This is a genomic window from Luedemannella flava (assembly GCF_039528515.1).
Lineage (GTDB): Bacteria > Actinomycetota > Actinomycetes > Mycobacteriales > Micromonosporaceae > Luedemannella > Luedemannella flava.
This window is the reverse complement of sequence record NZ_BAAALT010000122.1, coordinates 1-55,336: the sequence shown is the minus strand read 5'-3', so window position 1 is coordinate 55,336 and position 55,336 is coordinate 1. Positions and strand designations below refer to the sequence as shown.

Sequence of the window (55,336 nt, the reverse complement as noted above, 5' to 3'; positions counted from 1 at the left end):
GGTGGGACGTGCCGGGCGCGGCCGGCCACGGCGACTCGGTGCACCACCGCTCCAGCTCGACATCGCCGTCCGTGACCGCGTGGCAGTGCTGGTCGATCAGTGGCAGCGCGGACAGGTCCAGCTCGGTCAGTACCGCCACCGCACCGACTCCGCGACCTGTTCCGCCGTCCGGTCGGCGAACAGCTCGACCTCCGCCCGGCGTACGGCCGAGTGCGCGTCGACCAGCTCCTCGCCCAGGGCCGCCCGCAGGCCGGCGTCGGCGAGCAGGCGCTCGACCGCGTCGGCGGCCGTCTCGGGCAGCCGCGGCGGCTGGTCGGCCCCGGTCAGCGTGGCCGGGTCGACGAGGGTCTCGGCCGGCAGTGTCAGGCCCTTGTCCAGGCTCTCGACCGCGATCAGGCACACGGCGCCCACCACCAGGTACGGGTTCGCCGACGCGTCGCAGCACTTGATCTCGGCGTTGGCCGCCGCTCCGCGCGAGCCCGCGGCGCCGGTGACGAACCGCAGCGCCGCCTCCCGGTTCTCCCGCCCCCAGCACTGGTACGCCCCGGCCCAGCGCTGCGGCACCCGCCGCAGGTGGCTCGACACGCTCGGCGCGGCAAGGCCCACGAGCGCCGGCAGCCGGTCCAGCACGCCGGCCAGGATCGACTCGCCCGGCGCGGTCAGGCCGTAGCGGCCCGGACCGTTCGCGAAGAGGTGGGCGTCGGTCGGCGACCACGCGGAGAAGTGCAGGTGCATGCCGTTGCCGACCGCCCCGGCGACGGGCACCGGCGCGAACGAGGCGCGCAGGCCGTGCCGGGCGGAGACGGCCCGGATCGTCTCGCGGGCCAGCACCACCCGGTCGGCCGCGCCCACGGGGTTGGTAGGGGAGACGGAGATCTCCAGTTGGCTCGCCGCGTACTCGGGATGGAACTGCTCGACCGGGACGCCCTGCGCGTCGAGCGCCTCGAGCAGGTCCCGGGCGTAGTCCGACAGCGTGACCACCTGCGTCATCCCGTACGCCGGGCCGGTGGCGGCGGGCGAGCCGTCGGCCGTGCCCAGGTACCACTCGATCTCGAAGGCCATGCGCAGCTCGACGCCGGCGTCGCGGGCCCGCCGCGCCATCCGCCGGGCGAAGAGCCGCTGGTCGACCGGGTACGGGTTGCCGTCCTGCGTCCACCGGTCGACGGGCGCCCAGGCCCAGCCCGGCTGGGCGGCCAGCACGGTGACCGCGTCGAGGTCCGGGTGCAGCCGCAGGTCGCCGACCGGGCCGCCGATGTGCCGCCCCGACGTGATCGAGTCGTCGACGAGAAACACGTCGTGGACGGGGGACATGCCCACGCCCCAGGCGGCCGCGGCGGCCAGCCGGTCGACGGGGACGGTCTTCGCCCGGGTCACCCCGGCGTTGTCCACCCAGGTCATGGCGACCGCCCGGACCCCCGCGGCGGCGAGCCGGCCCACGACGACGCCGCCGGCGGCGTCCAGCGCCCGGCGCTCGTCCTCCGTGCGTTCCATGCCTGGATTATCGGGCTTGCCGGGTCCTACCGGCGCGTGTCCGCGCCGGTAGGACCGTTACTCAGAGGTAGGGCGTGTACGTCCGCTTGCGGAACTCGATCCGGCTGTTCGTCGCGGCCCGGCTCGACTCGAAGAAGACCCACGTGCTGCCCCGGCGGGCCGCGGAGAGGAGGTAGGCCCCCTCGCCCTTGTACCCGGTGCCCCGCTCCAGCTCCACGTCGCCGTAGCGGCCCGAGTACGTGACGAAGCCGCCGTAGGTGTCCCACACGAGGAAGTTGTCGGCCTTGCTCCACGTGTCGTCGCCGACGTACCCGTCCGAGTCCAGGCCGCGGTAGCTCTGCCACGCCTTGGTGGCGTCGCGGGTCTTCGGCCCGAACTGGCCGTCGACGTCGGTGTTGGTGAGGTAGCCGTCGACGTAGAGCACCGCCTGCCACAGCGTGACCAGGTCGGTCCGCGAGTCGGCGCAGCCGTAGCACAGCGAGTGGCCGAGCTCGTTGGCGTTGTCGCCCCAGTCGTCGGTCAGCGCGCCCGCCCCGTCGACGAAGGTCGTGCCGTACACGTCCTGCGTCTCGGCGTAGGCGGGCACCGCGAGCGCCACCCCGGCCCCGCCCAACGCCACGAGCGTCAGGACCATGGCGAGTCGCCGTCCCTTCAGGAACCTGCGCACATCTGCTCCTTTGGATAGAGAGACGGTTGAATCGCCAGCATAGTCATACGTCTATGACGCTGATCACAGGGCCCGGCGCAACGCCACCAGCCCGGGCACGGCGACCCACCCGGTCTGCCTGCCGGACGTGGCGTCGAGCATCAGCACCCGGTCGGACTGTCCGACGTAGAGCCGGCTGCCGTCGGCGCTCACGCCCAGGCCACGCACCTTGTCGGCGACCTTCCACGTGGCGATGACGGACCCGTCGGGCCGCACGACGTGCACGGCCGCGTCCCCGCCGAGGAACACGCGCTGGGTCGCGGCCGCCGCGTACGCCGTGCCGGCCGCGCGGGGCACCGTGACCACCTGCGGCGGCTGAGGGCTGCCCAGGGCCAGGTTCTCCGTGTCGACGACGGCGAGCGAGCCCGACGCCCCGTCGTAGACGTACAGCGACCGGCCGGTCTGGTCCTCGGCGATCGTGTGCGTGGATCCGTCGCCCTCGCCGAACGGCGCCGGCAGGTCCACGCAGTACGCCCACCGCTGGGTGAGGTTCAGGCTGTGCACGAACGCGTGCACGTTCGAGCGGCGGTCCGCGATCAGGTCCCGGGTGTGCTGGTGGTCGGGCTGATGGGTGTAGAGGGTGAACAGCATGCCCTGCCGCGGGCTGTACACGGCCAGCCGGCCCTCGCCGCTCATCTCCTCCTCGGCGCCCTGCGGCACCGGGGTCTTGGCGATCGTGTTGAGCGGGATGACCGCGCCGCCGATGAGGTCGACCCAGCGCACCCGGTAGTGGTGTGGCGCGGTCGGCGGCAGCCAGTCGAGCACGTACAGGCCGTTGCCCGACGTGTCGAACGTGTCCGGCACCAGGTTGCCGGCCAGGTCCAGGCGGGCCACCTCCTTCCCGGGGGTGGCGATCAGGATCTCCGTCCGCTTGCGGCCCGCAGGCAGGAACGGCGACGCGCCCGCCGCGGGCGGCGCGGTCAGCGCGACCCGCTGCCCGCCGACCGGCGCGGCCCGTGGCGCCCACCGCCCCCTGAGCTTGTACTCGCCGACGACCTGTCCCGTCCTCGTGTCGACGGTGCGCAGGATGGTGTCGCCGCCGGCATCCTCGGCGGCGAACAGTCGCGTCCCGTCAAGGCTGGTCACCGCGCCGGCGCTCGCGGTCGCGACCGCCGCGCCGCGCACGGCCGTCAAACCCCCAGAAACATCAACAAGGAGTACGTCGGGGACGCCGGCCGGCGTACCCGGAGAATTGGACTTTGTGTTGTCACAGCCGACAAGGGCGACCGTGGCGCCGAGACCGGCGGCGGTGAGCAGGTGGCGACGAGTCATCATGTGCGACTGACACCGCGGGAACCGGATCGGTTCCGCCGGTGTCACAGTGGTGCAACGGCGGAGACGGGGAGGACACGCTGGACGACACCGAGCTGGTCCTGGCGGCCCGGGAGGGCGACCGGGCGGCATTCGACACGCTGCTCGGGCGGCACCTCGCGGCCGCGCGGCGCACCGCGACCCTGCTCGGCGCCGGCAACGACACCGACGACGTCGTGCAGGAGGCGTTCGTCAAGGCGTACCGGCGCCTCGCCGACTACCGGGGCGAGTCGCCGTTTAGGGCCTGGCTGCTCACCATCGTCGCGAACGAGACCCGCAACCTGCACCGGTCCAAGCGCCGCCGCGACGACATGACCGCGCGGGTCGCGGCCGTCGCCGAGCGGTCCGAGGCCGGCCCCGACCGGCCCGTCGAGTCCACGCTGCACGCCGCCGACCGCGAACTGCTCGTCGAGGCCGTCCGCGGGCTCAACCCGGCCGAACGGGACGCGGTCGTGCACCGGTTCCTGCTCGACATGAGCGAGGCCGAGACCGCCGAGGCGCTCGGCGTGCCCCGCGGCACGGTCAAGTCGCGCACGTCGCGGGCGCTGGCGAAGCTGCGCGTCCGACTCGCCGCCGCCGTCGTGGTCGTGACCGCCGTGATCATCGTCGTGACGGTGCCGCCGGCCCGCCGCGCGGTCGCGGACATGATCGGCGACGTGTTGCGCTTCGCGGGCATCGAGGTGTTCACGGGCGCGGCGCCGGTGACGCTGCCGCCGTCGCCGAGCCCGCTGCCGTCGGCCGGGCCGACGGACCTGGCCGGCGCCCGCGCCGTCGCCCGGTTCCCCGTCGAGGTCCCCGCCGTCTGGGGCGCGCCGGAGCGGGTGGAGGTGGCCGACCCCGGGCCCGACGGCGCGCCCCGGGTGGTGACACTGATCTACCGGGGCGGCGATGTGCGCATCGACGCGTTCGACGGCGAGGTCGACCTCGGCTTCGCCAAGTCCACCCCGGACGTGCAGTGGGTCCAGGTCGGCTGGCGGCAGGGCATGTGGCTGCCGCGGCCGCACCCGCTCACCTACGTGGACCGCGACGGGCAGTGGCACACCGAGGCGGCCCGCCTGGCGGGACCCACGCTGGTCTGGCAGGTCGGCCGCGTCGCGTACCGCCTGGAAGGGCTTACGTCACCGGAGGACGCTGTCGCCGTCGCGGCCACGGTCGGATAGCCGTTCGGCGCCTTGCGGTCCGGCGACGTGCGGCGTAAGGATGCCCCGTGAGCGAGCGCAGCGAGCGGACCATCAGCTCGGCGGAACCACGTCGACGCCGGAGCGGAGCGGAGGCGGCGACGTGAGCTGGTCCATGTCTGGTGATGTCCACGCGTTCCTGGCGGCGGCCGGTGAGTTCCTCGGCGCCCGACCCGTCGACCACACCACACTGTTGACGGAGGCCGCGTACCTCGCCGCCCGGCCCAGCGATGATGCCGACCAGCTCTACGGCTGGTGGCGTGCCGACGACGGGATGGTGGCGGGCGCGTTCCTGCGGGCGCCCGGGCACGACCCCGTGTTGTCATCGATGCCCGATGAAGCGGTCACCGCACTGGCCGCGACCCTGCCCACGCTGCCGCCGGTGGGCGTTGACGGGGGGCTGGCCGACGTGGCGGTGGACGCCTGGCGGCGCGGTGGGGTGGCGCTGACCGAGCAGTCCCGCGTGCGGCTCTACCGGCTCGACCGGTTGCGCGCGCCGATGCCGCCGCCCGGACGCCCCCGGCCCGCCGACGACGGCGACCGCGACCTGCTCGTCTCCTGGTATGAGGCGCTCATGGCGGCCCACCCCGGCGACCCGAGCGAGCTGGCATACGTGGTGGACGACCCGCTCAGCTACGGCGGCATCGTGCTGTGGGAGGTCGACGGCGTGCCCACCGCGATGGCCGGGCGTAGCCGCGTTGTCGAGGGCATGGCCCGGCTCGGCGCGGTGTACTCCGTTGACGACCCCCGCCACGGGGACGCCGCGTTCGTCGCGGCCTGTGCGGCGGCTTCGCGGATCGCCGACGATGTGCTCGTCTTCGCCGGCGCGGCCGACCACACGGCCGACGCGGCGTACCGGCGCTGGGGCTTCGAGCCGGTCGTCGACCGGGTGCTGCTCGCGACCTAGGCCGTGGTGCATACCGCGGTGGCCGTGACATTCCACGAGATGTCAGTGGCGAGCCCTTCGGTCTGACCGCCGACGCGAACGCCGTTGCCGTCGACGTCGAAGGAGTCGACGACCACATTCGTCGTCGATCCACCCAGTCGTCCCATCACACCGGACAGCGTCGTGCCTGCCGGACAGCTCGCGCTGACGTACTTCTGGACGCTGGTGTTGATCGGACTCGAGACGTGCACCATCCGGATTCCTGGCAACTGCTCGTCAGCGCAGACCGAGACCGTCGTGACGTTCAACTCCGTCGGGGAGCCAGGTGAGTGGGCGGGTCCGAACGCCAGGAGTTTCCTGCCCTCCAACTCGTACATCCCTTTGAGGACAGCTCCACCCGTGATGTATCCGGTGCCGAGGACCTGCTGGTCTTCGCATCGACCGGCGGTAACCATCCCTGAGGTGGACTGGGACGCCCGCTCGATGTACGTGAACCCGGCCGGCTTGTAATAGCAGATCGCGGTCGCGGAGAACTTCCAGTTGGACTGGTAGCCGTCGGCGTCCTCCCTGGCCTCGAAGGACATGTGGCCAGGCTGGATAGCACTGTGCGGGCGCATCTTCGAAATGGTGACCTGGGCGGAGCCGCCCGTGATGCGCGCTCCACCGCTGATCGCGACATACCCGGCGGGACAGGTCATGCTCAGCTGCTTGGGCGAGGTGCTGTTCAACGCCGACGTCTTCGTCACGTACTGAATGAGGGACGCCGCCGACGCCGGGGCCTCGACGAGCAGCACCAGCATCGGCACGGAGACAATCAGCACCACCATGTACGCGCCCAGACGCGTCAACCTGCCCATCGCGCTCCCTCGAGGCCCTCCGATAGATACAATCCTCTCTATCTCTGGCGGCATTGGCAACCCGCGCTCGGAGCCGGTCGCACGACGCTCACCGGCCCGGTATCAGGGCTCACGGTCCCGCCCGACCTCGGCGAGGTGTTCGACGTCGTTGTACCTGGTCAGCCGGAGCCGGCCGGCCACAGCCGCAAACCGGGTAAAGGACGCGTTGGCCACGGGTCCGTCAACGACGACAGCCGCCAGCTCGGCCGGAGTGAGGTTCTCGATCAGGCGGCGCATCACCAGCACCACCGCGTCGTGGGCGATCACCCACACCCGCTGCCCCGCATGCCGCGCGTGCAGGTCGGTCACAGCCCGGGCCAACCGCACGGCAATGTCGTCGAACGACTCCCCACCAGGCGGTCGGTAGGCAAACTCGCCAACCTCACGCCGCCGCGCCGCCTCCTTCGGGAACCCGGCCTCGATCGCCGCCGACGTCATCAACTCGAGTCTGCCCATGACCCGGTCGCCCACGCGGTCATCGACGTAGGCCGACGGCAGGTCTGCCCCCATGTCGTGCGCCGCGGCGCGGGCCAGCTCCCACGTCTGTCCCGCCCGCCGGTACGGCGAGCACACCACCACCTGCGGCCGCTGCGACGGCCTCATGCCAGCCAACCGGCGCCCCACCGCCAGGGCCTGTGCGCGACCCAGCGGCGACAGCGGGACGTCAACATCACGGCCGACGACACCACTGTCGAGCCTGCCCGCCGCCTCCGCCGCGGCGAACGCCAGATTCGCCTCGCTCTGCCCGTGCCGCACCACAGTCAACTCGGCCATGACCATGCCCAAGGATTACAGCCGAATCGTCCGAGCAGGTCGGTTGCTGGGTCATCGGGAGGATCCCGAAGCGATCGGGTCGGAGGTCCTGACTCGTTTAGATCGTCGTTAAGCCAAGCGTAACTGTTCAGGTGGTCCGCGTCGGGGTGGAGATCGCCATCTCCGGTGCGGACGTGCAGTCCGAACGCCAGCTGTTGATGTGTGGCGGTCCATGATCGTTGAATGCCGTGCGGACGCGTAGTCCCGACGACCCGATAACCGACAAACCACCCCCCGCTAGTCGTGAAGACCGCCGTCTTCTGTACCAGAGCGCAGCCCAGCCACACTCCTGCACAGAAACCCCGATCTAGGTGCCAACGGGCGCCGGAGGCCCGATGATCGCGACGTTGAGCGGGAACGCCGGGTCCCACCCGAAACCTCATCATGACCGCTGTCTGGAGACGCCACCACCTGAGCAACCGATGGAGGCACGGACCGGTCGTACGTCACTCGGACTGGATACCTGAATAGTTACAGCCAAGCTTGGTAGGACTTAGAGTCAGGTGTGCGGGGTGATGGTGACATCGATGGTTTCGGTGCCGACGGCCCGTAGGAATGCTGCCTTCATCGGGCCGGTGCCGGCGGTGACGCCGAAGCGGACCCTGATCGTGCCGGTGACCGTTGCGCCGTCGGCGACGTTCTCCTCCTAGCTGGAACCGCAGGGCTCACCCGCGTGGGGATCGTCGCCGGCGGGTCCGTAGAAACGGAAGTTCGGCACGGTCGGTTTCTGCGGGGTGCCGGTGTTGTTGGTAACGGAAAGGTCGACGTACCAAACCCCGGCCACGTCGTAGACGCGGTCGACCGTGAGCGTGAGGCCGTTCTTGGTGGCGGTGGCCGGCGCCGCGCTGCGAACGCCGTCCCCATCGGGGGAACGCACCACGGTGTTAGGAAGCTGTGCGCTTCTCCGACTGTCGAACCGAGAGTAGGAACGGGCTCGTGCGTTCGGGCCATCTTCGTCTGACAATGGCACGTATCGTCTGGATCTCGCGGATAGCAGCGAGGCTTGCGGTTCGGCGGAACGTCGCATAGTCGGCGTCGCCCGCACCGATCTGTTCGAGGATGCGATCCAACCGCTCGTCGGTCAGGTCAACGGCGACGCGTCCGGGATCGATACGTGCCTTGGCGCGTTCGGCTGCCAATTCAGTGAAGGCGAGTGTCCGGCTGGTGACTGCCTCGGCCTGGTCCAGCGAGCGAGTTCCGGCCAGTGCCGGTCGTCGGGGTGATCCGGCCGAGAGGTCCACCCCCGTCGGCGAACTCGAACGTGCGGTCCGACCACGCTGACGTCTGCCGGATGGTCACCGTTCCGCCGCTGCCGAGGGTCACCTCGGCGCCGTTGATGGGCCGCCAGCCGCCGGGGCGGACGCTGACCACGAGGCGGCCGTCGGGCGTCACGACCGGATACTGGCGGCGGATGATGCCGTGCGGGCGGCACTCGGCGACCAGCGCGCCGACGGCGTCGAACACCTCGAAGCGCTCCGACCACGTGTGCCAACGGATCGTGGCCACCGTCCGCCCGTCGGCCAGCATGACCGGCGAACCCTCGACGAGGAACTCCTTGTCCGGCATGAACGGCGTCCCGGTGAACGGCGCCTGAAGATCAATAACTCGATGGTAGGTACCTGCGGCAACCCGGCCCACATATGATCATCTGCGTGCCGATGAGCCCATCCGCCGCGCTGCGGCCCACCTACCCGATCCGCACCGAGCGGCTGCTCCTGCGGCCGCTGACCGACGCCGACGTCGACGCCCTGCTCGCCTACCGCGGCCGTAGGGACGTCTGCCGCTACCTGCCGTTCGAGCCGATGACCCGCGAGGTGATCGAGACGCGGCTGGCGAACGACTTCGCGCGCCGGGAGCTGACCGACGAGGGCCAGGCCCTGACGCTCGGCATCGAGGTGGCGGCAACCGGCGCGCTGGTCGGCGACGTGGTGCTGTTCTGGCACAGCCGGCTGCACGAGTCGGGTGAGATCGGCTACGTGCTGCGCCACGACGTCACCGGCCGCGGCTACGCCACCGAGGCGGTGACCGAGCTGCTGCGCCTGGGCTTCGCGGAGCTCGGCCTGCACCGGATCATCGCCCGGCTCGACGAGCGCAACGAGCCCTCGGCCCGGCTGGCGCGGCGGCTCGGCATGCGCGAGGAGGCGCGCCTCGTGCACAACGAGTTCTTCAAGGGCGAGTGGAGCACCGAGCTCGACTTCGCCCTGCTCGCCGTCGAGTGGCGCGCCCGCACGTTCGGGTGAGGCCGCGTCAGCGCGCTCTCTCGTAGTACTCAATCTTGGCTTTTATGTAGCGGCGGCGGTCCCGCAGCGTGGCGATCTGCGCGCCCACCCGCTCGTCGTGCTCGCGCAGCAGCGCGACGCGGTCGGCGATCGTGTGGTCGCCGGCGCGGACCAGCTCCGCGAACCGCAGCATCTCGGCGATCGGCATGCCGGTGTCGCGCAGGCACCCGACGGTGCCCAGCCACTCGACGTGCCCCTCGGTGTAGCGGCGCTGGCCGGCGGCCGTCCGCTCCACGTCGCTGAGCAGGCCGATCTTCTCGTAGTAGCGCAGGGTGTCGAGCCCGAACCCGGTCTTCTCCACCACCTGCGCCGGCGTGTATGACGGCACCCGGCCATGGTCACACCTGGAGTGGGCTCCAGGTCAAGTGCTTGACCTGGACCGTGCTCCAGGTCCGAGAGTGGACCGCATGAGAATCGCATTCGGCACGATCCCCCTGGGCAGCGCGGTGGACCAGCGCGACAGCTTCGCCCTGCTCGACCGCTTCGTCGACGCCGGCGGCACGATGCTCGACACGGCCAACAACTACCCGTTCTGGGTGGAGGGCTGCACGGGCGACGAGAGCGAGGCCACCATCGGCGCCTGGCTCGCCGCCCGCGGAGGTGCTGTCCGCGACAAGATCTTCCTGGGTACGAAGGTGGGCGCGCGACCCGTCACGCCCGGCGACCGCACGCTCGACCACGTCGAGGGCCTGTCGGCCGGCACCATCCGGGCCGGCCTCGAGGCGAGCCTGCGCCGCCTGCGCACCGACCGCGTCGACCTCTACTGGGCGCACGTCGAGGACCGGTCGGTCACCCTCGACGAGACCGTCGGGGCGTTCGACGGGCTGGTCCGCGAAGGCAAGGTCGGCGCGGTCGGCGCGAGCAACCTGCCCACCTGGCGGCTGGAGCGCGCCCGCGCCCTGGCCGCGTCGTCCGGTCGGACCCCGTACACGCACGTGCAGCTGCGGCACACCTACCTGCGGCCCCGGCCCGGGGTCACGCTGCCCGAGGGTGGGCACACGCTCGCGTCCGACGAGCTGCTCGGGTACGTGCGCGAGGAGGGCGACCTGACGCTGTGGGCGTACAACACGTTGATGTTCGGCGCCTACACGCGGGCCGACCGGCCCATCGGGCAGATCTACGACCACCCGGGCACGACGGCGCGCCTGGCCGTGCTGCGTGAGGTGGCCGCCGAGCTGGGCGTGACCGCGAACCAGGTGGTGCTCGCGTGGCTGCTCGCCGACGGGGTCGTCCCGATCGTCGGGGTGTCCACGATGGCCCAGCTGGACGAGGCGATCGGCGCGGCGGACGTGAAGCTCGACGCGGACGTCCTCGCCCGGCTCAACGCGGCTGTCTAACCCCCTATCAACACGCCATTCGAGATCTGTCAGTACCCGCGCGTTCTGCAGGACGGTGTGCTCGACGGTCGACGCATTCTGTGGCGGGCGTTGTGACAGCATCTACAACCGATCATCGCGGGCCGCTTAGAATACTGAAGATCGACGGTCGTCCTTTTGGCGTATTAATTGCGGTGCGCAGAATCCAACGAATGAGTCCGCTACCCGTTTCGCCTACGCCAAGCCGACTTTGGACTATTGCGGGCACCGAGGAAAATACGAACTGAACGCTTGAGAAGTCGGCGTCGAGCGATTCGGATAGTAGGTGGAGTGCGTCCAGCAGTCTTGCCTCGTCCCTTTCATTGAACCCGCTCATAAGGGATAGGGATCGGACCTCGGTTATGTCGACAATCTGCAGAAGTCCGCTGTGCGGCTGTTCGAGCAGTGACGGCGGTACGACGAGGTCAACTTTGGATAGAACAATTAGGAGCGGCACCTGTGCAGCGTCACCCCGCGTTTGGCGCTTCAGGCGAGCGACGAGACGAAGGTCTTGGATTTCATCGTTCAGATAATTTGGCGATAAATACGATGTCAGTACCGACTCAATGGGTATAACATGAACCAAACCGTTGGCAGAGATCACGTATTCTAGGTAGCCAGGATCGCGCTGGTCTTCTTCGCCGAAGTCGAGCCAGTATTCTCCAGCCGAGTCGCCTAGTTCCAGGTTGACGCGTAGCCTTCGCGATTCCATGACGCCTTCATAAACTGAAATGCTGCCTTTGGCGGTAGAGCGGGGCCATACTTCTGACGAGAGATTGCGGATCGCTTGGTAGACAGAGATTATGGACCGCGACTCTGCGCTAAAGCGGAGATTTGGCAGCCGCTCGTTCATCAGAGTGTCGAAGACGAGCACGCTGAACATCGTTTTGCCAACGGCCGGAAGCCCGGTTAACGCCAGGCGGAGACCGTATGTTCGGACGCGCCGTAGTCTACGGACGAACAGCACGATCCCTGCGATGTAGAGCGTCGATAAGGCGATGCCGAGTAGAAGAAAGCCATAGGGTCCTTCTAGGGTGATCCGGTCCGCAATTGTAAGAACCATAAGAACGAGCGAAGATGCTGCAAAAACCAGCTGGGAAATAGTCCAGACTAGCTCGGTACGCTTCCCATTCGGCTTAAGGTCGTTTTCAAATGGGCTCACGCTTCGCTCCAAATAGCGTATGTGGCAACGGAGCAAAGCAGGGCTCCGATGAATAAGGCAACCATCCAGTGTAGTGCCGAAGGTGCATTTTCCGCAATGCGTATTGCGGTCTCCTGGAGAGTGGCCATGTCACAACTGATTGGGCACTTGGAAGCTTCGTGTGTGAGCCTGTCGGAATCCACAGCAGTATCGCGGTTAGTTGCTATGCCCGTCGCAAAGACAATCGCGAAAACGGCTGCAACTGCTACGAGTTTCCACGATTCGCCTCTTCCGGTAACAGCTCGGGCGAGTGCCGCGAACGCGACTGAAACTATCCCGAATGCTATGTCGGCGAGCGTGAGACCGGATATGAATGAGTAGTTTGGGCCGCTTCGAACGGTTGCCAACATGAAGGCGGGCACAATGATCGGCGCGATAACGATTGCTATCGTGTCTAAGATCTTGCTCGTTTTGGAGGGCGCTGCCGGGCCGATCGGCGCATGTGCCGCCTCGGCAATTGGGACTTGGTTTGGCAGAGCCGGCGCCTCAGTGTCTTCGGGCGTGCCAGCCACCAAGGTGCTCCTCCGCTAAAGCGAGTGATTCAAACTCGTACGAATTGCAGGTGGAGCCGTTGTGCTGGTCCGTGCCTCGAAGCTGGTGAGAGCTAACGGATTATGTCGAGGAGAATCGGAACCGAGTGTCGCTAGGTCGACGATTTGGGCGACAGGAAGCGACTGCATAAGTATAGATCTTATTAACGGCGATGCGTCGTTTGACTGGACTGCGGCGGAAACTACAGTTGTGATCGTTCGGAACGATAGTTGACCTCGCTCACGCTGCGACAACGGGTTCTAGCGCGTCAACGTGGCTGATCATGTAGATCGATAATTGGCTGATTTCGTAACGAGCGCAGCGGGTTGGCTCATCGGCCAGATCTACTACCACCCGGAGCGGCGGCGCGGATGGCGTAGCGCCGTACCGGGTGCTACGCCACCGCGCCGGAAGGGGCGAGGCGCTGGTTGCGCAGGCCCTCGCGCAGCTCGTCGTCGTGCATGACGAGGTAGACCAGCCCGCAGTCCTGCGGCCCGGTCACGCTGACCTGGCACAGCGTGCATTTCTCGCCCGGCCGGATCGGGCAGATCGCCTCCGGCCTGATCTTCGAAACGCCTGCCACGTCCCCATTGTGGGCGGCCGCCGGCCCGTCGGCATGGTCGCGCGCCCCCTCCGGGCGGGACCATCGTCCCAAACCGGACATCGACGCCGGATCCAGGATGGAAGTGGCCGCTATGTCGGCCCACGGAGTCCACAACTCAGTCTTCGGCGAGAGTATGGAGGCGCTTCGCCAACGACTCGGCGCGGCGGGTGTATCGCGAGTAGTCCGTTTCGCCGCGCTCGTCGGCGTCGGCGATCTCGGTGAAGAGCTTCGCGTAGTCGGCGGTGATGTTCCGGTAGCGGCTGGCGAAGTCCGGCTGCCGGGGCGCCGGCTTACCCTTCGGGGTCGTCGCGATGGGCCGTGCGGCGGCGGCGTAGCGCGCGTCGAGGTCGATGATCTGCTGGGCGACGACCGCCACGGCCGCCGTGCACAGGGTGCGGCTGTCGGTGGCGGCGTCGCGGCGGGCGTGCGTGACCGCCGCCCGCCGGCCCACGCGTCGGGCGGCCACGAACAGCACCGCGGCGCCCAGGACGACCGCGCCCACGGCCGCGCCGGCGAGCGTGTAGCGGGGCAGGGACGGGCTGATCGTGCGCGCGTCCGAGGGGATGAAGCCGGACTTCGCCAGTTGGTCGTAGTTGACGACGATGACCTTCACGGCGTCGATCCAGCGGTCGTGGAACGGGTCGACGCCGTCGGAGATCGTGGTCTCCACGGCGACCGCCCGGCCGAGGTACCTGTCGCCCTCGCGGTCGATCGTCGAGCAGCCGTACGTGTCCACGTCGTCGTCGCCGTCGGGCTTGAGAAGGACGACCACCGTGCCGGCCGCGGCCGTCTTGACGTCGTCGCACGCGTCGCTCAGGTCGTCGTCCGGGCCGAGAATGATGACGACGAGGCGGCGGTTGCCGATGACCTGCTCGGCCGCGGCGACGTCGAGGTCGATGCCGGGCGCGGCGTACACCGACGAGGTGCGCACCTGGCGGGCGACGGCGCCGTCGAGGATCCCGCCCGTCCACAGCGCCCAGCCGGCGAGCACGAGGCAGCCGAGCGCGGCGAGCCCGAACGGCGTCGCCAGCGCGCGGCCCAGCAGTCTCGTCATGCCAGCCGCCCCCGCAGGTACTCGTCGGGCCGCAGCCCGGGGTAGGGCAGGCGGCGGGCGACCTCGTCGAGGTCCCGGTGCGCGTCGTTGAGCAGCGAACGGGCCACCCGGTCGGGCAGGTTGTCGTCGAGCGACTCGCGGGCCACGACCAGGTTGCCGATCGCGCGGGTCAGCGCCTCGTCGTCGCGGGCGTCGGGCAGCCCGGAGATCTCCACCGCGAGGGCGGTGAGCGCGGCGAGCCGGTCGCGCAGGCCGGCGCCGCGCAGCGTGCCGAACCGGGCCGGCGCGGCGAGCGCGGGCCGCAGCAGCGTGCGCCCGGACAGCGCCAGGAACCCCAGCACGCAGGCGGCGAACAGCCACGGCAGCGCCGGCAGCGCCACCCGCAGCGGATCGAACGGCCGGTAGGGCGGCGGCTTGTCGAACAGGCCGCTGGTGCGGATGTCCGCGACCCGGCCGAGGTAGACGCCCAGGACGTTGGCCTGCGGGTACGCGAACCGGCTGAGCCGGTCGCCGAAGCGGGCGTAGAAGCCGGCGCTGGCGATCTCGGCGAACTCGTCCGCGTGCGGGCCGTGGTACTCGATCCAGTTGCCGTACATGACGACGAGCGGTCGGCCCGGGAAGAGGGCCGCCAGCGCCGGCCCGTAGTCGGGCGCGGGCCGGTCCAGTGGCTGTGCCGGCAGCGCCACGACCAGCGCGTCGTCGGTCCCGAACGCCTCGGCGGCCGCCCTGCGGGGCACGCTCGTCAACGTGGCCCCGGTGCCGAGATGCGCGCCGGTGGCCCGCAGGTCGGCGGCGACCGGATCGAGCTCCGACTTCGTGGGCGCCCGCCACGCCCCGACGTAGGCGTACCCGTCGACGTCGGGCTGGTCCGTCACCGCCGGGATGAGGGTGAGCAGCGCGCTGGTGACGTCGTTGCGGCCGAACTGGGCACGCCAGTCGGCCGCCCGGTCGCCCACGGCGACGTACATGTCGCCGGTCACCCGCGTACCGATGATCGTGATGGTGGCGTTCTCCACGTCGTTGACCTGTTGGCGCTGCTCCTCGGTCAGGCCGGGCGGGGCGACGAGGATGCGCACGTCCCGGCCGGCCGTGACGGCGGCGACCTGCCCGGCGTCCCAGACGGCGACCGCGCCGTCGAGGCGCACGACCGGGTTGGCGGCGACCATCGCGGTCATCTGCTCGACCGAGGGCAGTGTCGCGTCCGTCAGTTCGCCCGCCGACCCCTCGGCGATCGTCTCCCGTTCGGGCAGCTCGCCGTAGTGGACGTTCGCGCTCTGGTACTGCGCCGCGAGGAAGATGATCACGAAGGTAGCGGCCAGGCCGAGCAGTAGCCAGCGGACCCAGCCCGCCGGAAGGCGCTCACGCACCGGCCGCCGCCCGCCACAGCTCGTCGGCCGGTCGCGCGTAGCGCGCCGCCGCAGTCGCGGCGGACCGCCCGCCCCGGTCGGCGGCGATCGCCTCGGCGCGGGCGAGCAGCTGCTCGGCCTGCGTGATGGGGGTGTACGCCGCGTCGCGGCTCACGCGGGCGCTCTCGATGGCCGCACGTGCCATGACCCACGCCTCCTCGCGCGCGCCGGCCCGCGCCCGCCAGCGCGGCAGGAACGTGGTGGCGAACCCGGCGGCCAGCAGCAGGACCGCGCCGATCACCCAGACCGGCCAGTACGACGGCACGACAGCCTCCCCACGTCGTCGGCGCCCGGCCGATTCTTGCTGATCACGTCAAGGCGCGGCCACCGGGCTCGAAACCGAGGTGACACGGGCCGCGCATTCGGCGGCAACAATCGCGGGGTCTACTTCCGTTCAACCCGAGTTCCCCCCAGTGAACCGAGACCCGAGGTGTGACGGTGACGGATCGGCTCCCAGCGCTGCGCGCGCTCGCGGACGAGCACGCGACGCGGTTCATCCTGGCCACGTTCGTGGACCTCGACGGCAAGCCGTGCGCCAAGCTGGTGCCCGTTGAGGCGCTCGAGACGCTCGCCACCGAGGGCGTCGGCTTCGCCGGGTACGCGGCCGGCGCACTCGGCCAGCAGCCGTGCGACCCCGACATCATGGCCATCCCGGACCCGGCGAGTTTCATGGCGCTGCCGTTCCTGCGCGACGGGCTCGCGATGGTGCACTGCGACCCGCACGTGGAGGGCGCGCCGTGGCCGTACGCGCCGCGGGTCATCCTCAAGGCGACGCTGGCGCGGCTCGCGGCGTCCGGCTACGACGCCCGGGTCGGCGCCGAGGTGGAGTACTTCCTGCTCGACCGCGACACGTCGGCCGGCCTGCGCACCGCCGACGGCGACGACAAGGCGGCCCAGCCCTGCTACGACGCGCGCGGCGTGACCCGCATGTACGACCACCTCGCGGCCGTGTCCACCGCCATGAACTCCCTCGGCTGGGGCAACTACGCCAACGACCACGAGGACGCCAACGGCCAGTTCGAGCAGAACTTCACCTTCGCCGACGCGCTCACCACGGCCGACCGGGTCATCACGGCCCGCTACCTGATCGCGATGCTCGCCGAGCAGCGGGGCATGCTGGCCACCTTCATGCCCAAGCCGTTCGCCGACCGTACGGGCAACGGCCTGCACCTGCACCTGTCGCTGTGGCGCGACGACGACCCGCTGTTCCCCGACCCCTACGACGCGCGCGGGCTGGGCCTGTCCGAGCTGGCGTACGGGTTCGTCGGCGGGGTGCTCGACCACGCGCCCGGGCTGCTGTCGGTGCTGGCGCCGACGGTCAACTCGTACAAGCGGCGCGGCGCGGTCTCGACCACGTCGGGCGCGACGTGGGCGCCGAATCAAGCCAGCTACGGCGGCAACGACCGCACCCACCTCATCCGCGTGCCGGACGGCAACCGGATCGAGGTGCGCGGCGGCGACGGCTCGGCCAACCCGTACCTGGCGATCGCGGCGCTGCTCACCGCCGGGGTGGACGGCATCGAGCGCAAGGCCGACCCGGGTGCGCCCTGCGGCCCGGGCGAACACCCGACGAGCGCCGTCGAGCTGCCGGTCACCCTGCTGCACGCGGTGGACGCGCTGCGCGCCGACCCGCTCGTGGCGGGCGCGCTCGACGCGGCGGGGGAGGGCGTAAGCGGCTACTACGCCGACCGCAAGCGCGGGGAGTTCCTCGCCTGGCACAACACGGTGACGGGCTGGGAGACCACCCGGTACCTCACCGCCGTGTAGAAAGGACCAGCACATGTGCGGCATCGTGGGCCTGCACCTGCGCGACGACGCGCTGCGCCCGCGCCTGGGCGCGCTGCTGCGCGGCATGCTGTGCCAGGTGTCCGAGCGCGGTCCGGACTCGGCCGGTATCGCGGTCTACGGCGACGACTCCCTCGCCCCGGTCGGGCAGGCGACGGTGTCCCTGCTCGGCACCGACCCGTCCGAAGTGGCTATGGAAGGCGTGACGGTCGCCAGTCGCGGCGATGTCACGCTGGTCAGCGCTCCGGTGCCGACCGAGGTCCTCGCGACAAGGGTCGCGGCCGCGCTGCCGCACGCGGTCATCGTCGGCCGCGGGCCGGGCCTCGCGATCCTCAAGGGCGTCGGCCACCCGGTGACGCTCGCCGACCGGTTCGGGCTCGACACCGTCACCGGCTACCAGGCCGTCGCGCATACCCGGATGGCCACCGAGTCGGCGGTGACCGCCGCGCACTGCCACCCGTTCTCCGTCGAGGACGGCGTGTGCCTGGTGCACAACGGCTCGTTCGCCAACCACGCCACGATCCGCCGCGAGCTGATCGGCGACGGCGTCGCGTTCGACAGCGACAACGACTCCGAGGTGGGGGCGCGCTTCCTCGCGCACCGTCTCGCGGCGGGCGACGACGTGGAGAAGGGCCTGCGCCGGCTGTGTGAGCGCTTCGACGGCTTCTACACCCTTCTGGTGAGTACGGCCGACAGCTTCGCGGTCGTCCGCGACGCGATCGCGTGCAAGCCGGCGCTCATCGCCGAGACCGACCGCTGGGTCGCGATGGCCTCCGAGTACCGGGCGCTCGCCACCCTGCCCGGTGTCGAGGGCGCGCGGGTGTTCGAGCCCGAGCCGGAGGAGGTCTACTCGTGGACCCGCTAGACCTTGACCGGATGTCGGTCCGCGACGTCAACCGCTCGCTGCGGGAGCTGCGCGCCGGCGATGAGGTCACCGTCCTCAACCCGATGGGTCGGCACAACCTCGCCGTCGGGCTGGACAACGACGTGACGGTCAGGATCGCGGGCCCGGCCGGCTACTACGTCGGCGGCCTGGGCAAACGGGCCACCGTCGTCGTCGACGGCCCGGCCGGCTGGGGCGTCGGCGAGAACCTCATGTCCGGGCTGGTCCGGGTGCGCGGCAACGCCAGCCAGAGCGCGGCCGCCTCGGCCCACGGCGGCACCATCGTCGTGGACGGCGACGCGTCGCTGCGCGCGGCCATCTCGCTCAAGGGCGCCACGGTCGCGATCGCCGGCGACGTCGGGGCGTACTGCGGGTTCCTCGCCCAGGCCGGCACCGTGCTCATCGGCGGCGACGCGGGTCCCCACCTGGGCGACTCGCTCTACGAGGCGGTCATCTACGTGGCCGGCCGCGTCCGCGGTCTCGGCACGGACGCCCGGATCGAGGAGTTGACCGAGACGGACGTCAAGACCGTCACCGACCTCGTCGACCGGTACGGCTTCGACCACGTCGACCCCCGCAACGTGACCCGGGTGGCCTCCGCCCGCCAGCTGTACCACTTCGACACCCACGCCCACGACGCGTACTGAACGGGGGACGCATGAGCGAGCGTCAGCGAGCGAACCATCAGCTCCGGCGCCAGAGCGCAGCGGAGGCGACGGCATGAGCGAGAACTACACGTTCAACCCGGACGTGCTGGGCGAGATCCGGGAGCGGGCGCGGCTGGGCCGTTACCCGATCCGCGGCATGGGCGCCCGGCGGGCCGTGCCCAACTTCGACGACCTGCTGCTGCTCACGGCGAGCGCGTCGCGCTACCCGCTGGAGGGCTACCGGGAGCGGTGCGCGACCCGCACGGTGCTCGGCGAGCGCAACGCCCGGGAGCCGGTCGTCCTCGACATCCCGATCACCATCGCGGGCATGTCGTTCGGCTCGCTGTCCGCGCAGGCCAAGGAGGCGCTCGGGCGCGCCGCGTCGGAGGTCGGCACGTCGACCACCACCGGCGACGGCGGCATGACCCCCGAGGAGCGTAGGAGCTCGAAAACCCTGGTGTACCAGTGCCTGCCGTCGCGCTACGGGTTCAACCCCGACGACCTGCGCGCCGCCGACGCCGTCGAGATCGTCCTGGGCCAGGGCGCCAAGCCGGGCGGCGGCGGGATGCTGCTGGGCCAGAAGGTCGGCGCGCGGGTGGCCGCGATGCGCACCCTGCCCGAGGGCGTCGACCAGCGCTCGGCCAGCCGCCACCCCGACTGGACCGGCCCCGACGACCTGCGCATCAAGATCGAGGAGCTGCGCGAGGCGACCGACTGGCGGGTGCCGATCTACGTCAAGGTCGGCGCCACCCGCACGTTCCACGACGTGCGCCTCGCGGTCGCGGCCGGCGCCGACGTGGTCGTGGTCGACGGCATGCAGGGCGGCACGGGCGCCACCCAGGACGCGTTCATCGAGCACACCGGCATCCCCACGCTCGCCGCCGTGCGCCAGGCCGCCGACGCCCTGGCCGGCAACGACCACGTGAAGCTCATCGCCTCGGGCGGCATCCGCTCCGGCGCCGACGTGGCCAAGGCCCTCGCGCTCGGCGCGGACGCCGTCTCCCTCGGCGTCGGCGCCCTCATCGCCCTGGGCTGCAACGACACTGAGTACGACGGCCCGGACGGCACCCGCGGCGACGCCCGTCCCGGCTACGCCGCGCTGGGCATGGCGCCCGGGTCGTGCGTGGCCTGCCACACGGGCGGCTGCCCGGTCGGCGTCGCCACGCAGGACCCGGCGCTGTCGACGCGCCTCGACCCGGTCGAGGGCGGCCGGCGGGTCGCCAACTACCTGCGCGCCCTGGCCATGGAGACCACCATGCTGGCCCGCGCCTGCGGCAAGGCCGACGTGCACCACCTGGAGCCGGAGGACCTCGTCGCGCTCACCGTCGAGGCGGCGGCCATGGCCCGCGTGCCGCTGGCCGGCACCGACTGGATCCCCGGCCGGGAGGGGCGGTGACGCGGTGCCCGTCCACGTAGCCGTCGTCGGGGCCGGCCTCATGGGCTCGGCCACCGCCCTGGCGCTGGCCCGCCTCGGCGCCGCCGTCACCCTCTACGAGGCGCGCGAGTTCGGCCACGCGGCCGGCAGCTCGCACGGCAGCGCGCGCATCTTCCGCCGCGCCTACCGCGACCCGCTGTACGTGCGGATGACCGGCGAGGCCGCCGAACTGTGGCGGTCGCTGGAGTCGGCGAGCGGCACGCCGCTGCTCAAGGTCACCGGCGGGCTGGACTACGGGTCGGTGCGCGACCCGGTCGGCATCGCGGCGGCGCTCGCCGGGCAGGGCGTGGCACACACGCTGCTCACGGCCGACGAGGCGGCGAAGCGGTGGCCCGGGTTCGCCTTCGACGGGCCCGTGCTGTTCCATCCCGAGGCCGGCGTCGTCGACGCCGACCGGGCCGTCCGGGCGATGATCGCCGCGGCGGTGACGGCCGGGGCGCGGGCCGTCGCCCGTACCCCGGTGGTCAGGATCGACCGACGCGGCGCCGGCGCGCGCGTCCACCTGGCCGGCGGGGCCACACGGGTCGCGGATGTGGTGGTTGTCGCCGCCGGGCCGTGGCTGCCGGACCTGCTCGGCGACGTCGTGGCGCTGCCGCCCCTGCGGGTGACGCAGCAGCAGGTGTTCCACTTCCCGCGCCGCGACCCGGCCGCCGACTGGCCGGTGTTCGTCTACAAAGGACCGGATGCGCAGGTCTACGGGCTGCCGGGCGGGCGCGACGGCGGGCCGGGCGGCGCGGTCAAGCTGGCCGAGCACGACGGCGGGCACGTCACGACGGCCGACGCGCGCGACTTCGCGATCGACCCGGCGTCGCGGGAGCGGCTGCGCGCCCTGCTCGCCACGCGTTTCCCTGGCCTGGAGCCGGCGCCGTTCGCGCCGGCGAGCTGCCTCTACACGAGCACGGCCAACGAGGACTTCCTCATCGACCGGGTGGGCCCGATCGTGGTCTGTTCGCCGTGTTCCGGGCACGGGGCCAAGTTCGCGCCGCTCATCGGCGAGATCGCGGCGACCCTCGCGCTGGGCGGGCGCACCTACGACCCGCGGTTCACGCTGCGCGCGCACGCGGTCACTAGCATGATCGGATGACCGAATCCGGCGGACCTTTCGCCGACGGCGCGCTGGAGAAGACCATCGCGGCGCGGGTGCGCGAGTACCGGCAGGCCGCCGGGCTGTCCATCGCGCAGCTGGCGGCCGCCATCGGCCTGTCCAAGGCGATGCTTTCGAAGATCGAGAACGCGCAGACCTCCTGCAGCCTGACCACGCTCGGCCGGCTCGCCGCCGGGCTGTCGGTGCCTGTCACCGCGCTGTTCCGGGGCGTGGACACCGGGCGGGAGGCGGTCTTCACCCCGGCCGGCAGCGGCGCCGAGATCGTCCGGCGGGGGACCCGGGCCGGCCACCACTACCTGCTGCTGGGTGGCCTGCGCGGGGTGCACAAGCGGATGGAGCCGGTGCACGTCACGCTCACCGAGTCCAGCGAGGTGTTCCCGCTCTTCCAGCACCCCGGCACGGAGTTCCTCTACATGTTGGAGGGCGTCATGGTGTACGGCTACGGCGACAGCCGCTACACGATGCGGCCCGGCGACGCCCTGCAGTTCGACGGCGCGGGCCCGCACGGCCCGGCGGAGCTCGTCGAGCTGCCCGTCCGCTTCCTGTCCATCACGTCGTACGGCGACCAGGACCGCGAAGCGTGAGCTTTTCCTTGTTGGAAATGGTCGCTTAACAAACGGCGCTATCCCGCGAAACGACCTTTGAGTTCACTGCAGGCCAACATGGTTTCCTGACAGGATACTCAAGGAGTCTTTAGTGGACAGTGGAAGTACCGCGTGGCTGCTCGCCAGCACCGCGCTGGTCCTGCTCATGGTCCCCGGCCTGGCGCTGTTCTACGGCGGCATGGTCGGCGCCAAGCGGGTCATCAACATGGTCATGATGACCTTCGGCGCCGTGGCCGTGGTCTGCTTCATCTGGGTCATCTACGGCTACTCGTTCGCCTTCGGTGACTCGATCGGCGGCGCCGGCATCCTCGGCCTGGACACCGCGAACTTCGGCCTCGGCGGGCTGATCGCGGACAACCCGGACGCCACGATCCCGGCGTCGCTGTTCGCGGTCTTCCAGATGCTGTTCGCCGCGCTGACCACCGCGCTCATCGCCGGCGGCGTCGCCGACCGGATGAAGTTCGGCGCGTGGCTCGTCTTCACCGGCATCTGGGCCACCCTGGTCTACCTGCCGATCGCCCACTGGGTGTTCGCGTTCGACGCCGCCGACGGCAGCGTCATCGGCGGCTTCATCGCCAACAAGGTCAAGGCCATCGACTTCGCCGGCGGCACGGCCGTGCACATCAACGCCGGCGTCGCGGCCCTGGCCGTCGTGCTGGTGCTCGGCAAGCGCACCGGCTGGCCGAACGCCCCGCACAAGCCGCACAACCTGCCGCTCACCGCGCTCGGCGCGGGCCTGCTGTGGTTCGGTTGGCTCGGCTTCAACGGCGGCTCCGCCCTGTCGTCGGGCAACGCCGCCTCGGTGGTCGTGCTCAACACCATCTCCGCCGCGGCCGCCGCCGCGCTGGCCTGGATCGTGGTCGAGCGGGTCAAGGGCGGCGCCATGACCTCGCTCGGCAAGTCCTCCGGCATCGTCGCCGGCCTGGTCGCGATCACCCCGGCCTGCGGCGCGGTCAACCCGCTCGGCGCGCTCATCATCGGCGTCGTGGCCGGCGCCGTCTGCGCCCTGGCCGTCAACCTCAAGTACCGCTTCGGCTACGACGACTCGCTCGACGTGGTCGGCGTGCACCTGGTCGGCGGCATCATCGGCACGCTGATGATCGGCCTGGTCGCCACGGCCGACGCCCCGAACGGCCGCGACGGCCTGTTCTTCGGCGGCGGCTTCGAGCTGCTCATCGCGCAGGCCATCGCGGCCGGCGCCGTGCTGGCGTACTCGTTCATCATCACCTTCGCCATCGCGAAGGTGATGGACCTCGTCGTGGGCCTGCGCGTGGCCGCCGACGTGGAGCAGGAGGGCATCGACTCGGTGCACCGCGAGTCGGGCTACGACTTCCTCGGCCCGGACACGCCGGAGGCCGTCGAGGAGCGCGAGCCCGCCAAGGTCTAGGCGCCGCGAACGAAGGGGCGGCCCGCCACGGCGGGCCGCCCCTTCCGCCGTCGTCAGTCGTCGTGGTCACGGTGGAACCACCAGTCGCCGCGGACGTTCGTCCACTCCTCGACGGCGAAGCGGTTCGGCGGCGGCGCGGCGCCGTCGGGCAGGTACACATACTGGTAGTTGTACTGCAGGGAGAAGTCCTCCAGCTGGAAGTAGAGCCCGCCCCGGTCGCGGAAGACGCGCTCGACGTCCACACCGGACCGTTCGATCGCGGCCGCCAGGTCGGCGTAGTCCGTCGCGGCCCTGGCGTCGAACGGCGCCACGTCGTCCCCGCACACCGCGTCCCCGTCGCGGTAGTTGCCGTGGGGGTACTCCAGGACGCGGCAGTCCTGCGGCGAGTGCAGGTAGAAATAGAGGTCGAGCTGTTGCGCCAGTGGCAGCACCTGGCGGTCGAGGCGGTCCACGTCGGCGAGCCGCTTGGCGTCGCCGAGCGGGCGACCCGGGGCGATTCTCTCCACGAGCCCGGCGATAGCGCCGCTGCCGGGCAGGCTCACCTCGCCGTGGCCCGGCACGGGCAGCGGACCCGCGACGGACAGCGCCAGGTAGGCGGCGGTCGTGCCGGCGACCGCCGCGGCGGCGTGCCGGAACCGCCGGCGGCGCAGCGCGCGGCGCGCGCGGGCGGTGACGGCGCGCGCGTCGAACGGCGCCGCAGGCAGGCCCGGGGCGTTCGCGCGCAGGTACTCAACAACGGGGTCCATCACTGCCCTCCTTCCGTGATCAGGGTGCGCAGCCGGGCCAGGGCCCGGGCGTTGTGGGACTTGACACTGCCGACCGAGATGCCCAGCTCGCGGGCGGTCTCGGACTCGGTGAGGTCGAGCAGGTGCCGCAGCACCACGACCCGTCGCTGCGCCAACGGCAGCACCGCCAGCGCCCGGATGACCTCGTTGCGTTCGTCGACCGCGTCGGCGTGGCCGGCCACCGTGTGCTCGGGCAGCGCGTCCGGGGACGTCAGCACCTCCCGACGCGTGCCGCGCCACCGGTCGATCCGCAGGTTCACCAGCACCTTGCGGGCGTACGCCCGGGCGTCGGCGCGCTGCGCGCGGTCCCACGACCGGTAGGTGCGTTCGAAGGTGGTCTGCACCAGGTCCTCGGCGTGCCCACGGTTGCCGGCCAGCAGCAGCGCGACGCGCAGCAGGTACGGACCGACGGCGGCGACGAAGGCCGCGAACTGCTCGTCCCGGCTGCCGGGCGGCGTGCCCTCGACGCGCGGATGCGCGTCGGACAGCTCCGTGGCCTCCGGGACGCTCACGGGTTCGGCGTTCATATCCACTACCACGGCAGTGTGCGCCGAAAGGTTGTCACGCGGGCGCCCGCCGCCCTACAGCCCGAACGGCATCGGCATCATCCCCTGCTGCACCAGCACGTACCCGAGCGCGAGCACGCCGACCAGGAGAAACGCCTTCGGCCGGACGGCTCGGTCCGCCGAGGCGAGGGCGGCGATCACCAGGCCCACCGGCGCGGCGATCCCGACCGCCACGACCCACGCGTGGAGCACGGACGAGATGACGAAGCGCGGGAGGAAGTCCGGGTCGAAAGCGTCGGCGGGCGTGTCGTAGACGTCGCCGAGCAGCGGAACCGCGGCGGCCATGAGCGCGAACGTCGCGGCGGCGGCCACGACCGCCATCCGCCCGAGCCGGCCCAACAGGTCCAGCCCGCGTTCCACCGCGCCGGGCACGCTGACCAGCACCGCCGCCGCGGCCGCCAGCAGCACCGGCCACGCCAGCAGCCCGGCCGGCACCTCGAAGCCCGGCGGGCGGCCCAGCAGCTCCGACGTCGCGGCGAGCTCGACGGCCACGCCCGCCCACGCGGCGACGACGGCCACCCGCGTGCGCCCGACAAGCACCGCGACGCCCGCGACGAGCCAGACCGCGGCGCGCGCCCAGGCCACACCGGACAAGGGCGCCAACCCCTCACCGGTACGGGCGAGAAAGGCGCCCTGTTCGACCAGCGGCCGCAGTTGCCGCCCGGCCAGGGCGAGCACCGCTATGACCGCCAGCACCGCCGCCGCGTCGTACCACGTGCCGCGCCCGGCGTCGTCTTCCTCCGCCACCCGGTTCCTCCCCGTCCGCCGTGTGGTGATGACCGGACGGTAGCCTCCGCGCGACAGTCGCGCTGCCCCGTCAGCGCGCGAGCTGCTGCAGAGTCAGCGCCAACGGCAGGGGCAGGAGGAACTGGACGCCCGCGTACGCGACCACGGCCGCGCCCAGGACGGCGTGGACCCGCCCGCGCGTGCGGGGTTCGATGCCCGCGACGGCGGCCACGACGAGGGCGAGCGGCACCAGGATCGTCACCACGACCGCGGCGACCGCCAACAGCGGCCCGGGCACGACCCAGCCGCGGAGCATGAAGAGCAGGAGAACGACGACGCCCGAGCAGGCGATGACCGCCCCGGCGACAAGCAGCCGCGTCAGCCCGCGTCTGCCGAGCACGGCGTGCCCGCGCGCGACGGCGCCGCGCACGCTGAGCGCCCCTGCGGCGCCGATGCCGAGGGTCAGCGGCCAGATGGCCGCGACCAGCGCGAGGTCCGGCGCGGCCGCCAGGAGCATCACGATCCAGGGCGACGCGCCGCAGGTCACGATGATCACGCCCACCCACGCGCAGGCGGTCGCCGGGCCCTGCCGGCCGAGCGCCACGGCGACGCCCACCGTGAGCCAGCAGGCGCTCGTACCGATAACCCCGGGCAGGCCGCCGGGCGCGAGTGCGAGCACGACCTCAGCGTCGGGGAGCGCGAGGCTGGCGACGTACTCGACGAGGAGCTGAAGCTGTTGCCCGGCGACCGTGAACGCGGCGATGACGACCACGACCGCCAGCGCGTCGCGCCGGCTGTCAGGCCTCCGGGCGGCGTCCGTCGCCTGGGGATCGCCGGGCGTCGGATGGGTCATGGTCGATGACGTTAGCGGCTCCCGCTCGTGGGCGAACAGTCCGGGTCAGGCGGCGGCGACGCGCGGCGGTCCGGCGGCGGGCTGCCGGTCGATGCTGGTGGGATCGACGCTCCACGCGCGGGCGACCGTCATGACGTCGTGCTCGGACACCAGGATGTCCACGTCGTCGTCGGGTTCGGCGGGCAGTCCGAGGGCGGTCTCCACCTCGTCCGGCCGGCCGTGCCACGCGACGAGCTCGCCGGTGTCCCCGGCGTACCCGAACTCGCGCAGCACCGTCCCGTGCGCGGCGCGCGCCCACCGGTGGGTCTCGACGACGCGGTGCGTGGCGAACAGCTGCACCTCCGTGCCGAGGTCGACGGAGAGCTTCGCGATGTCGAGGTCGTGATAGCGGAGCATCAGCCAGCGGCCGGCCACGAGCTGCCAGGCCCCGCCCGCGCCGGGCAGCGGCGGGGTGACGACCAGCCGGTTGTCGGTCAGGTACGCCATGTCGACGGCCGTGCGCCAGGGCGCCGGCCCGAGGTCGCGCAGGCCGAGCGCGGCCACGGCGGCAGCCCCGTCGCGCACGGCCAGCCAGGCCTGCTTGTGGCCGAAGCCGACCATCGTCCCACCGTCCACGGTTGCGACTCTACGACGTGAGACGGCCGGGGCCGCCCGGTTGGGCGGCCCCGGCACGGGTGACTCACGGGGTGTAGGTGACCCCCGGGAAGTCGATCTTCGCCTGGTCGAGCTCGGCCTGCCACCGGGCGGGCCAGCTGAACGCGGTCGCGGGTTCCTTGGTCGGTAGGCGTGCGCCAGGGCACGCCATGCCGTCACCTGGCATGGTCATCATCGCGTCAGATCCCCCGTGGCGCCGCGGGCAACGTTGCCAGCGGCGCATGCTGGCGTCCACAGTGGACGCGCAGTGATGCCTGCTGAAACCTTGTGGGCTCAACGCGGGTGCCCCGGCCGGTTGCCAGCCGGGTACCCGTCGCGGCCAGCTTAGGTCGGCCGCGCCGGAGGGCAATCGCGCGTTCCGATGTATGGATTAGGGATCCTCAGGATCGCGGTCCGACGGTCGGTCATGCGGCGCGAAACGCCCGCGATTGCCGTGCCGGCCGGCCCGGCCACCGATAACCTGCGGGTGAAGGCACAGTCACCGACCAGGGGAGATCCCATGGGATCCGTGCTCAACCCGTACCTGAGCTTCGCCGGCACCGCCCGCGAGGCGATGGAGTTCTACCGGACCGTCTTCGGCGGCTCACTGACCCTGAACACCTTCGGCGAGGCCGGCGCGCCCGACCCCGAGATCGCGGACCAGATCATGCACGCCAAGCTGGACACCGACGCCGGATACACGATCATGGCGTCGGACACCCCGCCGGGCATGGCCCACAACCCGGGCGACACTATCTCGATCAGCCTGAGCGGCGAGGACGCCGACCTGCTCAGCGGCTACTGGGAGAAGCTCTCCGCCGACGGCACGGTCACGGTCCCCTTCGAGAAGCAGATGTGGGGCGACACCTTCGGCGCCTGCGTGGACCGCTACGGCATCCCCTGGATGGTCGACGTCGTCCAGAACGCCTGACGTTACCGGCCTTGCGTGCGGAGCTCCGGGCGGGAGTTCCGCACGTAGGTGACCTTTCCTCAGGCCCACGCGAGCACGCCGACCACCGGCAGCAGTGTCGACAGTGGTCAGCGGCGCGCCAGCGCCCGGTCGTCCGCCATGCCCGGCAGGCTAGCGGGGTGCCGTCGCCGGCTCGTCCCAGTCGACGCGGTAGTCGTACATCCAGCCGAGCAGATCCTTCTCGGCCACCCGGCGCATCACGACGGGCAGGATGAGGTCGCGGATCGCGGCCCCGACCGGCCCCTGCATCTTGCCGTTGCCGTTGCGCCTGCCCTGCGCGACGACCCGCTCGACCCGCTGGCGGCGGGCGGCCCGGAACGCCGTGAACGCGACCGCCGGGTCGTCGAGGTCGCGCAGGCACCGGCCGAGGACCACGGCGTCCTCGATGGCCAGCGACGCGCCCTGACCCGACGACGGCGAGGCGGCGTGCACCGCGTCGCCGACGAGCACCATGCGGTCGTTGTGCCAGGTGGGCACGCGCGGGAAGTCGTAGGTGTTCCAGGCCGGGAAGATGTGCCCGGTCGCCGCGATGATGTCGAGCATCGGGCCGGTGTCGTCGGCGAAGAGGTCGACCAGGCGGGCGCGCCACTGTCCGGGCGTGATGGCGGCCAGCTCCTCGCGGGTCGGCTCCCGCTTCGCGGGCGGGTTGGCGAACCACCACACGCCGCCGTCGGGGTGGCTGAGGTAGCCGAAGAAGCAGCGGCGGCCGAAGACGAAGTGCGCCACGCCGGGCCGGCCGGGCAGGCTCAGGCCGTGGGCGTAGCCGCCCGTGTTGAGCAGGCCGATGTGCCGTGCGGCCGGCGCCTTCGGGTCGATGATCGTGCGGGTGCGCGAGCGGAGCCCGTCCGCGCCGATGAGGATGTCGCCCTCGGCCGTGGTGCCGTCGGCGAACCGGGCGCGCACGCCGGTCGGGGTGGTCTCGGCGTCGACGAGCCGCTTGCCGTACTCCACGGCGACGCCGCGGCGCACGGCCTCGTCGCGCAGCGCCGAGTACAGCTCGGCGCGGGTGACCGTGCGGGCCCGCATCGGGGCCGTGGCCAGCTCGCGGCCCCGGCTGACCATGACCATCGCCGGGGTGTCCATGCCGAGGTCCGCGAGGCTCAGGTCGAGCACCTCGAGGGCGGCCAGACCGTTCTCGGCGAGGGTGAGGAACGCCCCGACGCCGTCAGAGCCCTTGTCGTAGGCCTCGTAGACGACGGGGTCGAGCCCCGCCTTGCGCAGTGCCAGGGCGGTGACCGGACCCGCGATGCCGCCCCCGATGATCAATGCTCGGCTAGTCATAACTACACTATACATATTATGACTATGGTCGGGTCAAGGCCTTTAGGATCGTGACCATGTCGGAACCGCGACGATCCGTGCTGGCCCTAGCCGTGCTGTCGATGCTCACCGAGGAGCCGATGCACGCGTACCGGATGCAGCAGCTGATCAAGGAGCGGCACAAGGACGACGTCGTCAACGTCAGCCAGCGCACGAGCCTCTACCAGACGATCCAGCGCCTGGCCCGCGACGGCCTCGTCGAGGTCGAGTCCACCGAGCGCGCCGAGAACCGCCCCGAGCGCACCACCTACCGGATCACGGGCGCCGGCCGCGACACGCTGCGAGCGTGGCTGTTCGCCATGCTGTCCACCCCGGCGGCGGAGTTCCCCGAGTTCCCGGCCGCCCTGTCGTTCCTGCCCAACCTCGCGCCGGCCCGGGCCATCGAAGCGCTGACGGTGCGCGCCGACCGGCTCGCCGAGCGGATCACCGCCCTGGGCGAGGAGATGACGCAGGTCAGCTCGTTCGTGCCCCGGCTGTTCCTCATCGAGACCGAGTACCAGCAGCGGGTCCTCGAGGCCGAGCTCGCCTACGTCCGGGGCATCCTCGACGACCTGCGCGCGGGCCACCTCGCCTGGCCGGACAACCTGTGACGTGGCGCCCGGGGGATGATCCCCACGACCTGGTGCGCGCGCACACGGCGTACTCCTGTGTGGTGGGTTCGCGGGCCTACGGCCTGGACGGGCCCGACTCGGACATCGACCGGCGCGGGGTCTTCGTCGTCCCGACGCCCGCGTTCTGGGGCCTCGACGACCCGCCGACCCACCTCGACGGGCCCGCCGAGGAGCAGTTCTCCTGGGAGCTGCGCCGCTTCTGCGAGCTCGCGCTCACGGCAAACCCGACCGTGCTCGAATGCCTGTGGTCACCGCTCGTCGAACACGTCACCGACACCGGCCGCGAGCTGCTCGCCCTGCGTGGCGCGTTCCTGTCCACGCGCCTGGCAAAAACCTACGGGGAGTACGCCCGGGAGCAGCTCAACCGCCTCGACGCCGCCCGGGCGCGCACCGGGGAGATCCGCTGGAAGCAGGCCATGCACATGCTGCGGCTGCTGATGNGCCCCCCCCCCCGGCGACGTGCTCGTCGACGTGTCGGCGCACCGCGACCGGCTGCTCGCTGTGCGCGCCGGCGCGCTTGGGTGGGACGACGTCGCCGCGTGGGCCGCGGAGCTGCGCGCCGACCTCGACGCGGCGGCCCGCGCGACGGCGCTGCCGGCGGAGCCCGACCGGGCCGCGGTGGCGGACTTCCTGGTCCGCACCCGACGCGCCGGCGCGGCCGACGATCTCAGGCGGTGAAGCGGCCGGCCAGCTGCCGCAGCTCCACGGCGGTCTGGGCCAGGTGCCGGGCGGCCCGCAGCGAGTCGGCGGCGTCGGTGGAGGTCTGTTCGCTCGCCGCCGCGATCGTGGTGATCGTCTCGCCGATCGCGGTGCTCTGGCCGACGGCGGCGGCCATGGTCTGGCTCAGGTGACCCGTCGTCGCGCTCTGCTGCGCCACGGTCGAGGCGATCATGGTCTGGAACTCGCTGATCTGCCCGATGACGGCTGTGATCTCACCGATCGCGCCGGCCGCGTTCGCGGCCCCGGCCTGGATGGTGGCCACCTGCCGGGTGATGTCCTGGGTGGCCCGCCCCGTCTCCTGGGCGAGATCCTTGACCTCGCTGGCGACGACCGCGAACCCCTTGCCGGCCTCGCCGGCGCGGGCGGCCTCGATGGTCGCGTTGAGCGCGAGCAGGTTCGTCTGATCGGCGATGCGGCTGATGAGGCGCACGACGTCGCCGATCTCCGCCGAGGCGGTGCCGAGCTGTTCCATGATCGTGTCGGTGGTCGCCGCGATGGCGACGGCGCCGGTCGCGACCTGCGCCGCGTCGGTGGTGTTGCGCGCGATCTCGTTGATGGAGACGCCGATCTCGGCGTTGCCGTTCGCCGCGTCGGTGACGCTCGCGCCCACCGTGCGCGTGGTCGCGGCAGCCTCGACGGCCCGTTCGAAGGTGCGCCCCGCCGAACCCGCGATGCGCTCGGAGGCGTGCGCGGCCTGCTGCGCGGTGGCGGCGACGAGGTCCGCGGAGGCGGTGAGCTCGGCGACCGTCTCGCGCATGGTGCCGATCGCGGTGTCCAGGAGCCCGGCCATCGTGCCGATCTCGTCCCGGGACGTCACCTCGGCGGTGCGGGTCAGGTCGCCCTTCGCGAGGCCGCCCAGCACGCCGGAGACGCGGCGCAGCGGCCGGACGACACTCGCCGTGACGAGCGCGCCCAACGTCACCAGCAGGATCGTCGAGAGCGTCCAGACCGCGATGCCGACCGTGCGGGCCTGCCGCTGCTCGGCCCGCACGGACGCGTCGACCTCGCTGCCGTAGCGGTCCAGCGCGTCGCTGACCGCGGGCAGCTGGGTCTCCACCGCGGCGAAGGCGGCGTTGAAGTCGTTCAGCGACGCGCCGTCGCGGGCCTGCGCCGCGTTGTCGAGCGTCTGCTGGGCGATGCGGAGGTAGTCGTCGACCACCGGCCGGACGGCGGTCGCGGCGGCCGAGACGCTCGTCGGGACGTCCGCGCCGCTCAGTTCGGCGAGGTGGCTACGCATGATCTCGGTGTGCGCGGCCAGGTCGGCCGCGATCTCGCCGCTGCCGGTGCCGGCGACCACCGCGCGCAGGATGTCGCCGCGGATCGCGTCGTGGGCCATGTCGGCCTCGAGCGCGGTGCGCGTCAGGGCGGCGGAGCGGACCAGCTCCGCCGCGCGGTCGGCCGCGGCCGTCTGCGAGCTGATGTTGACGACGAGGCCCACGCCCACCCCGACCACGCCGGTGGTGACGAGGATCGCGAGCTTGGTCCGCACCCGTACGTTGCTCAGCCAGGTCATCCGCAGTACCGCTCCGTCCGGGTCGCCGTGTGGTCAAGGCTCCTGATCGGGCATCCTGCGCGAATCTTGAGAAAAAAGATCTCATGACCGATCCGGCTGGTGGGACACTTCGTCGTCCGTAGCCGACCCCCGGGAGACCCTCGATGACAACCGTCGATCTTGACACCGCCCTGCCGGCGTGGCTCGGCGAGGTCGCCGCCTCCCAGCCGTACCCGCTGATCTTCGCCACGGTGTCGGGCGCCCACCTCTACGGGTTCGCGTCCGTCGACTCGGACGTGGACCTGCGCGGCGTGCACTCCCTGCCGGCCGCCGAGGTGGTCGGGCTGCGCCCCGGGCCGGAGACGCTGCAGCACATGGGCGACCGGGACGGGGTCGAGCTCGACCTCGTGACCCACGACCTGGCCAAGTTCTGCCGCCTGCTGCTGCGCCCCAACGGGTACGTGGCCGAGCAGCTGCTCTCGCCGCTCGTGGTCGCCACCGGCGACGTGCACCGGGAGCTGGTCGCGCTCGCCCCGGCGTGCCTGACCAGCCGGCACGCGCACCACTACCGCGGCTTCGCCGCCACCCAGTGGCGCCTGTACGGGCAGACCGGCCAGCTCAAGCCCGCCCTGTACACGCTGCGCGTCCTGCTCACCGGCATCCACCTGATGCGGACCGGCGAGGTGGTCGCGGACCTCGACGCCCTGTGGCCCGACCACGACCTGCCCTACGTCGCGGACCTCATCGCCGCCAAACGCCTCGGCGAGCACGCGGCGCTCGGCGACATCGTCGCGGCCGACCGCCTGGCGACCGACGTGACCCGCCTGAACGAGACGCTCGACGCCGCCGCCGCGGCCAGCTCGCTGCCGGAGGCGCCGACGGCCGGCGACGCCCTGCACGACCTGCTCGTCCGGGTCCGCCTGGAGGGCTGAGCGCGCGGTCCACACCTTGGGATCCCGCCGGTGCATCGATAAGAGCAAGATGATCTTCTGGGGCGCGGGGTCGCGGCTTGGGCGGGGAATGTGGTGAGGTGCCCCCGTGGGTGTTCTGTATGACTACTTCCGCGCGTCGGACGACGCGACCGTGGTCGACCTGCTGGCCGCCAACGGCGACTGGTACGGGGCCACACATGCCGACGGATCGGCCGTCGACGTCGTCGAAGCCAAGTCGCTGGACCCGGACGTGGTCGTCGGCAAGGTCGTGGCCCACATCCGCGACGTGCCGTGGAGTCCCGGGACCATGGGCACCGGGCTCGTCGAGCCTGCGGAGGACGAGGGACCGTGGGTGGTGCGGATCGCTGACGAGGCCCGCGACACGCTGGCCGACCTGCCGGACGACAGGTTCCGCGAGCTCGCGGCATGGTGGGCGACGATCGAGGAGTTCGCGAGGTGGTCCCGGCTCGACGACGAGGACGTGGAGATGCTGCGGGAGAAGCTCGCCGAACTGGTCGGGCTCGCCCGTCGCGCCCGCGCCGCGGACGACCGCCTCTACTGCTGGATATGCGTCTGAGCTGGGCGCGACTTGGCACCCGTGGGCGGCGACATCGGACCTGCTGCGACGTTTGGCGCCATAGCGTTGGTATACGGGCCGGGATTCCAGTGCTATGGCGCCATAGCACCGGGATCGTGTAACGGTGACCTCATGCGCGAGGAGTACGAGGTGCGGGGCGAGGTGCCCGGCGTGGGGGAGTACCGGCGGTTGCGGGAGGCGGCCGGGCTCAGCCCGAAGGGCGTCGAAGCGGCCGAGAAAGGGCTGCCGAACACGTGGTGCGGCGTCACCGTCCGGCGGGGCGGTGAGGCCGTCGGGATGGGGCGGATCGTCGGGGACGGCGGGTGTTTCTTCCAGGTCGTGGACATCTGCGTGCTGCCGGAGCACCAGGGCAGGGGCCTCGGTAAGCTGATCATGCGGGCGCTGCTCGACGAGTACGACCGGCGGGCGCCGGCCTCGGCGTACCTGTCGCTGATCGCCGACGGCGACGCCCAGCATCTCTACCGGCAGTTCGGCTTCGTCGACACCGCGCCCGCGTCGGTCGGGATGTTTCGACAGGTGAAGAAAATCTCCTAGGAGCAGCTGACCGGGTCCACGTAGGGTGTCCGGACGCCCTGTCAGCCCCTGGTCCGGACCGTGGAGGCCCGTTTGTCCGTCTCGCTCGGTTCGTGGCGCGCGCCTGTCGTGCTGGCGTACGTCGCCTTCGTCTTTGTGGGGATCAACGCCGGGGTCGGCACCGTGCTGCTACCCGCGCAGATCGACGACTACCACGTCGACATGGCGACCATCGGCCTGACCTTCTTCACGTTCTCGGCCGGCTTCTTCCTGGCCGGGGCCACCAGCGGCGCGCTGATGCACCGGTTCGGCACCCGGCTGACCCTGGTCGCCGCCGGCGGCGTGTTCGTCGTGGCGGCGCTGGCCGCCGCGGCCCGGCCGCTCTTCTGGGTGTACGTGGCGATGCAGATCCTGGCCGGCTACGCGATCGGCGTGCTGGAGACCGTGCTCAACGCCTACCTGGCGACCCTGCCGGCGGCCACCACCCTGATCAACCGCCTGCACGGGTTCTTCGGCGTGGGCGCGCTGGTCGGCCCGCCGTTCGCCGCGTGGGTCCTGCACGACCTCGGCCGGCAGTGGACGATGGTCTGGCTGCTGCTGGCGTTGGCCGGCGTCGCGCTCACCGTCGCGTTCCTGCTCGTCTACCCCCGCACCAACGGGGCCGCGGGCACGACGACGACGGGCAGGCAGCGCCTGCTCGGCCCCGTCCTGCGCTCGCCGGCCGTCCTGCTGGCCGCCAGCTTCCTCGGCGTGTACGTGGGCCTCGAACTCGGCGTGGGCAACTGGGGCTTCACCTACGCGGTCGGCGAGCACGCGGTCGGCGACCTGGCCGCCGGTTGGATCATCAGCGGGTACTGGCTGGGCCTCACCGTCGGCCGCTTCGTGATCAGCCCGCTGGCGACCCGGCTGGGCTGGACCTCGGCCCGGATGATGTTCGCCTGCCTGTTCGGCGTGATCATCTCCTCGCTCCTCGTGTGGGTCGCCCCCGTCGCGGCCGCGGCCGGCATCGGTTTCGTCGCGTTGGGCTTCTTCCTCGGCCCGCTGTTCCCGACCGCCATCGCCGTGATGCCCGAGGTGACCGAGGAGCGCCTCGTCCCGACCGCGATCGGCATCCTCAACGGCATGTCCCTGGTCGGCGGCGCCGCGCTGCCCTGGGTGGCGGGCGCCATCGCCCAGGGCGTCGGCCTGTGGACCCTCATGCCGTACGCCCTCGCCCTCGGCGTCGTGCAACTCGTGATCTGGTGGCTGCTGGTCGCCCGGATGCGCGAGCCCGTGCCGCAGGCCGTGGTGACCGCGCGAGAATAGATCTCCGGGGCGATGTCGAGGATCGCCGGGCGGCTCCGTCTGGGTGGTGTGACCGCGCCACCGGGGTGCGGCGGAGCCCGGAGAGGGGCCAACGATGAAGTACCTGCTGTTGATCTACGGCAACCAGGAGAAGTGGGCCTCGATCCCGCCGGAGACGTTCTCGGCGGAGGTCGCCAAGCAGGACGCCTTCAACCGGAAGTACAAGGAGACCGGCGAGCTGCTCGGCGCCTACGGCCTGTCGGACGCCGTCGCGGCCCGGCAGGTGACCCGCGTCGCCGGTGCCCCGGCCATCACCGACGGCCCGTACCTGGAGACCAAGGAGTACATCGCGAGTTTCTACCTGCTCGACGTCGCGAGCGACGAGCGGGCCCTGGAGATCGCCGCGGACATTCCCTGGGCCGACAAGGACCCCGTCGAGCTGTGGCCGATCCTGCACGAGGCGCCCGAAGCGTGACCACCGACCGGCGCGTCGAGGACCTGCTGCGCGAGCTGGCGCCGCAGGTCCTCGGCGCGCTGATCCGCCGCTACGGCGCCTTCGACGCGTGCGAGGACGCCGTCCAGGACGCCCTGCTGCGCGCGGCCACCCACTGGCCCGCCGGCGGCGTGCCCGACAACCCGCGCGGCTGGCTCGTCACCGTCGCCCAGAACCGGGCCCTCGACGAGTTCCGGGCCGCCGCCGCGCGCCGACGCCGCGAGGTGGCCCGGTTCGTGGCGACCCCGCAGGCCGAGCTGCTGGGCCGGCCCGCCGACGCCGATCACGACGCGGACCGCGACGACTCGCTGCGCCTGTTGTTCGCGTGCTGCCACCCGGACCTGTCCGCACCGAGCCAGATCGCCCTGACCCTGCGGGCGCTGGGCGGCCTCACGACCGCCCAGATCGCGGCCGCGTTCCTGGTCCCCGAGGCGACGATGGCGCAGCGCATCAGCCGCGCAAAACAGACCATAAAATCCGCGGGTACGCCGCTGGCGATGCCGTCCGCGGCCGACCGTCCCGCGCGCCTGCGCGCCGTACTCCACGTGTTGTATCTGATTTTCAACGAGGGCTATGTGACCTCCGGGGGGCCGGAGCTGACCGCCACGCACCTGTCGGACGAGGCGATCCGGCTGGCCCGGTGGCTGCGCCGGCTGCTGCCCGACGACCCGGAGGTGGCCGGCCTGCTCGCGCTCATGCTGCTCACCGACGCCCGCCGGCCGGCCCGCGTCGGCGCCGACGGGGCGCTCGTACCGCTCGCCGACCAGGACCGGACACTGTGGAGCGCCCCGCTCATCGAGGAGGGCGTCGGCCTCGTCACGCGGGCGCTGACCCAGGGCGGGCCGGGGCCGTACCAGCTGCAGGCCGCCATCGCGGCCGTGCACGACGAGGCGCCCGACATGGCGGCCACCGACTGGCCGCAGATCCTGGGCCTGTACGACCTGCTCGACCGCGTCGACCCCGGCCCGGCCGTGACCCTCAACCGGGCGGTAGCGGTCGGCATGGTGCACGGCCCGGAAGCGGGCCTCGCCGCGCTGGCGCCGCTCGAGTCCGACGCGCGGATGGCCAGCCACCACCGGCTGCTCGCGGCGCGCGGGCACATGCGCGAGCTGGCCGGGCTGCTCGACGCGGCGCTCACCGACTACCGGGAGGCGGCCGCGCGGGCCACCAGCCTGCCCGAACGTCAGCATCTCGCGGCGCGGGCGGCGAAGCTGCTGTCACCCCCGCCGGGATGACAGGACGCAGAACTCGTTGCCCTCCGGGTCGGTCAGCACCACCCACGGCTGTTCGCCCTGGCCGATGTCGGCCCGCGTCGCGCCGAGCGCGCTGAGCCGCTCGACCTCCGCGTCCCGGTCGTCCGGGCGCAGGTCGATGTGCAGGCGGTTCGGGCCGGTCTTCGGCTCGGTCGTGGCCACGAACAGGAGCCCGGGCATGCGGTCCTCGGCCGGGCGGATCTCGTACCACCGGGGGTCGTCGTCGATGACCACCCAGCCGAGCGCCTCCCGCCACCACGACCCGAGGGCCGTCGTGTCGTGCGCCTTCACGATGATCTGCTCCCACTCCAGGCTCATGGGCCGAGCGTATCTGCCGAGGTCCGTGGGGCCGCGCTTGCCTCAACGGCGCGTAGCCGTCAGGGTACGGGGGTGGTGCCAGCCGAACTCGGTGCGTTGTCCCCGGCGGAGCAGCGGCTGTGGGATGCCTTCCCGCACGGGGCGGAGGTGGCGCTCACCCCGGATGACCCGCGCGCCGTGCGCGCCCAGGTGATCCGGGCGCTGCTGCTGGGCGCGCACCCGGCCGAGCCGGGGCATCGGGCGGCGCTGCGACTGCGGGGCGCGGACGTGGCGGGTCGGCTCGACCTGTACCAGGCTGACGTAGCGTCCGCCGTCGAACTCATCGACTGCACCTTCGACGACGCGCCCCACCTCTCGTTCGCCACCCTGCGCGGCTGCTCCTTCGAGGGCAGCACCCTACCGGGCCTGGACGCGTTCGGCGCGAGCGTCGAGGGCAACCTCAGCTTCTTCAAGGCCACCGTCACGGGCGCCGTCGTGATCTACGGCGTGCACGTCAGCGGTGACCTTGACTTCGACTGGGCCCGGCTGACGGCCTCCTCGCTGCCGCCGGAGACCTACGGCGACCGGACGGTCGCGGTGCTCGGCGACGCGGTCCAGGTGGGCCGGCACCTCTACCTGCAGTCCACGGCCGTCACGGGCAACGTCGAGCTGGCCGGCGCCCGGGTCGGCGGCGCCATCATCGGCAGGGAAGGGCTGCGGGTCGACGGGGAGCTGTGCCTGCGCGGGGCCGAGGTGACCGGCGAGGTCAACCTGACCGGCGCGAGCCTGAGCAACCCCGGTGGCGTTTCGCTGGACGCCTGGGGCCTGCGGGCCGGACAGCTGTTCCTGCTGCCCGAGCGCGTCGACGGCACGGTGGACCTGCGCCACGCCCGGGTCGGGGTGCTGCGCGACGACCCGCGACGCTGGCCGTCCGTCCTCCACCTTGACGGCGTCACGTACACGGCACTCGAACCGGCCGGCGCCGCCCGGGACCGGCTGCCGTGGCTGGACCGGGATCCGGACGGTTTCCGGCCGCAGCCGTACGAGCGGCTCGCGGCGTTCTACCGGCATATCGGGTACGACGCCGAGGCGCGCACGGTGCTGTTGGCCAAGCAACGCCGCCGCCGCCGGCAGCTCGCCCCGTCCGCCGTGGTGTGGGGCCTGCTGCAGGACGGCCTGGTCGGGTACGGCTACCGCCCCGGGCGGGCGGCGATGTGGCTGCTCACGCTCGCCGCCATCGGCACCACGGTGTTCAACTGGTACCCGCCGCAGCGCGGGCCGGGCGCCGCCGCCTTCCACCCGCTGCTCTACACCCTGGATCTGCTCATTCCCATCGTCAGTCTCGGGCAGGAGAGCGCGTTCGGGTTGGCCGGGCAGGCGCGGTGGCTGGCCTACGTGCTCACGGCGATGGGGTGGATCCTGTTCACCGCCGTCGCGGCGGCGCTGACGCGCACCGTCAACCGTTCCTGACCGGCAACGCGGTGCCGTCGGCGCGGCGCCCAGCCACCGGCCGGTCCGGCCGCAGGAACGCGAGCGCGAAGAGCGCGCCCGCGAGCAGCCCCCAGCCGTGGCCGTCCCGGAAGACCGCGAGGACCACGGCCGCGGCGACGGATATCGACGAGATGACCATGAACGGCTTGTCGATCCGCGGTGACGGCGCGGAACCGGCCCCGTGGCGCAGCACGTACGCGTGGATCGCGCCCATCGCCCCGAAGATGGCCGTCGACGACCCGCCACCGTTGTCGGGGAACAACGTGACGTTGACGATCTGGTACACCACACCGGGGCCGAGGTAGACGAGCCACAGCCCGTTGCCGTAGAGCCGCTCGGCCACCGGCAGGAAGATCAGCGCCAGGAACCCGTTGAGGACGACCTGCGTCACCCCGTGGGGCTGCACGAAAAGCGGCGCGACCAGCCGCCACACCTCGCCGTCGAGCAGGCCGTCGGGGTCGCGGCGCAACGCGTCCAGCAGTCCGGGACTGGCGAACTGCAGACCGGTGACGACCGCGGTGACAGCGATGATCGTCGCGCTGACCCACGGCCACCGGCGACCGACCGCGGGGACCCGCAGGTGGTAGAGGTAGGACGTGATGACGAGGCTGGTGAGCACGACGACCGCGTTGCCGGCCACCCAGATCCCGCTCACCCGTGCTCCTCTGCCGTCAACGGTCTCACCCTTGGTAGCACGCCGGCGCTCGTCCCGGTTGAGCGCATCTTCCGCGGTCGCGCCCGGGCGTGGGGCGGCGTCCCTTACGTTGGGATCGTGTTGTCGCCGACCGCCATCCGCTGGGCCGCCGTGCCGCTGGGCCTGCTCGCCTTCGGCCTGCGCGTCCTGGCCGAGACGTGGTGGAGTGAGGTGGCCTTCCGGTCCTTCGACCGCTCGTACTACCTGCTGGCGACGCTCAGCGGGCTGCTGGCCGCGGGCGCGGTCCCGTTCGGCATCCTCCTGGTCCTCACGCGCGGGGACCGGCGGCCGGCCGCGTTCGAGCGACGCCCGGGCCGCCTCGTGGCACCCACCTCGCCCGTCTTCGCGAGCGGCATGGCGATCATGATCATGTACCTGTCGGCGGGCCTCGTGAACCACGGCACCGTGGGCCGCGGCGACGACCGCCGGGTCGTCGTCGACCTCGACCACTGGACCACGGTCGCGGTGGGCGTCTGCTGGCTCTTCGCGGTCGGTTTCCTGCTGCTGCGCCGGCCCGTGGCGGTCCTCGACGCGCACGGCGTCACCGTCAAGCGGCTGTGGACCGTCAACGTGCTGGCGTGGCACGACCTCCTGCCGGGCGGCCCGGCGTCGCCGACCAGGCGGCGGCCGGCGAGCCTGCGGGTGTACCGCAACGCGGCGCCAGTCCCGGGGCCGTATCTGCCCAGTGTGGACATCCCGGTGAGCCTGCTGCACATCGACGCGGCGTACCTCGCCGACACCATCCGCTACCACGTCGACCACCCGGACGAGCGCGCCACGATCGCCGACCCGGGCTGACCGCGTGGCCCGTGTCCTCTACCCTGCGGTCATGACCGCCACCGCGATCCGCTGGGCCGCCATCCCCTTCGGGCTTCTCGCGTGCGGGCTCCGGATCGCTCTGAGCTATCTGCCTTTCGGAGAGGCCTTCGACTTCCTCGTCGCGATCCGGTCGGTCGACTTCTACACCGTGCGCGCCGCGCAAGGGGTGATTGCCGGGTCACTGGTCGTGGCGGGCCTCTGCTATGGCCTTCCGGTCGCCCTGTACCTCCTGGCGACGCGCGTCCTGCGACGACCGGCGCGGTTGGTCCCGCGGGGCCACCGCCTTGTCGCCGTCGCGTCCCCGCACACCCCGGGTACGCAGGTGATCATGCTGATGTTCTTCGGCGGCGGCGCTCTGGTTCCTGAGCTGCTCGCGGAGTCCTGGTTGTTCGTGCTGGCGGCCTTCCCATTCTTCCTGGGCATCGTCGCCTTCCTCGCCTGGCCGGGGCCGTCAGTGGAACTCGACGCCAACGGGATCACCGTCCGGCAGTGGTTGCAGGTGACCCACCTGCGGTGGACGTACCTCATGGTGGACGGGCCGCTGCCGGCGACGGTGCGCCGGCGCGGCGACCTGCGGATCTACCAGTGGACGGCGTACGGCCCCCGCGCTGTGCACCTTCCGTTCAACCTGCTCTACGTCGACCCCGTCCACCTTGGCCGTACGATTCACCACTACATCGCTGAACCCGGGGCCCGAGCCTCCATCGCGGCCGGTCCGACCCCGGCTGTCGTGCCGGTCCCGGCGTGACGTCCCCGACGGCCTTCCGCTGGGCCGCTTTCGGGCTCGGCCTGCTCGCCTTCGCCCTGCGGGCGGCGGAGAAGATGCTGCCGCTCCGGCCGACGTACACGACAGCGCCGGTCGGGATCGTGGGCTACGTCGTCATCGTCGGACTCATCGTGGTGGGCATCCCGTTCGGCGTGTTCGCGCTGCTCGCACGCCGGGCTCGGCGCGCGGCGGGGTTCGTCCGCCGGGACGGGCGGCTCGTCGTCGAGGCGTCGCCGGTCGCGGCCGGGACCCAGGCGGTGCTGCTGATGAGCCTCGCGGGCGGATTCGCGCCGTCACCGATGGGATCCCGCGGTATCCCGGCCAACCTGCTGCTGGTGGCTACGTTGCCTATGGGCATCTTCGTGGGGGCGGCGATCGCCATTCTGTTGGTCCGCCGTCCCGAGGTGGAACTCGACCCCGAGGGCCTGACCATCCGCCGGCTGCGGCGGGAGACCCGCCTCGGGTGGGACGACCTGCTGCCCGGTGGCCCGCTGCCACCGACCAGGCGGTGGCCCCGTCAGCTCCGCCTCCACCTCAACGCCCCCGGCCCGTTCGACGACATGCTGTCCAGCGAGGACGTACCGGTCGGCTGGCTGCACATCGACGCGACGTCGCTGGCCGACACGATCCGCCACTACGTCGACCACCCTGAGCTTCGCCCCACACTCGCTCGCTGACCGCGGCGTAGCGGCCGGGGCGCCCGGTCGGGCCGGGCGCCCCGGTTGGGCTCAGCAGCGGCCGAGTCGCTCCGTGAGCCGCTTGATGACCTCGTTGAGGGCGGCCTGCTGGGACCGGAGGTTGGCGACGGCGGACCGCGCGTCGTTCAGGTCCTCGCCGATCTCGAGGTAGTCCTTCGCGGCGGCGTCGCGGGCGGCGCGCGTCGTGCGCTCCTGAGACATCGCGGCGGCGAGCTCTGTGCCGAACTCCAGGAGTGTATTGGGGCGGAACCCGACTACGGGCCGGGTAATGGTGACGCCCCGCTTGATCTCTACCTCGATCTCCATGTCGACGCCGTTGGCGGTGGCGTAGGCGGTGAAGAAGAAGTCGACGTTGGCCTCGGCCCGTTCCCAGGCGTCCAATGCGGCAGCGGAGGCAATGCGGGCATTGCGCTCGGCGTTCAGGGCGTTGCCGAGCCAGATGTTGGCCGCGTTGAGCTGCTTGTTGACGAGGTCGAGCGCCGCTTTCGTCTCGGCCAGGTCCTGTCTGGCCGATTCACAGGTGTCGCTGCCCGGGGTGCCGCCGCCCTTGCCGCCGTCAGGATCGTGCTCGCCGCCCGGCTCGGTCGGCGTGTGGCTGGTCTTCGGCGGCGTCCACTGCCAACGGTTGCAGTAGTGGTGCACGGTTGTCTCGAAGCCGTGGCTGACCTGCTCGGTCCGCTCGTCGATGCAGACGAGGTCATCGAGGGCCATTGCGCTGGAGGCCGGCAACAGTGCGGAGACGAGCAGGACCGCGCTCGCACCGATCAATACATGACGAATTTTCATTTCGTCATCATGGAGGCTCCTCACAACAGCGCCCGCGCGTGCATTGATCTTGACACTTGGCAGGTGGGGCGGCGGGTGGGCGCCCGCAGCGGCGTGGCTGCGGTCACCTTGACGATGTGACCAGTTGGCGACAGCGATTCCTCGGCCGTTGGGCCTGCTCGCCTTCGACCTGCGCGTCCTGGCCGAGACATGGTGGAGGGAGGTGGCCTTCCTGTCCTTCGACTGCTCGTACTACCTGCTGGCGACGCTCAGCGGGCTGCTGGCCGCGGGCGCGGTGGCCGTCCGTGGAACTGGACGCCGGGGGCATCAGCATCCGGCAATGGGGATCCGCCTACGATGGATGGACCTGGTGGTGGGCGGCCCACTCCCGGCCAAGGTCCGCCGGTCGACGGCCTGCGCGTATTCCAGGTGTTGCCGACCGGTCGCCACCCGACGAATGTGGACGCTCCCTTCGGCCTGCTGCACGTGGACCCGACGTACCTGGGCCGCACACTCCCCCGGTACATCCGCGATCCGGCGGCCCGCGCCGACATCGCCGCCGTTCGCGCCGCTACTGCCGTGACGGTCCCGGCGTGATGTCCCAGGCGGTCCTTCGCAGGGCCGCGTTCGTCCTCGGGCTACTCGCCCTCGCCCGCGTCGCTGCTGGGGCCCGATGGCATCCCGACGGGCCAGTTCCTGGTGGTGGCGTTGCCGATCGGTGTATCGCCGTGGCCGTAGCGGGGACCATTCCGCTGATCCGCCGCCCGAGGTGGAACTCTGCCCGCGCGGCCTCACCATCGTCCGTCTGCCAAGGAAGACCGTGGACCACCCCGAACCTCGTCGCTCGCTCGTGGCTTGACGCGGCCGCGGGACGTCAAGTCCGCCTCAAGGTGCTGTACGAGCTCGAAATATTACTGTGCGTGATTGATTGATCATTACTCTCCGTATCTGTCGGAGCGTTGTTCAGCGTGGACAGCTTGTTACGGAGCGTGGGTGTTGCCCTTCTGACCAGCGAATATTAAGGTTCCCCCCAGTTTTGAAGGCACGGGGGGAAATGCATGTTGCGCCGTCTGTTAGTAGCCGGCCTGGCCGGTCTGTTACTGCCAGTAGTCTCGATTGATGGAGGGCGGGCGGCCATGGCGGCCCCACCCGCTTGCCCGGAGATCGCGCCCGACCTTTCCGCGGCTCTGGCGGCGGCGAACCGCTGCGGCGGAGCCGTGGAAGTTGGCGCTAATCGTACTGAAAACGGGCACCTTCAAGGTAAACCCTGATGGGTCGGGCACCGTTGAGGAGTACGCGTACCCGCAGCGGGTCCGTCGTGCGGACGGCACCTGGTCCGCGTTGGACTCGACCCTGGTGGCGAACCCCGACGGCTCCCTCGCCCCGCGCGCGTCGACTGTGGACACACGGCTGTCCGGTGGCGGCACCGGCGCGCTGGTGACCGGGCACCGTGATGGCCAGACCATCTCGCTGTCCTGGCCGGGCAACCTGCCCAAGCCGACCGTGGCCGGCTCGTCCGCGACCTACGCGGAGGTGCTGCCTGGCGTCGACCTGGTGGTGACGGCTCAGGACACGGGCTTCAGCGAGGTCCTCGTGGTCAAGGACCGCGCCGCCGCGGGCAACCCGAAGCTGCGCAAGCTGGCGTTCGGCTCGTCGCTCGACGGCCTGCGCTGGCGGACCTCGGCCGGGCACCTTCAGGCCGTTGACGACACAGGCAAGGTCAAGCTTGCCGCGACCGCGCCGCGGATGTGGGACGCGTCGGCGGGCAACGCGGCCGCCGGTGGTCGCGCGCGGGGTACGGTGGCTGGGCCGGCCGACGGCGCGCGCACCGCGCCGATCGAGGTTACTGCCGAGGACGGGCAGGTCACACTCGCGCCCGACGCGGACATGCTGGCCGACCCGTCGGTGCAGTTCCCGCTGTACCTCGATCCGACCATCGCGTACTCAGCCTGGACGATGATCAACAGCCAGTACACCGACCAGTCGTACTGGAGTTACGACAAGACCGACTGCCCGCCGCCGTTCAGCGGCGAGTGCGCCAAGGTCGGCCAGGTCTACGGCATGTCGATGGACTACCGGTCGATGTTCCAATTCTCCACCTCGGGCTTCAAGGGCAAGGGGATCGAAGGGGCCAAGTTCACGATCGACCTGCTGTACTCGGCGTACAGCGCGGCGAGCGAGACCCGGCTGTACCAGGTGAACACCACCATCAGCTCCTCGACCGACTGGGCCAACAACGCGTCGAAGTGGGCGTCGTCGGCAACCGACGCGGTGAGCAATTCGGCGCACCCGGCCGCCCGCAAGCTGACGGAGTTCGACGGATCGCTGATCTCTCAGCTGCAGACCATCGCCAACGGTTCCGCGACCACGACCACGTGGGGCCTGCGGGCCGCGAGCGAGTCGAGCGACTCGGGCTGGAAGAAGTTCGACGCGAAGACGGCCAAGCTCATCGTCACCGTCAACTCCGCCCCGGCGGCGCCGACCACCCTGACGGTGGACGGCAAGGGATGCGTCAAGGGCGCCACCCGGCCATTCGTGGCCACCGCGACCCCGGCGCTGCGGGCCAAGGTCACCGATCCCGACGGCGACTCGATGAGCGTCACCTTCACCTGGGCGAAGGGCAACGCCGCCGGGACCACCTTCACGGACACGGCGAGCAAGGTGAACACGCCGGTGACCAACGGCGGCACCGCGGTGGTGACCACTGGCACCCTGGTCACCGACGGGATCTACGCGTTCCGCGCGCAGGCCAACGACGATCCGTCGGTTGTCAACGGAGTGAAGACCGGCCCGTCGTCCACGGTGCACGGTTGCGAGTTCCAGGTCGACCTGGTTGATCCTGTCGCGCCCACCGTCGTCTCCGACGTATACAAGGCCGCCGGTTGCCCCGAGGACGGCTGCGGCGCGGTCGGCCAGACCGGTCGCTTCACCATCTCGAGCTCGGCGGACGTGAAGTCGTTCAAGTGGGGCTTCACCACCTCGATGACGTCGGTCGCGACGCCGGCAGCGCTCGGCGGCAGTGTCACGATCGAGTGGACACCGACCTCGGGCGGCCCGAAGACCCTGTACACGCAGGCGGTCGACCGCGCTGGTCGGATCAAGAACGGCACCTACCAGTTCTACGTCGCGGGTCCGTCGCCGGCGAAGGCGCGGTGGCTGCTCAACGACGCGACCGAGCAGGCAGACGAAGCGGGCAACCCGGTCGGTCCGGTGGCCAGGGACGACACCGGCCTGGGCAACACTGCCTCGGTCGACGGCGCCACCCTCGGCGTGCCTGGCCGGATCACTCCCGGCAAGGACGGTCAGCCGCGCACGGCTGCCCGGTTCAGCGGGACGAATGCTGCCATCACCGCCCCGGCAGTCGTGGACACCAGCAAGAGCTACTCGGTGAGCGCGTGGGTGAAGCTGGCCGACACCAGTACCAACCATCTCGTAGCCAACGCCTGGGGCAGTGACCACTCGGCGTTCTACCTCTGGTACACGACCGCAACCAACCGCTGGGTGTTCGAGACGACCAGCAACGACAACGCGACCGGCTACACCTACTCGACGGTGACGTCGGACGCGGTCCCGGTCGTGGGCGCCTGGACGCACCTCACGGGTGTCTACGACTCGGGCACCGACCAGCTCTACCTCTACGGCGTCGCCGCGATCGCTTGCTCGATTATCCCACCATTGCAGGTCGCGGCTCCGTTCCTGGGCGCAGCGTCGACAGTCCTTGGTGCCATCGACACATATAAGTCGTGCAGCGAGGGTGAAGGTATTGACTGCGGATTGGGTGTCGTGGGCCTGATCCCCGGTGGACGTGCCTTGAAGGCCCTAGGCGATGGCCTGACGAATCTTAAGGTCACCAGGGGTCTGCGTAATGAGGCCAGGAATGGCCTGAAAACCTGGCAGAATCAGGTGGCGAACGGTATTACGGAGGGTCGACGTGGTAAAGCCTTTGTCATGAAGACCCTCAACCGGGCTGAAGCGACCTACAGCGACGCCTTGCGGAACCCGAGCCACTGGTCCGACTCGCATAAGGGCTGGAACTTCCTCGGCAACGCCCTGGGCGCGGAGGGCATTTTCAATGAGTTCTGCGGATGGTGCGGTGAGAGCCGTCAGTCCGATGCCGGGTTGGCGCCGATGTGGGGCAAAGACTGGGGGAAACAGAAGAGCAAGAGCCCGAGCCGGTCATCGTCGGCAGGTAGTTCTTCGTCCTACAGTTCGCCATCGTGGCAAGCCAAGCTGAGTCGGATGATATGAGCGAGGACGCTACCACCGGACGGCCGCTTCGGGACGTTGGCCGGCTCGCCGTGATCGTGACAGCCCGTCCGGTGGCGGCGTATCTGAACTCGGCACAAGTTCGAAAGCACGGCAAGGGCCGCCCCGCCGCGGGTAACCGCGCGGGGCGGCCGACCCGGGAGGGTCGGCCGTCCCTGCCGATCCACCGGTTCAGCGCCGCGGGCATCCGCGAGGATGCTCGCGAACGCCCGACGACGGTGACCGATGCCGCCTCGTGCGTGGGTGACCGTATCCTCGCGTGGGTCGTGTTGTTCCTGTTATCGCTACCGGCCTATATAGTGGCGGCCGTCCTGCGGAGCATCATCGGGTACTGGTTGGATACCCTGCTGCTGTCGATCATGGTGACGGCGCTCTGCGTTGGCTTGTTCAGTAGTGCCTCGGTCCTGGTCTGCGTCGGCAGGTTCACGCTTATCAGACTCATCGGTTGGCGTGGATTCGCGGCTGACGAATTCGAGCTGCGGATGCGACCGCGCCGGAATGGGGCGTACGTGCGCGGGGACGGTTCCCGGTCGCGGCTGCCGGAAGAAACCAACGGGTTCGTGCGATGGCTGTGCACGCCATCGCATACCGACGTCATTTTCCCGCTGTTGTGGACATTGATGATGGCCCCCGTAATTATCACGGGGATTCCGCGCTGACCAGATGGATCGTGGATCCCGTGTGTTCATCGTGGCCACTGCGGGATGTCGGCCGGCTGGCTGTGATCGTGATGTCGCGTCCGTTGGCGGCGTTCCTCAGCTCGGGCCAGGGCAAGGGCGATCCCAACGGTGCAGCCAACCCGCGTGACCGCAGGAGACGCGCTGCACAGGCGAATCAGCGGTCTCGTCGGACCCATGCGTTCACCGCCGCGGGCCTCCGGCAGGAGGCCCGCGAGCGGCCCGCGACGGTCGAAGACGCCGGTGGCAGCGTGGTCGACCGGTTCTTCGCCTGGCTCGGGTTGTTCCTGCTGGCCCTTCCCCTCTACATCGTTGTGGCCACTGTGCGAAACATGCTTGAGTACGCGCTCGACGTGGTGTTCCTGCCGCTCATGATCGCGGCGCTGTGTCTCATGCTGTTCAGCAGCGCTTCGTTCCTGGTCTGCGTCGCGAGGTTCACCCTGATCAAACTCGTCGGTTGGCGGGGGTTCCCCGCACATGAGTTCGACCTGCGGATGCGCCCCAGGAGGAACGGGGCCTACGTACGAGGGGACGGGTCGCGACAGCGGCTGCCGGAAGAAACCAACGGATTCGTCCGTTGGCTCTGTACGCCGTCGCACACTGACGTCATCTTCCCGCTGCTGTGGACCTTGATGATCGCCCCTGTGATCATCGCAGACATTCCACGCTAACCGCCGGTGAACCGCCCAGGTTCACCGGCGAAGGCATCCGGGAGTATGTCCGGGTGCGTCCAGCGGCGATTGAAGAAGCCGTGATGAGCACGTTGATCCCGTTTCTCGCCTGGCTCGGGCTCTTCGCGTTCTCGCTGGCGATGTATATGGCCATCGCGATCTGCCTGGCGCGGCTTTCCGGCGGACGAGCAAGACGTGCGGATGCGGCTGCGCAAAAGCGGGCGTACGTGCAGGTGGCGGCGCGTGGTTGCCGAAGGAAACCAGCCGGTTTATCCGGTGATTATGCGCGCCTTCACAGGTGGACGTGGTTTTCCGTTGGTGTGAACATTGATGATGGCGCCATTGATTACCTCGGGAATCCCGCGCTGACTAAATAGATCATGGTGGTCCAAGCTGGGACGGGATGAGGTCCTCAGTTCGGGGCGGCCGGCAACCGTGGCAGCGCGATGGCGGTGTCGTCGACCGGTTCTTCGCCTGGAATCGGGCATGCGTAAAAGGGCTGGGCGTCGGCATCCCACGCTGGTCAGGCCGTGACGCCCATCCAGGCCGGCAGCGGCTCGCGGGCGGCGAGCCAGTCCGCGGGGATGCCGGCGCGGCCGGTGTGGCCGGCGACGATGCCGCCGACGATCGCGGCCGTGGTGTCGGCGTCGCCGCCCGCGCTGACGCACGCGCGGACCGCCGCCGGGTAGTCGTCGAGGTGGCGGGCCGCGACCCAGACCGTGAAGGGCACCGTGTCCTGGGCGGTGACCCGCGAACCGTTGCCCAGGTCGTACGCGGCCTCGGCGGTGGAGGCGCGCAGCATGGCGCGGGCGCGCGTCAGGCCCCGCCGCACGGAACCCGCCGGCACGTCGACGAGGACGCGGCCGAGGAACCCGCCGGCCGCCGGCCGCGAGCCCGCCACCCGCGCCGCCGTGGCCAGCGAAGCCGCGACCGCCACGGCGACCGCGCCCGCGATCCCCTCCGGGTGAGCGTGCGTGACCTCGGCCTGGGCGGCCGCCTCGCGGGCGGCGGTGGCGGGGGAGTCGAGGTGGTACGCGCCGAGCGGCGCGACCCGCATCGCCGCCCCGTTGCCGCACGAGCCCTGCCCGCCGAACGCCTCCGCGGCGACGGTCGACCACGGTTCGCCCTGGCGGATGCGGCGCAGGGTGGTGAAGGCGCCCACCCCGTACCCCCGGTTGGGTTCGCAGCGGTCGGCGAAGGCGCGGGCCAGCTCGTCGCGGTCAACACGACCGGACACCGTGAGCGCCCAGGCGACCGAGCAGGCCATCTCCGTGTCGTCCGTCCACTCCCACACCGGGGGCGGGACGACGCCGGCCATCAGGTCCGCGACGCGGCGGCCGACCATGAAGTACTGCGCGCCGAGCGCGTCGCCCACGGACAGGCCGGCCAGGCTGTCCGCGACGTAGCCGAGTCGGGTGTGTTCGGTCAGGACCACTCGCATGTCGCGACCGATCCTCGCCTACCGGGGACGGCGAATCAACCGAGTAGCCGACCGTTGACCGTCACCCGGTCCAGGCGCAGGTCGGTGACCTCGTGGGCAACGGCGGGGGAGAGCGCCGAGTCGATCACGATGTCCGTGAGCGTCACCGTGCCGATCGGGCCGCGCGGGTAGCCGGCCAGCCGCCACGGCGCGTCGGTCGAGGCCACCCGCCAGCCGCTCAGGTGGATCCCGTCGACCTCCGGCAGGAACGGACCCGCGTCGCCCTCCTCGTACGCGAAGTCGATCTCGAGGACCTGGTTGCCGACGCGGCCGACCGTCACGTCGGTCACGTGCACGTCCCGGATGAACCCGCCGCGCACCGAGTTGGTCTTGAAGCGTGCGCACGTCCACAGGTTCGGGCTGTCCATCCGCAGGTGCGCCGCGTACACGTGCTCGACGCCGCCGCTCATCTCGCTGCCGATGGTCACCCCGCCGTGCCCGTTCGCGAACGTGCAGTTGGAGATCACGATGTTGCGGCATGCGACCGCGAGGCGCCGGCCGTCGGAGTTGCGACCCGCCTTGATGGCGATGCAGTCGTCGCCCGTGTCGAAGTCGCAGTCGGTGATGACCACGCCGTCGCAGGACTCCGGGTTGCAGCCGTCGTTGTTGTGCCCGTGCGAGCGGGCGGTCACGCCGGTCACCGTGACGTTGCGGCACAGCACCGGGTGGATCTGCCAGAACGGCGAGTTGGTGAGGGTCACCCCCTCGATCAGGACATTTTCACACGAGTACGGCTGAACGAACGACGGCGGCAGGTGGTAACCCTCGCCGAACACCCGCCGCGACGCCGGCACGTCGTCGTCGGCCAGCCGTTCGAGCTGCGCGAAGTCGGCCGGTTCGAGCGGCTTCCACGCCCACCAGTGCGCGTCGTCGGCCTGCCCGTCCAGGGTGCCCGCGCCGGTGAGCGCGATGTCCCGGGCGCCATGGGCGTAGACGAACGGCGAGTAGCCCATCAGCTCGACGCCCTGCCAGCGGGTCGGCACCTCCGGCAGGTACGCCTCCGGCTCGCGCCGGAACCGCACCGTGGCGCCCGCCGACACGTGCAGGTTGACGCCGCTGAGCAGCCGGATCGGGCCGGTCAGGTAGTCGCCCGGCGGCACGACCACGCGCCCGCCGCCCGCCTGGTGGCAGGCCTCGATTGCCTCCCGGAACGCGTCCGTGTGGTCGCGGCCGCCGGAGCCGAAGTCCGTCAGCCGGAAGTCGCGGTCCGGGAAGATCGGCGGGCGCACCATCGCCCGCACCGCCGCCGCGCCGTCGACCGCGCTCGTCTGCTCCGTCGTCACGACACACCACCGTACTAGGAATGCGCTTTCTCGACTGGTGCGGGTGACCCCGAGTACGCCGTGTGACGGCGTACTCCCCGGTTTGTATTCTTTAACGCACGTCGAGAGAGGGGTTTGTGGGAGATGGAGACGCTCGAGTTCCAGGCGGAGGCCCGCCAGCTGCTGCAGCTGGTGATCCACTCGCTGTATTCGAACAAGGACGTCTTCCTGCGGGAACTGATCTCCAACGCGGCCGACGCGTTGGACAAGCTGCGGCTCGCCGCCTTCCAGGACAAGGACCTGGAGGCGGACCTGTCGGACCCACGCATCGAGCTCACGGTCGACAAGGACGCCCGGACGCTCACCGTGCGTGACAACGGTATCGGCATGTCGCGCGACGAGGTCGTCGGCCTGATCGGCACGATCGCCCGGTCCGGGACGGCCGAGCTGCTGGCCAAGCTGCGCGAGACGCAGGACGCGGCCGCCTCCCGGGAGCTGATCGGGCAGTTCGGCGTCGGCTTCTACGCGAGCTTCATGGTCGCCGACAAGGTGACGCTGGTGACCCGGAAGGTCGGCACGACCGAGGGCGTGAGCTGGGAGTCGGACGGCGAGGGCACCTTCACCGTTGACGCCGTCGCCGACGCGCCCGTGGGCACCGCCGTCACGCTGCACCTGAAGGCCGCCGACGCGGAGGACAAGCTCTACGACTACACCGACGAGTGGAAGATCCGCGAGATCGTCAAGCGGTACTCGGACTTCATCCCCTGGCGGATCACCCTGACCGGCGGTGACGGCGAGCCGATCAACTCGATGAAGGCACTCTGGGCCCGGTCCAAGGACGACATCAAGCCCGACGAGTACGCCGAGTTCTACAAGCACGTCAGCCACGACTGGACCGACCCGCTCGAGGTCGTCCACATGCGCGGCGAGGGCACGTTCTCCTACGACGCGCTGCTGTTCATCCCCGAGCGCGCGCCGTTCGACCTGTTCCGCGCGGACGGCAAGCGCGGCGTGCAGCTCTACGTCAAGCGCGTGTTCATCATGGACGACTGCGAGGCGCTCACCCCCGACTACCTGCGCTTCCTGCGCGGCGTCGTGGACGCGGCCGACCTGTCGCTCAACGTGTCCCGCGAGATCCTCCAGCAGGACCGCCAGATCCAGGCGATCCGCAAGCGCCTGGTCCGGCGCGTGCTGCAGACCATCGGCGCCCTGGAGCCGGAGAAGTACCGCACGTTCTGGGAGCAGTTCGGGCGGGTCATCAAGGAGGGCCTGCTGGGCGACTCCGACAACCGCGAGACGATCCTCGGCCTGTCCTCGTTCGCGACCACGCGCGACGCCGCCGAGCTGACGAAGCTCAGCGACTACGTGTCGCGGATGAAGGACGGGCAGACCGACATCTACGTGATGACGGGGGAGTCCCGCACGACGATCGAGAACTCCCCGCACCTGGAGGCCTTCAAGGCCAAGGGGTACGAGGTCCTGCTGCTCACCGACCCCGTGGACGAGGTGTGGGTGGACGTCGTCGGCACGTTCGACGGTCACCCGCTGCGCTCGATCGCCAAGGGCGCGGTCGACCTGTCCTCGGCCGAGGACGCGCCGGAGCGCGAGGAGCAGCGCAAGGACTTCGAGGCGCTGCTCGGGTTCGTCCAGGGTCAGCTGTCCGAGGACGTGAAGGAGGTCCGCCTGTCGACGCGGCTCACCACGTCGCCGGCCTGCCTCGTCACCGACGCCAACGACGTCACCCCCGCTCTCGCCCGGATGTACGCCGCGATGGGCCAGGAACTGCCGCCCACGAAGCGGATCCTGGAGCTGAACGCGGACCACGCGCTGGTCGCCGGCCTGCGCACGGCGCACACCTCGCGTCCGGACGACGCGTCGCTGGCGGAGACGGTCGAGCTCCTCTACGGCACCGCGGTGCTCGCCGAGGGCGGCGAACTGCGCGACCCGGCCCGCTTCGCCCGCCTCCTGGCCGACCGCCTGGAACGCACCCTCTGACGGGTCGTCGGGAGTGAGCGTGGCTCAGGTGGGGCGGACGCCCTCGGTGAGGTAGTCGAGCATGCCGGAGATGCGGAGCACGTCGAGGACCGAGCCGGTCGGGTTGGCGACCCGGAAGCCGACGCCGGCGCGCTCCGCCTGCTGGTAACCGGTGGCGAACTCGCGCAGGCCGGTGGAGTCGAGGAACGTGACGCCGGCGAGGTCGACGGTGACGTCGGATGCGTGGGCGAGCGCCTTACTGATCGCCTCGTTGAGGACCTGGACGTTGGACAGGTCGATGTAGCCCGTCAGCGCCAGGGTGACGCCCTGGCCCGGGGTGGTCGGCCGGGTGTCGACGGTGAGGCCGACGGGCGTTCCGGTGGCGTCCATCGTTGGCGGCTCCCTTCGGGCGTGCTGGTCGATTGTAGGCGTTCCTGACCCGGATGGTCCGAGGAGCGCAGCGGAAACGATCCGGGCGCCGTACATTAGGCATCAATGAACCCCATGGCCTCCGCCCGGCAACTCACGCTGGAGTCACTGTCCGCCCTGCGGGCGCTGGTCAGCGATGCCGCCGGGGGCGCCGGGGTCGACGCCGAGCGGGTCGCTCATTTCGCGGTGGCGGTGGACGAGGCGATGACGAACGCCATCCGGTACGCGGGTGGTGGTCACATCTCCATAAGCGTCGATCCGGGCGAATCCGTCACGGTGGAGGTCGCCGACCACGGTCCGGGCATTCCGCCCGGCACGCCGGTCGAGCTGCCGCCGCCGGAGTCGGTGGGCGGCCGGGGGCTGTGGCTCATGCGGACGCTGTGCGACCGGCTCGACATCGACACCGGCCCGGGTGGCACGACCGCCCGGCTCACGATGCTGGTCAGTCCGCCTCGGCACGGCTGATCGCGAGGACGGCCACGTCGTCGGGCGCCGGGTCGCTGCCGATCATCGCGGCCATGACCTGCGCGCACACGGCCTCGGCCGAGCCGGCAGCGATGACATCGCACAGCCGGTTCACGCTCTCGCCGAGCGGCTGCGAGCGGCGCTCGATGAGCCCGTCGGTGTAGAAGAGCATCAGCTCGCCGGTGCACAGCGGCAGCTCCGTGGACCGGCGCGGCGCGTGCATGCGTACGCCCAGCGGCAGGTCCGGCGCCAGGTCCAGGACCCGCGCCGGTGTGCCCGGCACGGCCAGGATCGGCGGCGGATGGCCGGCCAGGGACAGGCGCAGGGCGCTCAGGTCGGGCTCGATCACGGCGTACACGGCGGTGGCCATGGCACCCGGCTCGAACACACCGATCTTGCGATCGAGCCGGTAGAGCACGTCGGCGGGGTCGTTGGACTCCAGCGCGTACGCCCGCAGCGCGCTGCGGATGCGGCCCATGACGACGGCCGCCCGCAGGCCGTGCCCGGCGACGTCGCCGATGACGACGCCCACGTGGCCGGACGGGAGCGCGAACAGGTCGTACCAGTCGCCGCCGACGCCCTCCCGGGCGCCCGGCACGTACCGGGCGGCGACCTCCAGGCCGGTCATGGCGAGGTGCCGGGCCGGCAGCAGCGAGCGCTGCAGCGCCACGGTCGTGGCCCGGTCGAGCTGCGACAGCCGTGTACGGGTGGCGATCGCGACCCCCTCGGCGGCCACCTGCAGCAGCCTGACCTCGTCCGCGGTGAACCCACGCGGCGTGAGGGAACCGACGTGCAGCACGCCGAGCAGCTGACCCGCCGCGATCATGGGCACCCCGAGGATGGACCGCACGCCCCGCTTGATGAGCAGCGGGTTGAGCACGCTCGACCGGTCGACCGAGGAGAGCTGCACGGGCGCGCGGGTGCTCGCGACCCGGCCGGCGAAGCCCTTGCCGACGGGCAGCCGAACCCCCTGGGCGACCTCCTCCTCGAGGCCGATCGAGGCGGTGGCGACGAGCTCCAGCCCGTACGGGTCGAGCAGGAGGACGGTGACCGTGTCGACGCGCAGCTCGTCGCGGATGCGGCCGAGCAGGCCAAGCACGACCTCCTCCACGTCGAGGTCGTGCGCCAGGTCGTCGGAGGTCGTCACACGGGAATCCTAGACACCGTTGCATGTGAGTGCTCATAAGCGCTCGTCATGCTGCCGTACCTTGCGGTGCGGCGGTCCCGGTCTTGCCTGCCGGATGGGCGGTGCCGGGTTCACGCTTCTTCGCCACC

The 55,336-nt window shown here is 71.1% G+C and carries 60 protein-coding genes and 2 pseudogenes (1 of these 62 cut by a window edge); 32 read left to right on the top strand and 30 right to left on the bottom strand.

The genetic code is table 11. The annotated features are described in order from the left end of the window. From ABD211_RS19745 to ABD211_RS19730, 4 genes and pseudogenes are all read right to left on the bottom strand, one after another. Positions 1-139: pseudogene (locus tag ABD211_RS19745) on the bottom strand (amidohydrolase) (its annotated part extends 299 nt beyond the left edge of the window); the annotation flags it as partial. Further along, the gene (locus ABD211_RS19740; protein WP_344133822.1) at positions 127-1,491 is read right to left on the bottom strand and encodes a type I glutamate--ammonia ligase; all 1,365 of its coding nucleotides are present in this window, start codon (positions 1,489-1,491) and stop codon (positions 127-129) included. The pseudogene ABD211_RS19745 and the gene ABD211_RS19740, both read right to left, overlap by 13 nt. A 61-nt stretch (positions 1,492-1,552) precedes the next feature. After that, positions 1,553-2,158: a peptidoglycan-binding domain-containing protein gene (locus ABD211_RS19735; RefSeq protein ID WP_344133819.1), complete on the bottom strand. Its 606-nt coding sequence runs from the start codon at positions 2,156-2,158 to the stop codon at positions 1,553-1,555. A gap of 63 nt (positions 2,159-2,221) precedes the next feature. Beyond that, positions 2,222-3,472, bottom strand: coding sequence for a YncE family protein (locus ABD211_RS19730; protein WP_344133816.1), 1,251 nt, complete (start codon positions 3,470-3,472; stop codon positions 2,222-2,224). A 38-nt stretch (positions 3,473-3,510) separates the two neighbouring features. On the opposite strand from ABD211_RS19730, the gene ABD211_RS19725 reads away from it, so the two are divergent. Both ABD211_RS19725 and ABD211_RS19720 read left to right on the top strand, forming a co-directional pair. Beyond that, on the top strand, positions 3,511-4,668 hold the full coding sequence (locus ABD211_RS19725; protein WP_344133813.1) for an RNA polymerase sigma factor: 1,158 nt from the start codon (positions 3,511-3,513) through the stop codon (positions 4,666-4,668). A gap of 133 nt (positions 4,669-4,801) precedes the next feature. Further along, positions 4,802-5,593: a GNAT family N-acetyltransferase gene (locus ABD211_RS19720; RefSeq protein WP_344133810.1), complete on the top strand. Its 792-nt coding sequence runs from the start codon at positions 4,802-4,804 to the stop codon at positions 5,591-5,593. Here the strand turns inward: ABD211_RS19720 and ABD211_RS19715 are convergent. Together ABD211_RS19715 and ABD211_RS19710 are read right to left on the bottom strand one after the other, a co-directional pair. After that, positions 5,590-6,372: a hypothetical protein gene (locus tag ABD211_RS19715; RefSeq protein WP_344133807.1), complete on the bottom strand. Its 783-nt coding sequence runs from the start codon at positions 6,370-6,372 to the stop codon at positions 5,590-5,592. The genes ABD211_RS19720 and ABD211_RS19715 overlap by 4 nt on opposite strands. A gap of 159 nt (positions 6,373-6,531) precedes the next feature. Continuing rightward, a complete protein-coding gene (locus ABD211_RS19710; RefSeq protein ID WP_344133804.1) occupies positions 6,532-7,248 on the bottom strand; it encodes a histidine phosphatase family protein in 717 nt (238 codons plus the stop codon). 560 nt (positions 7,249-7,808) lie between these two features. Here ABD211_RS19710 and ABD211_RS19705 point away from each other — a divergent pair. Next, on the top strand, positions 7,809-7,931 hold the full coding sequence (locus tag ABD211_RS19705) for a hypothetical protein (RefSeq protein WP_344133801.1): 123 nt from the start codon (positions 7,809-7,811) through the stop codon (positions 7,929-7,931). Here ABD211_RS19705 and ABD211_RS19700 read toward each other — a convergent pair. Beyond that, positions 7,928-8,161 (bottom strand): hypothetical protein, encoded by a 234-nt coding sequence (locus tag ABD211_RS19700; RefSeq protein WP_344133798.1) that lies wholly within the window; start codon positions 8,159-8,161, stop codon positions 7,928-7,930. The genes ABD211_RS19705 and ABD211_RS19700 overlap by 4 nt on opposite strands. A 260-nt stretch (positions 8,162-8,421) precedes the next feature. Further along, entirely contained in the window at positions 8,422-8,919 is a 498-nt protein-coding gene (locus ABD211_RS19695) for a hypothetical protein (RefSeq protein ID WP_344133795.1), read from the bottom strand. A 20-nt stretch (positions 8,920-8,939) separates the two neighbouring features. Here ABD211_RS19695 and ABD211_RS19690 point away from each other — a divergent pair, with 20 nt between their 5' ends. After that, positions 8,940-9,521: a GNAT family N-acetyltransferase gene (locus ABD211_RS19690; protein ID WP_344133825.1), complete on the top strand. Its 582-nt coding sequence runs from the start codon at positions 8,940-8,942 to the stop codon at positions 9,519-9,521. Positions 9,522-9,528: 7 nt separating this feature from the next. Here ABD211_RS19690 and ABD211_RS19685 read toward each other — a convergent pair whose 3' ends face one another. Further along, positions 9,529-9,888, bottom strand: a complete 360-nt coding sequence (locus tag ABD211_RS19685) for a MerR family transcriptional regulator (protein WP_344133792.1) — start codon at positions 9,886-9,888, stop codon at positions 9,529-9,531. Between the two features lie 79 nt (positions 9,889-9,967). On the opposite strand from ABD211_RS19685, the gene ABD211_RS19680 reads away from it, so the two are divergent. After that, on the top strand, positions 9,968-10,897 hold the full coding sequence (locus ABD211_RS19680; RefSeq protein ID WP_344133789.1) for an aldo/keto reductase: 930 nt from the start codon (positions 9,968-9,970) through the stop codon (positions 10,895-10,897). Positions 10,898-11,009: 112 nt separating this feature from the next. Here ABD211_RS19680 and ABD211_RS19675 read toward each other — a convergent pair whose 3' ends face one another. From ABD211_RS19675 to ABD211_RS19650, 6 genes are all read right to left on the bottom strand, one after another. After that, complete coding sequence (locus tag ABD211_RS19675; protein ID WP_344133786.1) at positions 11,010-12,077, bottom strand: hypothetical protein; 1,068 nt, start codon at positions 12,075-12,077, stop codon at positions 11,010-11,012. Next, positions 12,074-12,628, bottom strand: coding sequence for a hypothetical protein (locus tag ABD211_RS19670; protein ID WP_344133783.1), 555 nt, complete (start codon positions 12,626-12,628; stop codon positions 12,074-12,076). Before ABD211_RS19670 ends, ABD211_RS19675 begins: the two co-directional genes overlap by 4 nt. 413 nt (positions 12,629-13,041) lie before the next feature. Further along, entirely contained in the window at positions 13,042-13,230 is a 189-nt protein-coding gene (locus ABD211_RS19665; RefSeq protein ID WP_344133780.1) for a DUF6767 domain-containing protein, read from the bottom strand. Between the two features lie 136 nt (positions 13,231-13,366). Continuing rightward, on the bottom strand, positions 13,367-14,305 hold the full coding sequence (locus ABD211_RS19660) for a hypothetical protein (protein WP_344133777.1): 939 nt from the start codon (positions 14,303-14,305) through the stop codon (positions 13,367-13,369). Beyond that, positions 14,302-15,672: a hypothetical protein gene (locus tag ABD211_RS19655; protein ID WP_344133774.1), complete on the bottom strand. Its 1,371-nt coding sequence runs from the start codon at positions 15,670-15,672 to the stop codon at positions 14,302-14,304. Before ABD211_RS19655 ends, ABD211_RS19660 begins: the two co-directional genes overlap by 4 nt. Continuing rightward, entirely contained in the window at positions 15,665-15,976 is a 312-nt protein-coding gene (locus ABD211_RS19650) for a DUF6403 family protein (protein WP_344133771.1), read from the bottom strand. The genes ABD211_RS19655 and ABD211_RS19650 overlap by 8 nt, the downstream gene beginning before the upstream one ends. Before the next feature lie 173 nt (positions 15,977-16,149). On the opposite strand from ABD211_RS19650, the gene glnT reads away from it, so the two are divergent. From glnT to ABD211_RS19615, 7 genes are all read left to right on the top strand, one after another. After that, entirely contained in the window at positions 16,150-17,478 is a 1,329-nt protein-coding gene (gene glnT / locus ABD211_RS19645) for a type III glutamate--ammonia ligase (RefSeq protein ID WP_344133768.1), read from the top strand. Between the two features lie 13 nt (positions 17,479-17,491). Next, a complete protein-coding gene (locus tag ABD211_RS19640) occupies positions 17,492-18,361 on the top strand; it encodes a class II glutamine amidotransferase domain-containing protein (RefSeq protein WP_344133765.1) in 870 nt (289 codons plus the stop codon). Then, the gene (locus ABD211_RS19635; RefSeq protein WP_344133762.1) at positions 18,349-19,026 is read left to right on the top strand and encodes a GltB/FmdC/FwdC-like GXGXG domain-containing protein; all 678 of its coding nucleotides are present in this window, start codon (positions 18,349-18,351) and stop codon (positions 19,024-19,026) included. Before ABD211_RS19640 ends, ABD211_RS19635 begins: the two co-directional genes overlap by 13 nt. 73 nt (positions 19,027-19,099) lie before the next feature. Continuing rightward, positions 19,100-20,422: an FMN-binding glutamate synthase family protein gene (locus ABD211_RS19630; protein WP_344133759.1), complete on the top strand. Its 1,323-nt coding sequence runs from the start codon at positions 19,100-19,102 to the stop codon at positions 20,420-20,422. A gap of 4 nt (positions 20,423-20,426) precedes the next feature. Continuing rightward, positions 20,427-21,545, top strand: a complete 1,119-nt coding sequence (locus ABD211_RS19625) for an FAD-dependent oxidoreductase (RefSeq protein ID WP_344133755.1) — start codon at positions 20,427-20,429, stop codon at positions 21,543-21,545. Next, entirely contained in the window at positions 21,542-22,150 is a 609-nt protein-coding gene (locus ABD211_RS19620) for a helix-turn-helix domain-containing protein (RefSeq protein WP_344133752.1), read from the top strand. Before ABD211_RS19625 ends, ABD211_RS19620 begins: the two co-directional genes overlap by 4 nt. Before the next feature lie 112 nt (positions 22,151-22,262). Continuing rightward, complete coding sequence (locus tag ABD211_RS19615) at positions 22,263-23,558, top strand: ammonium transporter (RefSeq protein WP_344133749.1); 1,296 nt, start codon at positions 22,263-22,265, stop codon at positions 23,556-23,558. Positions 23,559-23,611: 53 nt separating this feature from the next. Here the strand turns inward: ABD211_RS19615 and ABD211_RS19610 are convergent, their stop codons facing one another. From ABD211_RS19610 to ABD211_RS19585, 6 genes are all read right to left on the bottom strand, one after another. Continuing rightward, positions 23,612-24,304 carry a hypothetical protein gene (locus tag ABD211_RS19610; RefSeq protein ID WP_344133746.1) on the bottom strand — a complete coding sequence of 231 codons (693 nt, stop codon included), beginning with the start codon at positions 24,302-24,304 and terminating at the stop codon, positions 23,612-23,614. Beyond that, positions 24,304-24,870, bottom strand: coding sequence for a SigE family RNA polymerase sigma factor (locus ABD211_RS19605; RefSeq protein ID WP_344133743.1), 567 nt, complete (start codon positions 24,868-24,870; stop codon positions 24,304-24,306). Before ABD211_RS19605 ends, ABD211_RS19610 begins: the two co-directional genes overlap by 1 nt. Before the next feature lie 54 nt (positions 24,871-24,924). Further along, entirely contained in the window at positions 24,925-25,656 is a 732-nt protein-coding gene (locus ABD211_RS19600; protein WP_344133740.1) for a hypothetical protein, read from the bottom strand. A gap of 70 nt (positions 25,657-25,726) precedes the next feature. Beyond that, positions 25,727-26,488, bottom strand: a complete 762-nt coding sequence (locus ABD211_RS19595) for a hypothetical protein (protein WP_344133736.1) — start codon at positions 26,486-26,488, stop codon at positions 25,727-25,729. Between the two features lie 45 nt (positions 26,489-26,533). After that, a complete protein-coding gene (locus ABD211_RS19590) occupies positions 26,534-27,103 on the bottom strand; it encodes a hypothetical protein (protein ID WP_344133733.1) in 570 nt (189 codons plus the stop codon). Positions 27,104-27,167: 64 nt separating this feature from the next. Then, positions 27,168-27,293 (bottom strand): hypothetical protein, encoded by a 126-nt coding sequence (locus ABD211_RS19585; protein WP_344133730.1) that lies wholly within the window; start codon positions 27,291-27,293, stop codon positions 27,168-27,170. 348 nt (positions 27,294-27,641) lie between these two features. Here ABD211_RS19585 and ABD211_RS19580 point away from each other — a divergent pair, with 348 nt between their 5' ends. Beyond that, positions 27,642-28,052 (top strand): VOC family protein, encoded by a 411-nt coding sequence (locus ABD211_RS19580; protein ID WP_344133727.1) that lies wholly within the window; start codon positions 27,642-27,644, stop codon positions 28,050-28,052. Positions 28,053-28,202: 150 nt separating this feature from the next. Here ABD211_RS19580 and ABD211_RS19575 read toward each other — a convergent pair whose 3' ends face one another. After that, positions 28,203-29,372, bottom strand: a complete 1,170-nt coding sequence (locus ABD211_RS19575) for an FAD-dependent oxidoreductase (RefSeq protein ID WP_344133724.1) — start codon at positions 29,370-29,372, stop codon at positions 28,203-28,205. Positions 29,373-29,428: 56 nt separating this feature from the next. Between ABD211_RS19575 and ABD211_RS19570 the strand changes: the two genes are divergently transcribed. Both ABD211_RS19570 and ABD211_RS19565 read left to right on the top strand, forming a co-directional pair. Continuing rightward, positions 29,429-30,001 carry a PadR family transcriptional regulator gene (locus tag ABD211_RS19570; RefSeq protein ID WP_344133722.1) on the top strand — a complete coding sequence of 191 codons (573 nt, stop codon included), beginning with the start codon at positions 29,429-29,431 and terminating at the stop codon, positions 29,999-30,001. Beyond that, positions 29,998-30,700: pseudogene (locus ABD211_RS19565) on the top strand (nucleotidyltransferase domain-containing protein). Before ABD211_RS19570 ends, ABD211_RS19565 begins: the two are co-directional and overlap by 4 nt. Here the strand turns inward: ABD211_RS19565 and ABD211_RS19560 are convergent. Continuing rightward, positions 30,690-32,255, bottom strand: a complete 1,566-nt coding sequence (locus ABD211_RS19560) for a methyl-accepting chemotaxis protein (RefSeq protein WP_344133719.1) — start codon at positions 32,253-32,255, stop codon at positions 30,690-30,692. The pseudogene ABD211_RS19565 and the gene ABD211_RS19560 overlap by 11 nt on opposite strands. Before the next feature lie 143 nt (positions 32,256-32,398). On the opposite strand from ABD211_RS19560, the gene ABD211_RS19555 reads away from it, so the two are divergent. The 6 genes from ABD211_RS19555 to ABD211_RS19530 all read left to right on the top strand — a co-directional run bounded on the left by ABD211_RS19555 (position 32,399) and on the right by ABD211_RS19530 (position 37,289). Then, positions 32,399-33,166, top strand: a complete 768-nt coding sequence (locus ABD211_RS19555) for a nucleotidyltransferase domain-containing protein (protein ID WP_344133717.1) — start codon at positions 32,399-32,401, stop codon at positions 33,164-33,166. Between the two features lie 106 nt (positions 33,167-33,272). Continuing rightward, complete coding sequence (locus ABD211_RS19550) at positions 33,273-33,743, top strand: hypothetical protein (protein ID WP_344133714.1); 471 nt, start codon at positions 33,273-33,275, stop codon at positions 33,741-33,743. Between the two features lie 132 nt (positions 33,744-33,875). Next, positions 33,876-34,298 (top strand): GNAT family N-acetyltransferase, encoded by a 423-nt coding sequence (locus tag ABD211_RS19545; RefSeq protein WP_344133711.1) that lies wholly within the window; start codon positions 33,876-33,878, stop codon positions 34,296-34,298. A 72-nt stretch (positions 34,299-34,370) separates the two neighbouring features. Further along, complete coding sequence (locus ABD211_RS19540; protein ID WP_344133709.1) at positions 34,371-35,582, top strand: MFS transporter; 1,212 nt, start codon at positions 34,371-34,373, stop codon at positions 35,580-35,582. Positions 35,583-35,676: 94 nt separating this feature from the next. Beyond that, on the top strand, positions 35,677-36,036 hold the full coding sequence (locus ABD211_RS19535) for a YciI family protein (RefSeq protein ID WP_344133706.1): 360 nt from the start codon (positions 35,677-35,679) through the stop codon (positions 36,034-36,036). Next, the gene (locus ABD211_RS19530; RefSeq protein ID WP_344133703.1) at positions 36,033-37,289 is read left to right on the top strand and encodes an RNA polymerase sigma factor; all 1,257 of its coding nucleotides are present in this window, start codon (positions 36,033-36,035) and stop codon (positions 37,287-37,289) included. The genes ABD211_RS19535 and ABD211_RS19530 overlap by 4 nt, the downstream gene beginning before the upstream one ends. Here ABD211_RS19530 and ABD211_RS19525 read toward each other — a convergent pair. After that, entirely contained in the window at positions 37,272-37,625 is a 354-nt protein-coding gene (locus ABD211_RS19525) for a VOC family protein (RefSeq protein WP_344133700.1), read from the bottom strand. The two genes, ABD211_RS19530 and ABD211_RS19525, sit on opposite strands and share 18 nt — an antisense overlap. A 72-nt stretch (positions 37,626-37,697) precedes the next feature. Here ABD211_RS19525 and ABD211_RS19520 point away from each other — a divergent pair, with 72 nt between their 5' ends. After that, positions 37,698-39,074 carry a hypothetical protein gene (locus tag ABD211_RS19520; RefSeq protein ID WP_344133697.1) on the top strand — a complete coding sequence of 459 codons (1,377 nt, stop codon included), beginning with the start codon at positions 37,698-37,700 and terminating at the stop codon, positions 39,072-39,074. Here ABD211_RS19520 and ABD211_RS19515 read toward each other — a convergent pair. Then, positions 39,061-39,750, bottom strand: a complete 690-nt coding sequence (locus ABD211_RS19515) for a rhomboid family intramembrane serine protease (RefSeq protein WP_344133694.1) — start codon at positions 39,748-39,750, stop codon at positions 39,061-39,063. The two genes, ABD211_RS19520 and ABD211_RS19515, sit on opposite strands and share 14 nt — an antisense overlap. A 117-nt stretch (positions 39,751-39,867) precedes the next feature. On the opposite strand from ABD211_RS19515, the gene ABD211_RS19510 reads away from it, so the two are divergent. From ABD211_RS19510 to ABD211_RS19500, 3 genes are read left to right on the top strand one after another with little or no spacing between them, the layout of a single operon-like run. Further along, complete coding sequence (locus ABD211_RS19510) at positions 39,868-40,587, top strand: hypothetical protein (RefSeq protein WP_344133692.1); 720 nt, start codon at positions 39,868-39,870, stop codon at positions 40,585-40,587. Positions 40,588-40,618: 31 nt separating this feature from the next. Continuing rightward, positions 40,619-41,356, top strand: coding sequence for a hypothetical protein (locus tag ABD211_RS19505; protein WP_344133690.1), 738 nt, complete (start codon positions 40,619-40,621; stop codon positions 41,354-41,356). Continuing rightward, positions 41,353-42,051 carry a PH domain-containing protein gene (locus ABD211_RS19500; RefSeq protein WP_344133688.1) on the top strand — a complete coding sequence of 233 codons (699 nt, stop codon included), beginning with the start codon at positions 41,353-41,355 and terminating at the stop codon, positions 42,049-42,051. Before ABD211_RS19505 ends, ABD211_RS19500 begins: the two co-directional genes overlap by 4 nt. Before the next feature lie 51 nt (positions 42,052-42,102). Here ABD211_RS19500 and ABD211_RS19495 read toward each other — a convergent pair whose 3' ends face one another. Beyond that, positions 42,103-42,858, bottom strand: a complete 756-nt coding sequence (locus tag ABD211_RS19495; protein WP_344133686.1) for a hypothetical protein — start codon at positions 42,856-42,858, stop codon at positions 42,103-42,105. 438 nt (positions 42,859-43,296) lie between these two features. On the opposite strand from ABD211_RS19495, the gene ABD211_RS19490 reads away from it, so the two are divergent. From ABD211_RS19490 to ABD211_RS19470, 5 genes are all read left to right on the top strand, one after another. Beyond that, on the top strand, positions 43,297-43,434 hold the full coding sequence (locus ABD211_RS19490) for a hypothetical protein (protein ID WP_344133683.1): 138 nt from the start codon (positions 43,297-43,299) through the stop codon (positions 43,432-43,434). A gap of 627 nt (positions 43,435-44,061) precedes the next feature. Next, positions 44,062-47,085, top strand: a complete 3,024-nt coding sequence (locus tag ABD211_RS19485; protein WP_344133680.1) for a LamG domain-containing protein — start codon at positions 44,062-44,064, stop codon at positions 47,083-47,085. Then, a complete protein-coding gene (locus tag ABD211_RS19480) occupies positions 47,055-47,762 on the top strand; it encodes a hypothetical protein (protein WP_344133677.1) in 708 nt (235 codons plus the stop codon). The genes ABD211_RS19485 and ABD211_RS19480 overlap by 31 nt, the downstream gene beginning before the upstream one ends. After that, positions 47,714-48,451 carry a hypothetical protein gene (locus ABD211_RS19475; RefSeq protein WP_344133674.1) on the top strand — a complete coding sequence of 246 codons (738 nt, stop codon included), beginning with the start codon at positions 47,714-47,716 and terminating at the stop codon, positions 48,449-48,451. The genes ABD211_RS19480 and ABD211_RS19475 overlap by 49 nt, the downstream gene beginning before the upstream one ends. An 83-nt stretch (positions 48,452-48,534) precedes the next feature. Beyond that, on the top strand, positions 48,535-48,828 hold the full coding sequence (locus ABD211_RS19470) for a hypothetical protein (protein WP_344133671.1): 294 nt from the start codon (positions 48,535-48,537) through the stop codon (positions 48,826-48,828). A gap of 146 nt (positions 48,829-48,974) precedes the next feature. Here the strand turns inward: ABD211_RS19470 and ABD211_RS19465 are convergent, their stop codons facing one another. Together ABD211_RS19465 and ABD211_RS19460 are read right to left on the bottom strand one after the other, a co-directional pair. After that, a complete protein-coding gene (locus tag ABD211_RS19465) occupies positions 48,975-49,892 on the bottom strand; it encodes an ADP-ribosylglycohydrolase family protein (protein ID WP_344133668.1) in 918 nt (305 codons plus the stop codon). 35 nt (positions 49,893-49,927) lie between these two features. Beyond that, entirely contained in the window at positions 49,928-51,214 is a 1,287-nt protein-coding gene (locus ABD211_RS19460) for a glycoside hydrolase family 28 protein (RefSeq protein ID WP_344133665.1), read from the bottom strand. 123 nt (positions 51,215-51,337) lie between these two features. Here ABD211_RS19460 and htpG point away from each other — a divergent pair, with 123 nt between their 5' ends. After that, on the top strand, positions 51,338-53,188 hold the full coding sequence (gene htpG / locus ABD211_RS19455) for a molecular chaperone HtpG (protein ID WP_344133662.1): 1,851 nt from the start codon (positions 51,338-51,340) through the stop codon (positions 53,186-53,188). Between the two features lie 24 nt (positions 53,189-53,212). Here the strand turns inward: htpG and ABD211_RS19450 are convergent, their stop codons facing one another. Beyond that, complete coding sequence (locus ABD211_RS19450) at positions 53,213-53,557, bottom strand: STAS domain-containing protein (protein WP_344133659.1); 345 nt, start codon at positions 53,555-53,557, stop codon at positions 53,213-53,215. A 105-nt stretch (positions 53,558-53,662) separates the two neighbouring features. On the opposite strand from ABD211_RS19450, the gene ABD211_RS19445 reads away from it, so the two are divergent. After that, positions 53,663-54,061 carry an ATP-binding protein gene (locus tag ABD211_RS19445; protein WP_344133656.1) on the top strand — a complete coding sequence of 133 codons (399 nt, stop codon included), beginning with the start codon at positions 53,663-53,665 and terminating at the stop codon, positions 54,059-54,061. Here ABD211_RS19445 and ABD211_RS19440 read toward each other — a convergent pair. After that, entirely contained in the window at positions 54,039-55,208 is a 1,170-nt protein-coding gene (locus tag ABD211_RS19440) for a PP2C family protein-serine/threonine phosphatase (protein WP_344133653.1), read from the bottom strand. The two genes, ABD211_RS19445 and ABD211_RS19440, sit on opposite strands and share 23 nt — an antisense overlap. Between the last annotated feature and the right edge of the window lie 128 nt (positions 55,209-55,336).

Excerpts from the sequence above, each read along its gene's own strand:
- ABD211_RS19740 (WP_344133822.1), bottom strand. The coding sequence starts at position 1,491 with ATGGAACGCACGGAGGACGAGCGCCGGGCGCTGGACGCCGCCGGCGGC.
- ABD211_RS19730 (WP_344133816.1), bottom strand. The coding sequence starts at position 3,472 with ATGATGACTCGTCGCCACCTGCTCACCGCCGCCGGTCTCGGCGCCACG.
- ABD211_RS19720 (WP_344133810.1), top strand. The coding sequence starts at position 4,802 with ATGTCTGGTGATGTCCACGCGTTCCTGGCGGCGGCCGGTGAGTTCCTC.
- ABD211_RS19715 (WP_344133807.1), bottom strand. The coding sequence starts at position 6,372 with ATGCTGGTGCTGCTCGTCGAGGCCCCGGCGTCGGCGGCGTCCCTCATT.
- ABD211_RS19710 (WP_344133804.1), bottom strand. The coding sequence starts at position 7,248 with ATGGTCATGGCCGAGTTGACTGTGGTGCGGCACGGGCAGAGCGAGGCG.
- ABD211_RS19705 (WP_344133801.1), top strand. The coding sequence starts at position 7,809 with ATGGTTTCGGTGCCGACGGCCCGTAGGAATGCTGCCTTCATCGGGCCG.
- ABD211_RS19690 (WP_344133825.1), top strand. The coding sequence starts at position 8,940 with ATGAGCCCATCCGCCGCGCTGCGGCCCACCTACCCGATCCGCACCGAG.
- ABD211_RS19680 (WP_344133789.1), top strand. The coding sequence starts at position 9,968 with ATGAGAATCGCATTCGGCACGATCCCCCTGGGCAGCGCGGTGGACCAG.
- ABD211_RS19660 (WP_344133777.1), bottom strand. The coding sequence starts at position 14,305 with ATGACGAGACTGCTGGGCCGCGCGCTGGCGACGCCGTTCGGGCTCGCC.
- ABD211_RS19640 (WP_344133765.1), top strand. The coding sequence starts at position 17,492 with ATGTGCGGCATCGTGGGCCTGCACCTGCGCGACGACGCGCTGCGCCCG.
- ABD211_RS19630 (WP_344133759.1), top strand. The coding sequence starts at position 19,100 with ATGAGCGAGAACTACACGTTCAACCCGGACGTGCTGGGCGAGATCCGG.
- ABD211_RS19620 (WP_344133752.1), top strand. The coding sequence starts at position 21,542 with ATGACCGAATCCGGCGGACCTTTCGCCGACGGCGCGCTGGAGAAGACC.
- ABD211_RS19610 (WP_344133746.1), bottom strand. The coding sequence starts at position 24,304 with ATGGACCCCGTTGTTGAGTACCTGCGCGCGAACGCCCCGGGCCTGCCT.
- ABD211_RS19605 (WP_344133743.1), bottom strand. The coding sequence starts at position 24,870 with ATGAACGCCGAACCCGTGAGCGTCCCGGAGGCCACGGAGCTGTCCGAC.
- ABD211_RS19595 (WP_344133736.1), bottom strand. The coding sequence starts at position 26,488 with ATGACCCATCCGACGCCCGGCGATCCCCAGGCGACGGACGCCGCCCGG.
- ABD211_RS19585 (WP_344133730.1), bottom strand. The coding sequence starts at position 27,293 with ATGGCGTGCCCTGGCGCACGCCTACCGACCAAGGAACCCGCGACCGCG.
- ABD211_RS19580 (WP_344133727.1), top strand. The coding sequence starts at position 27,642 with ATGGGATCCGTGCTCAACCCGTACCTGAGCTTCGCCGGCACCGCCCGC.
- ABD211_RS19575 (WP_344133724.1), bottom strand. The coding sequence starts at position 29,372 with ATGACTAGCCGAGCATTGATCATCGGGGGCGGCATCGCGGGTCCGGTC.
- ABD211_RS19570 (WP_344133722.1), top strand. The coding sequence starts at position 29,429 with ATGTCGGAACCGCGACGATCCGTGCTGGCCCTAGCCGTGCTGTCGATG.
- ABD211_RS19560 (WP_344133719.1), bottom strand. The coding sequence starts at position 32,255 with ATGACCTGGCTGAGCAACGTACGGGTGCGGACCAAGCTCGCGATCCTC.
- ABD211_RS19555 (WP_344133717.1), top strand. The coding sequence starts at position 32,399 with ATGACAACCGTCGATCTTGACACCGCCCTGCCGGCGTGGCTCGGCGAG.
- ABD211_RS19545 (WP_344133711.1), top strand. The coding sequence starts at position 33,876 with ATGCGCGAGGAGTACGAGGTGCGGGGCGAGGTGCCCGGCGTGGGGGAG.
- ABD211_RS19535 (WP_344133706.1), top strand. The coding sequence starts at position 35,677 with ATGAAGTACCTGCTGTTGATCTACGGCAACCAGGAGAAGTGGGCCTCG.
- ABD211_RS19525 (WP_344133700.1), bottom strand. The coding sequence starts at position 37,625 with ATGAGCCTGGAGTGGGAGCAGATCATCGTGAAGGCGCACGACACGACG.
- ABD211_RS19505 (WP_344133690.1), top strand. The coding sequence starts at position 40,619 with ATGACCGCCACCGCGATCCGCTGGGCCGCCATCCCCTTCGGGCTTCTC.
- ABD211_RS19495 (WP_344133686.1), bottom strand. The coding sequence starts at position 42,858 with ATGAAAATTCGTCATGTATTGATCGGTGCGAGCGCGGTCCTGCTCGTC.
- ABD211_RS19470 (WP_344133671.1), top strand. The coding sequence starts at position 48,535 with ATGAGCACGTTGATCCCGTTTCTCGCCTGGCTCGGGCTCTTCGCGTTC.
- ABD211_RS19465 (WP_344133668.1), bottom strand. The coding sequence starts at position 49,892 with ATGCGAGTGGTCCTGACCGAACACACCCGACTCGGCTACGTCGCGGAC.
- htpG (WP_344133662.1), top strand. The coding sequence starts at position 51,338 with ATGGAGACGCTCGAGTTCCAGGCGGAGGCCCGCCAGCTGCTGCAGCTG.
- ABD211_RS19450 (WP_344133659.1), bottom strand. The coding sequence starts at position 53,557 with ATGGACGCCACCGGAACGCCCGTCGGCCTCACCGTCGACACCCGGCCG.
- ABD211_RS19445 (WP_344133656.1), top strand. The coding sequence starts at position 53,663 with ATGAACCCCATGGCCTCCGCCCGGCAACTCACGCTGGAGTCACTGTCC.